Origin of the sequence: Pseudomonas sp. BCRC 81390, assembly GCF_030341915.1 — a bacterium.
Lineage (GTDB): Bacteria > Pseudomonadota > Gammaproteobacteria > Pseudomonadales > Pseudomonadaceae > Aquipseudomonas.
Genome location: NZ_JATAAG010000010.1, coordinates 112806 through 168333, shown reverse-complemented (window position 1 = coordinate 168333; position 55528 = coordinate 112806). Strand labels below are relative to the sequence as shown.

Annotated in this window: 55 protein-coding genes and 1 tRNA gene (2 of these 56 only partly in view); 32 read left to right on the top strand and 24 right to left on the bottom strand. The window is 63.2% G+C overall.

Features of this window, described 5'->3' with window-relative positions; all coding sequences use genetic code 11:
• On the top strand, positions 1–652 hold the 3' portion of the coding sequence (locus tag QSV36_RS05250; protein WP_289130525.1) for a class I SAM-dependent methyltransferase. 569 nt of this gene lie to the left of the window's left edge; only the last 652 of its 1221 coding nucleotides appear in the window; the start codon falls outside the window, past its left edge; its stop codon occupies positions 650–652.
• A 4-nt stretch (positions 653–656) separates the two neighbouring features.
• Here the strand turns inward: QSV36_RS05250 and QSV36_RS05245 are convergent, their stop codons facing one another.
• Positions 657–1538: a response regulator transcription factor gene (locus tag QSV36_RS05245; protein ID WP_289130522.1), complete on the bottom strand. Its 882-nt coding sequence runs from the start codon at positions 1536–1538 to the stop codon at positions 657–659.
• 444 nt (positions 1539–1982) lie between these two features.
• On the opposite strand from QSV36_RS05245, the gene QSV36_RS05240 reads away from it, so the two are divergent.
• From QSV36_RS05240 to QSV36_RS05175, 14 genes are all read left to right on the top strand, one after another.
• Positions 1983–2177 (top strand): Flp family type IVb pilin, encoded by a 195-nt coding sequence (locus tag QSV36_RS05240; RefSeq protein WP_289130519.1) that lies wholly within the window; start codon positions 1983–1985, stop codon positions 2175–2177.
• Between the two features lie 36 nt (positions 2178–2213).
• Positions 2214–2732 (top strand): A24 family peptidase, encoded by a 519-nt coding sequence (locus QSV36_RS05235; protein WP_289130517.1) that lies wholly within the window; start codon positions 2214–2216, stop codon positions 2730–2732.
• A 15-nt stretch (positions 2733–2747) separates the two neighbouring features.
• On the top strand, positions 2748–4082 hold the full coding sequence (locus QSV36_RS05230; protein WP_289130514.1) for a DUF8689 domain-containing protein: 1335 nt from the start codon (positions 2748–2750) through the stop codon (positions 4080–4082).
• A 12-nt stretch (positions 4083–4094) separates the two neighbouring features.
• The gene (cpaB, locus tag QSV36_RS05225; protein ID WP_289130511.1) at positions 4095–4907 is read left to right on the top strand and encodes a Flp pilus assembly protein CpaB; all 813 of its coding nucleotides are present in this window, start codon (positions 4095–4097) and stop codon (positions 4905–4907) included.
• A gap of 62 nt (positions 4908–4969) precedes the next feature.
• Complete coding sequence (locus QSV36_RS05220) at positions 4970–6481, top strand: type II and III secretion system protein family protein (RefSeq protein WP_289130509.1); 1512 nt, start codon at positions 4970–4972, stop codon at positions 6479–6481.
• 15 nt (positions 6482–6496) lie between these two features.
• The gene (locus QSV36_RS05215) at positions 6497–6772 is read left to right on the top strand and encodes a hypothetical protein (protein ID WP_289130506.1); all 276 of its coding nucleotides are present in this window, start codon (positions 6497–6499) and stop codon (positions 6770–6772) included.
• A gap of 31 nt (positions 6773–6803) precedes the next feature.
• Positions 6804–8126, top strand: coding sequence for a Tad domain-containing protein (locus tag QSV36_RS05210; protein WP_289130504.1), 1323 nt, complete (start codon positions 6804–6806; stop codon positions 8124–8126).
• 9 nt (positions 8127–8135) lie between these two features.
• On the top strand, positions 8136–8606 hold the full coding sequence (locus tag QSV36_RS05205; RefSeq protein WP_289130501.1) for a TadE/TadG family type IV pilus assembly protein: 471 nt from the start codon (positions 8136–8138) through the stop codon (positions 8604–8606).
• Positions 8606–9109, top strand: a complete 504-nt coding sequence (locus QSV36_RS05200; protein ID WP_289130499.1) for a TadE/TadG family type IV pilus assembly protein — start codon at positions 8606–8608, stop codon at positions 9107–9109. Before QSV36_RS05205 ends, QSV36_RS05200 begins: the two co-directional genes overlap by 1 nt.
• Positions 9103–10320, top strand: a complete 1218-nt coding sequence (locus QSV36_RS05195) for an AAA family ATPase (RefSeq protein ID WP_289130497.1) — start codon at positions 9103–9105, stop codon at positions 10318–10320. The genes QSV36_RS05200 and QSV36_RS05195 overlap by 7 nt, the downstream gene beginning before the upstream one ends.
• A gap of 3 nt (positions 10321–10323) precedes the next feature.
• Positions 10324–11766 (top strand): TadA family conjugal transfer-associated ATPase, encoded by a 1443-nt coding sequence (locus QSV36_RS05190; RefSeq protein WP_289130496.1) that lies wholly within the window; start codon positions 10324–10326, stop codon positions 11764–11766.
• Positions 11763–12749, top strand: a complete 987-nt coding sequence (locus QSV36_RS05185) for a type II secretion system F family protein (RefSeq protein WP_289130494.1) — start codon at positions 11763–11765, stop codon at positions 12747–12749. Before QSV36_RS05190 ends, QSV36_RS05185 begins: the two co-directional genes overlap by 4 nt.
• 27 nt (positions 12750–12776) lie before the next feature.
• Complete coding sequence (locus tag QSV36_RS05180; protein ID WP_289130493.1) at positions 12777–13745, top strand: type II secretion system F family protein; 969 nt, start codon at positions 12777–12779, stop codon at positions 13743–13745.
• A gap of 1 nt (position 13746) precedes the next feature.
• The gene (locus QSV36_RS05175) at positions 13747–14790 is read left to right on the top strand and encodes a tetratricopeptide repeat protein (protein ID WP_289130492.1); all 1044 of its coding nucleotides are present in this window, start codon (positions 13747–13749) and stop codon (positions 14788–14790) included.
• Between the two features lie 11 nt (positions 14791–14801).
• Here the strand turns inward: QSV36_RS05175 and QSV36_RS05170 are convergent, their stop codons facing one another.
• From QSV36_RS05170 to QSV36_RS05145, 6 genes are all read right to left on the bottom strand, one after another.
• Entirely contained in the window at positions 14802–15809 is a 1008-nt protein-coding gene (locus tag QSV36_RS05170; protein ID WP_289130491.1) for a DUF4917 family protein, read from the bottom strand.
• A gap of 134 nt (positions 15810–15943) precedes the next feature.
• A complete protein-coding gene (locus QSV36_RS05165; protein WP_289130489.1) occupies positions 15944–17650 on the bottom strand; it encodes a SulP family inorganic anion transporter in 1707 nt (568 codons plus the stop codon).
• Positions 17651–17812: 162 nt separating this feature from the next.
• Positions 17813–17886: transfer RNA gene (locus tag QSV36_RS05160), tRNA-Gly, on the bottom strand.
• A 110-nt stretch (positions 17887–17996) separates the two neighbouring features.
• The gene (locus QSV36_RS05155) at positions 17997–18884 is read right to left on the bottom strand and encodes an alpha/beta fold hydrolase (protein ID WP_289130486.1); all 888 of its coding nucleotides are present in this window, start codon (positions 18882–18884) and stop codon (positions 17997–17999) included.
• A gap of 245 nt (positions 18885–19129) precedes the next feature.
• Positions 19130–19921: a pseudouridine synthase gene (locus QSV36_RS05150; protein WP_289130483.1), complete on the bottom strand. Its 792-nt coding sequence runs from the start codon at positions 19919–19921 to the stop codon at positions 19130–19132.
• Positions 19922–19930: 9 nt separating this feature from the next.
• On the bottom strand, positions 19931–20140 hold the full coding sequence (locus tag QSV36_RS05145) for a cysteine-rich CWC family protein (RefSeq protein WP_289130482.1): 210 nt from the start codon (positions 20138–20140) through the stop codon (positions 19931–19933).
• A gap of 143 nt (positions 20141–20283) precedes the next feature.
• Here QSV36_RS05145 and QSV36_RS05140 point away from each other — a divergent pair, with 143 nt between their 5' ends.
• Positions 20284–20724, top strand: a complete 441-nt coding sequence (locus tag QSV36_RS05140; protein ID WP_289130481.1) for a hypothetical protein — start codon at positions 20284–20286, stop codon at positions 20722–20724.
• Positions 20725–20788: 64 nt separating this feature from the next.
• On the opposite strand, the gene dspII is transcribed toward QSV36_RS05140, so the two are convergent.
• On the bottom strand, positions 20789–21895 hold the full coding sequence (gene dspII / locus QSV36_RS05135; protein WP_289130479.1) for an enoyl-CoA hydratase/isomerase DspII: 1107 nt from the start codon (positions 21893–21895) through the stop codon (positions 20789–20791).
• Positions 21896–22021: 126 nt separating this feature from the next.
• On the opposite strand from dspII, the gene ung reads away from it, so the two are divergent.
• Positions 22022–22714: a uracil-DNA glycosylase gene (ung, locus tag QSV36_RS05130; protein ID WP_289130476.1), complete on the top strand. Its 693-nt coding sequence runs from the start codon at positions 22022–22024 to the stop codon at positions 22712–22714.
• A gap of 32 nt (positions 22715–22746) precedes the next feature.
• Here ung and QSV36_RS05125 read toward each other — a convergent pair whose 3' ends face one another.
• The 5 genes from QSV36_RS05125 to QSV36_RS05105 form a co-directional block, all read right to left on the bottom strand.
• Positions 22747–23778, bottom strand: a complete 1032-nt coding sequence (locus QSV36_RS05125) for an AbrB family transcriptional regulator (protein WP_289130473.1) — start codon at positions 23776–23778, stop codon at positions 22747–22749.
• Complete coding sequence (locus QSV36_RS05120) at positions 23771–25285, bottom strand: tripartite tricarboxylate transporter permease (protein ID WP_289130471.1); 1515 nt, start codon at positions 25283–25285, stop codon at positions 23771–23773. Before QSV36_RS05120 ends, QSV36_RS05125 begins: the two co-directional genes overlap by 8 nt.
• A gap of 3 nt (positions 25286–25288) precedes the next feature.
• Positions 25289–25747, bottom strand: coding sequence for a tripartite tricarboxylate transporter TctB family protein (locus QSV36_RS05115; protein ID WP_289130469.1), 459 nt, complete (start codon positions 25745–25747; stop codon positions 25289–25291).
• Between the two features lie 127 nt (positions 25748–25874).
• Positions 25875–26855 carry a Bug family tripartite tricarboxylate transporter substrate binding protein gene (locus QSV36_RS05110; RefSeq protein WP_289130467.1) on the bottom strand — a complete coding sequence of 327 codons (981 nt, stop codon included), beginning with the start codon at positions 26853–26855 and terminating at the stop codon, positions 25875–25877.
• Between the two features lie 60 nt (positions 26856–26915).
• On the bottom strand, positions 26916–28205 hold the full coding sequence (locus QSV36_RS05105; RefSeq protein WP_289130464.1) for an OprD family porin: 1290 nt from the start codon (positions 28203–28205) through the stop codon (positions 26916–26918).
• A 199-nt stretch (positions 28206–28404) separates the two neighbouring features.
• On the opposite strand from QSV36_RS05105, the gene tctD reads away from it, so the two are divergent.
• The gene (tctD, locus tag QSV36_RS05100) at positions 28405–29076 is read left to right on the top strand and encodes a two-component system response regulator TctD (RefSeq protein ID WP_289130462.1); all 672 of its coding nucleotides are present in this window, start codon (positions 28405–28407) and stop codon (positions 29074–29076) included.
• Positions 29069–30448, top strand: coding sequence for a two-component system sensor histidine kinase TctE (tctE, locus tag QSV36_RS05095; RefSeq protein WP_225779045.1), 1380 nt, complete (start codon positions 29069–29071; stop codon positions 30446–30448). The genes tctD and tctE overlap by 8 nt, the downstream gene beginning before the upstream one ends.
• A gap of 127 nt (positions 30449–30575) precedes the next feature.
• On the opposite strand, the gene QSV36_RS05090 is transcribed toward tctE, so the two are convergent.
• Together QSV36_RS05090 and ygfZ are read right to left on the bottom strand one after the other, a co-directional pair.
• A complete protein-coding gene (locus QSV36_RS05090) occupies positions 30576–31382 on the bottom strand; it encodes an HDOD domain-containing protein (protein WP_225779044.1) in 807 nt (268 codons plus the stop codon).
• A 55-nt stretch (positions 31383–31437) separates the two neighbouring features.
• On the bottom strand, positions 31438–32379 hold the full coding sequence (ygfZ, locus tag QSV36_RS05085; protein WP_289130460.1) for a CAF17-like 4Fe-4S cluster assembly/insertion protein YgfZ: 942 nt from the start codon (positions 32377–32379) through the stop codon (positions 31438–31440).
• 134 nt (positions 32380–32513) lie between these two features.
• On the opposite strand from ygfZ, the gene QSV36_RS05080 reads away from it, so the two are divergent.
• Both QSV36_RS05080 and QSV36_RS05075 read left to right on the top strand, forming a co-directional pair.
• On the top strand, positions 32514–32768 hold the full coding sequence (locus QSV36_RS05080) for an FAD assembly factor SdhE (protein WP_170032071.1): 255 nt from the start codon (positions 32514–32516) through the stop codon (positions 32766–32768).
• Entirely contained in the window at positions 32752–33210 is a 459-nt protein-coding gene (locus QSV36_RS05075; RefSeq protein WP_289130458.1) for a protein YgfX, read from the top strand. The genes QSV36_RS05080 and QSV36_RS05075 overlap by 17 nt, the downstream gene beginning before the upstream one ends.
• A 55-nt stretch (positions 33211–33265) precedes the next feature.
• On the opposite strand, the gene nadB is transcribed toward QSV36_RS05075, so the two are convergent.
• On the bottom strand, positions 33266–34870 hold the full coding sequence (gene nadB, locus QSV36_RS05070; protein ID WP_225779041.1) for an L-aspartate oxidase: 1605 nt from the start codon (positions 34868–34870) through the stop codon (positions 33266–33268).
• A 435-nt stretch (positions 34871–35305) separates the two neighbouring features.
• Between nadB and rpoE the strand changes: the two genes are divergently transcribed.
• From rpoE to QSV36_RS05050, 4 genes are all read left to right on the top strand, one after another.
• On the top strand, positions 35306–35887 hold the full coding sequence (gene rpoE / locus QSV36_RS05065; RefSeq protein WP_003252049.1) for an RNA polymerase sigma factor RpoE/AlgU: 582 nt from the start codon (positions 35306–35308) through the stop codon (positions 35885–35887).
• 31 nt (positions 35888–35918) lie between these two features.
• Positions 35919–36509, top strand: coding sequence for a sigma-E factor negative regulatory protein (locus tag QSV36_RS05060; protein WP_225779040.1), 591 nt, complete (start codon positions 35919–35921; stop codon positions 36507–36509).
• Positions 36510–36521: 12 nt separating this feature from the next.
• Positions 36522–37484 (top strand): MucB/RseB C-terminal domain-containing protein, encoded by a 963-nt coding sequence (locus QSV36_RS05055; RefSeq protein ID WP_289130455.1) that lies wholly within the window; start codon positions 36522–36524, stop codon positions 37482–37484.
• Between the two features lie 208 nt (positions 37485–37692).
• Entirely contained in the window at positions 37693–39093 is a 1401-nt protein-coding gene (locus QSV36_RS05050; protein ID WP_414707146.1) for a DegQ family serine endoprotease, read from the top strand.
• Positions 39094–39141: 48 nt separating this feature from the next.
• Here QSV36_RS05050 and QSV36_RS05045 read toward each other — a convergent pair whose 3' ends face one another.
• Complete coding sequence (locus QSV36_RS05045; RefSeq protein WP_289130450.1) at positions 39142–40275, bottom strand: hypothetical protein; 1134 nt, start codon at positions 40273–40275, stop codon at positions 39142–39144.
• 263 nt (positions 40276–40538) lie between these two features.
• On the opposite strand from QSV36_RS05045, the gene lepA reads away from it, so the two are divergent.
• The 6 genes from lepA (at position 40539) to pdxJ (ending at position 46535) form a co-directional block, all read left to right on the top strand.
• Positions 40539–42338 (top strand): translation elongation factor 4, encoded by a 1800-nt coding sequence (lepA, locus tag QSV36_RS05040; RefSeq protein ID WP_025340425.1) that lies wholly within the window; start codon positions 40539–40541, stop codon positions 42336–42338.
• A gap of 5 nt (positions 42339–42343) precedes the next feature.
• Complete coding sequence (gene lepB / locus QSV36_RS05035) at positions 42344–43198, top strand: signal peptidase I (RefSeq protein ID WP_225779036.1); 855 nt, start codon at positions 42344–42346, stop codon at positions 43196–43198.
• Between the two features lie 161 nt (positions 43199–43359).
• A complete protein-coding gene (rnc, locus tag QSV36_RS05030) occupies positions 43360–44049 on the top strand; it encodes a ribonuclease III (protein ID WP_003258487.1) in 690 nt (229 codons plus the stop codon).
• Positions 44042–44944 (top strand): GTPase Era, encoded by a 903-nt coding sequence (gene era / locus QSV36_RS05025; RefSeq protein WP_170032047.1) that lies wholly within the window; start codon positions 44042–44044, stop codon positions 44942–44944. The genes rnc and era overlap by 8 nt, the downstream gene beginning before the upstream one ends.
• A 123-nt stretch (positions 44945–45067) precedes the next feature.
• Entirely contained in the window at positions 45068–45751 is a 684-nt protein-coding gene (gene recO / locus QSV36_RS05020; RefSeq protein WP_289130443.1) for a DNA repair protein RecO, read from the top strand.
• A gap of 61 nt (positions 45752–45812) precedes the next feature.
• Positions 45813–46535: a pyridoxine 5'-phosphate synthase gene (gene pdxJ / locus QSV36_RS05015; protein WP_502945638.1), complete on the top strand. Its 723-nt coding sequence runs from the start codon at positions 45813–45815 to the stop codon at positions 46533–46535.
• A 57-nt stretch (positions 46536–46592) separates the two neighbouring features.
• Here pdxJ and QSV36_RS05010 read toward each other — a convergent pair whose 3' ends face one another.
• Both QSV36_RS05010 and QSV36_RS05005 read right to left on the bottom strand, forming a co-directional pair.
• Entirely contained in the window at positions 46593–47975 is a 1383-nt protein-coding gene (locus tag QSV36_RS05010) for a heavy metal sensor histidine kinase (RefSeq protein ID WP_289130438.1), read from the bottom strand.
• Positions 47972–48646: a heavy metal response regulator transcription factor gene (locus tag QSV36_RS05005; RefSeq protein WP_289130437.1), complete on the bottom strand. Its 675-nt coding sequence runs from the start codon at positions 48644–48646 to the stop codon at positions 47972–47974. The genes QSV36_RS05010 and QSV36_RS05005 overlap by 4 nt, the downstream gene beginning before the upstream one ends.
• 337 nt (positions 48647–48983) lie before the next feature.
• Between QSV36_RS05005 and QSV36_RS05000 the strand changes: the two genes are divergently transcribed.
• Positions 48984–49187, top strand: coding sequence for a hypothetical protein (locus tag QSV36_RS05000; protein WP_289130436.1), 204 nt, complete (start codon positions 48984–48986; stop codon positions 49185–49187).
• A 69-nt stretch (positions 49188–49256) separates the two neighbouring features.
• Here the strand turns inward: QSV36_RS05000 and cmoB are convergent, their stop codons facing one another.
• The 5 genes from cmoB to QSV36_RS04975 all read right to left on the bottom strand — a co-directional run.
• A complete protein-coding gene (gene cmoB, locus QSV36_RS04995; RefSeq protein WP_289130433.1) occupies positions 49257–50213 on the bottom strand; it encodes a tRNA 5-methoxyuridine(34)/uridine 5-oxyacetic acid(34) synthase CmoB in 957 nt (318 codons plus the stop codon).
• The gene (gene cmoA / locus QSV36_RS04990; protein ID WP_289130430.1) at positions 50210–50953 is read right to left on the bottom strand and encodes a carboxy-S-adenosyl-L-methionine synthase CmoA; all 744 of its coding nucleotides are present in this window, start codon (positions 50951–50953) and stop codon (positions 50210–50212) included. Before cmoA ends, cmoB begins: the two co-directional genes overlap by 4 nt.
• Before the next feature lie 95 nt (positions 50954–51048).
• A complete protein-coding gene (locus QSV36_RS04985; protein ID WP_289130427.1) occupies positions 51049–51441 on the bottom strand; it encodes a protease inhibitor I42 family protein in 393 nt (130 codons plus the stop codon).
• Between the two features lie 108 nt (positions 51442–51549).
• Positions 51550–53970: an endopeptidase La gene (lon, locus tag QSV36_RS04980; protein ID WP_289130423.1), complete on the bottom strand. Its 2421-nt coding sequence runs from the start codon at positions 53968–53970 to the stop codon at positions 51550–51552.
• Positions 53971–54112: 142 nt separating this feature from the next.
• Positions 54113–55528: the 3' portion of a glucose/quinate/shikimate family membrane-bound PQQ-dependent dehydrogenase gene (locus QSV36_RS04975; RefSeq protein ID WP_289130420.1), read on the bottom strand. The gene runs 996 nt beyond the window's last position; 1416 of the gene's 2412 nt are visible here — the last part of the coding sequence; its start codon lies off the right edge, out of view; its stop codon occupies positions 54113–54115.

Here is a 55528-nt window from a genome sequence, read left to right as displayed (position 1 = left end):
GCAGGCGCTGCGGGTGGCCGACTTCGGCTCGGGCAAGGGCTACCTGACCTTCGCCATGCACGATTACCTGCGCAACAACCTCGGCCGCGAAGCCCAGGTGACCGGGGTTGAACTGCGCCAGGACATGGTCGACCTGTGCAATGCTGCCGCCTCGCGCCTGGAACACCCCGGCCTGGCGTTTCAGTGTGGCGATGTCCGCAGCGTGGTGCCGGAGGCCATCGACGTGATGATCGCCCTGCATGCCTGCGACATTGCCACCGACTACGCCATCCACACCGGCATTCGCTGCAACGCCGCGATCATCATGTGCTCGCCGTGCTGCCACAAGCAGATCCGCCCGCAGCTGCACAGCCCAGGGTTGTTGCAACCGATGCTGCAGTACGGCCTGCACCTGGGCCAGCAGGCCGAAATGCTGACCGACAGCCTGCGCGCGCTGTACCTGGAAGCCTGCGGTTATGAAACCAAGGTGTTCGAGTTCATCTCGCTGGAGCACACCAACAAGAACAAGATGATTCTTGCGGTGAAGCGGCGGCAGGTGGCGGACAGCACGGCATTGCTGGAGAAGATCGGCCAGCTTAAGGCGTTCTATGGGGTGCAGGAGCACTGCCTGGAGACCTTGTTGCGGGCAGATGGGTTACTGCCGGGCACCTGATCGGTCAGCGGGTCTTGTGGAAGGCCGCATTCGGTAATGCGCTGTCCAACACCCGCGCAAGTGCGTTCTTCAACGGATCGGCTTCGCTGATCGCCTCGCCGAGCTGGCTGGCCTGGCGATACTCGCTGGGCGTGCAGTTGGTGAACTGCTTGAAGGCGCGGGCGAAATAGGATGGGTCCTTGAAGCCGGCCTCATAGCCGATGCTGGTGATCGGCATCTGACTGTTGGCCAGCAGGTCCATGGCCAGGCTCATGCGCTTGCTCAGAATGTAATCCATGAAACCCAGACCATTGACCTCCTTGAACAGGCGACTGAAGCGCGCCGTGGTCATGCCGCAGCGCTGGGCGAGCTCCTTCTGGTCGATACATTCGCGAAAATGCTGGTCGATGTAGGGCATGACCTTGCCGAGCGCCCTGTGCTTGTGGTGTTCACTGGTCAGGCGAATGCTGTCTGGCAGGGACGGCAGGTGATCGATGTGCTTTTCATTGGCCTGATGGTTGGCAACGCGACGGACCTCGCACAGCTGCTTCAGGACATCGAGGTAGCGACTCATCTCGCTGCTGGTCAGCGGCAGGACCAGGTATTCCCACACCCGCGAACGCATGGCCCACACCGCCAGTTCTTCGGAATGCTGCACCGTGAACATGGTGATCGGCACGGAAGGTGAGTTGCGCTTCACTTCCAGCAGCAGGTTGAGGTTGAGGGTGTCAGGGCGATCGAAATGCATGCAGATCATGTCTGCCTGCTGGCGCTCGGCATGCGCGACGGTTTTTGCCAGCTTGCAATCGCAGACATGGGTGAACTGTGCCATCAACGCTTCCGTGGACCGATCTCGGGTCAGATCGAACCACAGCAACAGCGGCTTTCTGCCCAAGTTAGACATCATGGCTTAACCTGCTCCTGGCGGGTGTCCCTACGTGTTGCAGTATCGACAATAGCCTATTGGCTTGCCGAATGATTGGTTATCAGGCGAGTTCAATTTTTTTCATCGGGTTCTATACCTCGGCTAAAGCACTGATACCAGACGCTCTCCGCCCGGTTTTGGATAGATCACCAGGGCAACCGTTTGTCGGCATCTCTCGAGATTGTCGGATGCTTATCCGGAAACGCCAGCAAGCGCATACGAAAACGCGTCTCGCATAGACTTGCGCCGCTTGTTGGTATCGGCCTTGTATTGTTTTCAGGTGATGGCAAAAAGCCGCAAAAAAGTCCTAGCGATTCGCAAAAAACTCCTAACGACTAGCGCCACCCGCTGACTAGGATTCCCAACAGGTAGTGCAAACCACCACTGCCCGGGAAGAAGAACATTGTCCTTAGCGAGGTGAGCGAAATGACCCTTCAAACAATCAAGGCTTCGGTCTCGAAGTTTGTCAAAGATGAAGACGGCCTGACCGTCGTCGAATATGCGGTAGCCGGTGGATTGATTGCACTCGTCCTGGTAACCGCTTTCACCAACCTGGGCGCCGCCGCCAAGGTAAAGATCAACGGGCTGATTACCGCCCTTGGCGGTACTGCTGCACCTTGAACTGAGTCATGACCAGGCCCCAGGGGGGATGCAGCAATGTCAGCAGAGTCTCTGTTCGCCATTGTCGTGCTGCTAGGGCTGTTGGGCATTGCGGTGGTGGGTGATCTTCGCCGCCATCGCATTCCCAACTTGTTGATCTTGCTGGGGGTGGGGTTGGGCTTGGCAGGCCAGGTTCACGCGGCGGAAGTGGCCGGGCTGGGTGCTGGCGTGCTGGCTATGTTCATTGGTTTTGCAGTGTTTATCCCGATGTACGCGCTGGGGGGCATGGCCGCCGGGGACGTTAAGTTGATGGCCATGGTCGGTACCTTTCTTACACCGCACCAGGCACTTTCGGCTGCACTTCTTAGCCTGATTGCCGGCGGTATATGTGGGATGTCGCTAGTGTTCATACGCGGACAGTTGAAACAGACCTTGCAACGCTACTGGTTGATGTTGACGGCCCAGGCCTATTTCGCGCCGGTGGCGGATGAAGTGGCGGGCAAGCCTTTTCCTTATTCGGTTGCAATCCTGTCCGGCACTCTTGTCAGCCTTTTTTGGCAACCGCTCGGCCAATAGCCTGGGAGGCTAACGATGTACGCACTCAGAGACAGTGGTGCCTGCGCCTGTGCCAAGGAAGCAGTGCAAAGCCTGGCACCTCAGCCACGTACGGTTCGCGAGACCGGCCTGGCCGACAGCTTTCTCGGTGATTTGCTGTGCAAGCATCTGCACGACGCCGGCACGCTGGACCTGTCGCGTCTGGTGGAGCGCCTGGCCCTGACCGGGGCGGTGGTGGAAGAAGTGCTGGCGTTCCTGCGCAAGGACGGCCGCGTCGAGGTGCTGGGCCAGGTCGGTGTGCAAGCGGGCGGGCAGGCGCTGCGCTACGGCCTGACCGAACGTGGCCGCAGCAGTGCCCGTGACGCACTGTCGCGCAGCGGCTATATCGGCGCCGCGCCCTTCCCGGTAGGTGCCTATCGGGAACTGCTCAAGCTGCAGACCATCCACCATGGCTGCATCAACACCCAGAACATGCAAACCGCCTTCGCGGGCGTCGTGCTTCCCGAAGGTATGCTCGATCAACTGGGCGTTGCCCTGAATTCCGGGCGCGCCATCATGATCTACGGCCCGGCGGGCACCGGCAAGACCTACGTCAGCAGCCGCCTGATCCGACTGTTCGAGGAGTCCATCTGGGTCCCCCGCGCGATCGAGATCAACGAGTCGGTTATCGAGGTCTTTGACCCCCAGGTACATCAGCCCCTGGAGGAAGAGGGCCAACAGAACAGCCTGCTGCTCAACGAAGGCATCGACCGCCGGCTGGTGCGTTGCAAACGCCCGGTGGTCATCACCGGTGGCGAACTCGGCATGGAGCAACTGGATGTCCGTTTCGACCCGAGTAGCCGCCAGTACCACGCTTCCCTGCAGCTCAAGGCCAGCAATGGCCTGTTCATCATCGACGACATGGGCCGCCAGCGCATGGCTCCGGCCGAACTGTTCAACCGCTGGATCGTGCCGATGGAAGAGAAGCGCGACTTCCTCAACCTGGGGGGCGGGCGCCATTGCGAGCTGCCGTTCGACCTGGTGCTGGTGTTCTCAACCAACCTCAACCCGCTGGAACTGGCCGACGAGGCCTTCCTGCGGCGTATTGGCTACAAGCTGCAGTTCAGCTACCTGAAAGTCGATGAGTACGAGCGCATCTGGCGCCAGGAGTGCGAACGCCTGGGGCTGGCTTACGACCCGGCGCTGTTGCGCTACGCGCTACAGGCACTGTACGAGGCCGAAGGTGTGCCGCTGGTGCCCTGCCACCCGCGCGACCTGCTGAGCATGGCGCTCGACCGCCAGCGTTATCTGGGTGGCGAGGGGCCAGTGTCGGTGCAGGAACTGAAATGGGCCTGGCAAAGCTACTTCGTCCAGATCAACTTCCTTGGCTAAGGAGATGCACACATGAGTGCCCGTACGCTGACCCTGGTTGCCGTTTCCCTGACCTTGGGGCTTGGCGCCGCCTGGATGGCCAACAACTGGCTGAACGGGCGGCTCAAAGGTAGCCCCGATGACAACATGAAGAACGTGGTGGTCGCCACGGTAGAGATCCCGTTCGGGCAGATGATCGAGGCCCAGCAGGTGACCCTGGTGCGCATGCCCAAGGATACCGTGCCCGACGATGCCTTCGACAGCAGTGAAAAGGTGCAAGGCAAGATCGCCACCTTCGCCCTGCTGCGTGGTGATGTGCTGCGCAGCGCACGCGTTGCCGAGCACCTGGGTGGCAGTACCCTGGCGTCGTTGATCGCCCCCGACAAACGGGCCATTTCGGTACGCGTGGACGATGTGGTCGGGGTGGGCGGGTTCCTTCTGCCGGGTAACCGGGTCGATGTGCTGGCGACCCGGCAGAGCAATGGCAGCAGTAACCAGGCCGAGTCCGAGACCATCCTGCAGAACCTGCGGGTGTTGGCCGTGGACCAGACGGCGGGGACTGACAAGACCCAACCGGTGGTGGTGCGTGCCGTCACCCTGGAAATGTCGGCCAAGGAAGCCGAGGTGCTGGTCAAGGCGCAGTCCGAAGGGAAACTGCAACTGGCCCTGCGTAACCCGCTGGATGCGCAGAAACCCGCTCCAGCCATTGCCGCTGCCGAGCCGGCCAAGCCCGCGCCGCCGATGGCCAGCCCACAGCCGAAACCGGTGCTCAACCGCAGCGCGGTCGGGGGGGCGGTCACGATCATCCGTGGCACTGAAATCGAGATAGCGAAAACACGCTTTTAACGCAGCTGGCGTCCGATGGCTGACCTTCGGTGGGAACAAGATCACCTCGCAAGGAGTCGTGAATGAACACTTGGCAGAGAGTAGGGCTGTACCTGTTGTGCGGGCTGGGTATGCAGCTTCTGTTCGCGGGCATTACCCAGGCGGAAGGCCTGGGGTCCGAGTACAGTTCCCTGCCAGCGGCCAATGGCAATGCGATTCAGGTACCGATCTTCAAGTCGCGGACGATCAGCAGTCGTACAGCGGTCAGGAAGATCTCGGTCGGCAACCCTGAAATCGCCGATATCCTCATTACCAGCCCGACCCAGCTCTACCTGCTCGGGCGTTCCCTGGGCACGACCAACGTGCTGCTGTGGGACGCCAGCAATCGCCTGATCGAGACCTTCGATGTGGAAGTCGTGCACGACCTCACCGGGCTCAAGACCAAGCTGCACCAGTTGCTGCCCGAGGAGAACATCGAAGTGTTCAGCGCCCAGGGCGCGCTGGTGCTGCGCGGCCAGGTGCGTAGCGCTGCGGCCATGGACACGGCGATGAAGGTGGCCAAGACCTATGCCGCGCAGACTTCCAGCGTGGTGCAAGGCAAGGGTGAGGCTGCCGCAGCGGCACCGGCCCAGTCGCTGGAGGTGATCAACCTGCTCAGCGTCGGCGGCAGCCAGCAGGTGATGCTGGAGGTCAAGGTGGCCGAGATGCAGCGCAGCCTGATCAAGAACCTCAACGTGCGCTTCAATGCCCTTGGCTCTGGCGGCAACTGGAGCGGTGGCGGCTTCAACAATGGGCAGGGGCTGGGCCTGACGCCAGGTGGCGGCTCGATCCTTTCGCCCGGTTCGCTGATTGGCGGCGGCAAGGGCCTGTTCGCCCAGTTCCTGTCCGACGACTTCCTGTTCAACGTGGTTCTGGAGGCGTCCAAGGACAACGGTTCTGCCAAGGTGCTGGCCGAACCCACCCTCACCACCTTGAGCGGGCAACAGGCAGAGTTCATTTCCGGTGGTGAATTCCCGGTGCCGATCACCGAGGACGATGGCATTACCGTCGAGTACAAGGAATTCGGGGTGGGAGTGAAGTTCATGCCGGTGGTGCTCGATTCCGGGCGCATCAACCTCAACCTGAATGTCTCGGTGAGCGAGCTTTCCAACGTCAATTCGCTGGTGCTCGACACGGGCCTGAGCAGCATCCTGGGCGACGGTGTGGCGCAGGTGATTCCGTCGCTGACCAAGCGCAGCGCCGAGTCCACGGTCGAACTGGGCAATGGCCAGACGATCGCCATCGCCGGTCTGATCAGCGAAAACACCCGCGACTTGGTCAGCCGCTTCCCGGGGCTGGGGGATATACCCGTGCTCGGGCACCTGTTCCGCAGCCAGTCGTTCATCAACGGTGAAACCGAACTGGTGATCCTGGTGACACCACACCTGGCCAAGCCCGTGGATGCCAGGGCGGTGCGCCTGCCCACCGAGAAATTCGTCGAACCCAGTGACCTCGACTTCTACCTGCTCGGCAAGACCAAAGGCAGCGAGCCTGGCCGTTCGGTGCCCGTCAGCCTAGGCGTCAGCGGCGGCAACTTTGGCCATGATCTGAACTGATCGGAGAGAACCAGCATGAGAACCGTGATCGTGTGTTGCGCGCTTGTAGCGGGGTTGTCCGGGTGCATGGCTTACGACGAAGGCCGGGTGGGGCCGCTGGGCTACAGCGTCTATCAGACCCACTACCAGCAGATTGCCAACAAGGAGGTTGCCGCCCACCCCGGTACCGAATTGCCGGCCGCAGGCGTCGATGGCCCATTGCTGGAAAAAGTGGTCAATGGCTACCGGGGCGCGACCGGCGAAGCCCAGCAGATTGGCCAGCCGATCCAGATCAAGTTCAGCAACGATTGAGGGCGTGACGATGACTCCTCGAGCCCAACGTATGTTCACCGCGTGGCCAGGCCGGCAGCGGGGGGCAGTCACCATCATCATCGTGATCGCCCTGGTCGCGATCATGATGATGGCGGCGTTGGTACTCGATGGTGGCCATATGCTGTTGAACAAGACACGCCTGCAGAACGCCGTGGATGCCGCTGCCCTGAGTGGCGCAAAGACGCTGAGCCAGGTGATGGGCGCTGGCAACGCCGCCACTGCTACACGGGATGCCGCGCTGTTTACCCTGAACGAAAATGCCAAGGCTGCGGGCAACCAGGAACTGTTGACGGCCATCGCTGGCAACCTAGGCGCGTTTGCCGTGGTGGAGCTGGCAGACAATGTCTACGGGCCGTTCTCCTTCCCCGGGCCGGCCAATGCCAGCTATGTGCGGGTATCGGTGCCCAACTACTCGCTGGCAGGCTTTTTCTGGAACATCGCCCAGTCAGCCGGCCCCGGCACTGTCGGGGCCAAGAGCCTGGCAGCGATCGCCACCGCCGGGCCGAGCCCGACCAGCCCCTGCAACCTGGCGCCGCTGCTGGTGTGTGGCGACCCGGCAAAATACAACCCGGATGCCGGCATGTTCTGGGGCTATCGCTTCGGTGACCTGGAAGTGTTGAAGTCTGCCGCGAAGAACAGCGACCCGATTGGCCCCGGCAATTTTCAGCTGCTCGACTTTGGTGCGGGTGGCAAGGACGTTGGCGAACTCATGGCAGGCGGCGGCTCGGTCTGCCGTAACGTCGGTGACAGCGTCGATACCAAGCCTGGCAACACCGTCGGCCCTTCCGTCCAGGGCCTGAACACGCGCTTCGGCGACTACACCGGGTCATTCAAGGGCACCGACTATCCGCCAGACCTGGTGACCAGCTACAACAACCCGCTGATCCAGTACAACGGCGCCGCCACACCGGCGCGGGTGGAATACCAGGGCCAACCGGTCGCGTCGAGCAATGGCAACCTGTCTGCCGGTGGCACCCAGCTGTTCGACTACAACGACTATGCATCGCGTGCCGCCGCTTGCGTCGCAGGCGCGGGAAGCGGGTGCCAGGCGAGCGGGGTTTTCGAGCGCAGGATACTGAGGCTCGTGGTGGGCGACTGCTCGGGCAAGAACGCCGGGGCGTCATCGATTCCGGTGATCGGTTTCGGTTGCTTCTACGTGCTCCAGCCAGCCGAAAACAAGGGCGGGGGTTCGCAGATCTTCGGCCAGTTCGTCAAGCAGTGCGGTGGCGACAACGTACCTGGGCCCACGCCGCAAGACGATTCAGGCCCACAGATCATTCAGCTCTACAAAACCTTCATCAATGGCAGTGGCACACCGAGCATCGACTCCTAGGAGCGTGTCATGGAATTTCACTGGTGCAAGCGCGCGCAGCGCCAGCAAGGGGTGGCAATTGTCGAGTTCACGCTGGCCCTGCCCTTGTTGTTGCTGACATTGCTGGCCTTTGGCGAACTCGGCCGGATGCTTTACCAGTACAACAGCCTGTTGCAGGGCAGCCGTGATGCTGCGCGGTTTGTTGCCAGCAGAGCGTGGAACGCGACCCTGGGCAAGGTCGAGGTAAGCCCCGACCTCGAATGCATGACCAAATACGTGGCGGTGTATGGCGCCCCGTCGACACCCCCCTGCAGCCTCACCGGGATGCCGGCCAACACTACCGTGCAGGTGACCAAGCTGGCCGGCACCAACGACCACGTACAGGTGACCGTCTCCTACGTGTTTTCGCCGCTGATCGCCAGCGGCCTGCCGGCCTTTGTCGGCAACAGCGTGGCGCTGAACTTCCCGTTGGTCGCCACCACCGTGATGAGGGCGCTGTGATGAAACGCAGGGGCATGCGCGGTGTATACGTGGTGGAGTTCGCCTTCGTCAGCGTATTGCTGTTCACCCTGTTGTTCGGGGTGCTGGAAATGGGCCGGCTGTATTTCACCGTCAACGTGCTGAACGAGTCCGTGCGGCGCGGCGCACGCCTGGCGGCGGTGTGCAATATCAGCGACCCGGTCGTGCTGCGCCGGGCGATCTTCAACAGCGCCGGCGACAGTGGCGCCAGCAGCCTGTTGGCCGACCTTGACACCGGCGACCTGACCCTGCGCTACCTGGACCAGAACGGCGCGCTGGTGGCCAGCCCCGGTGACCTGGCGAGTGCCAGCGGGTTTGCCGCTATCCGCTATGTCCAGCTGGTCCTGCAGAACTTTCAGTTCAGCCTGTTCATTCCAGGTATCGGGGCATCCATAACCTTGCCCGCATTCAAGGCGACCCTGCCTCGCGAAAGCCTGGGCCGTCATCCCAAGGCGGACGTCGCACCGGAGATCACGCCATGCTGAATCTAAGTGAACCCTCTGTATCGGCAACTTCCAGCAAGTCCAGGAAGCGCCTGCTGATCAGCAGCTCGGATGCCTTGGCCTTGCGTCATCTGCAGGAAATCTGCCAGCGCATTCCGGCGCTTGAGGTCAATGTCCGTCAGGTGGGCAACGGCCATTGCGACCCGCTTTTCGGCTTGGACCGGATGCCCGACCTGTTGCTGTTGCGCGTCGGCCAGTTGTGGCGCGAAGAGCTGGCGGCCCTGTTGCAACGTCCGGCCCATGAGCGCCCGCCGCTGTTGCTGTGCGGCCAGCTGGACGACCGGGAAGGCATGCGTCTGGCAATGCAGGCCGGCGCCCGCGATTTTCTGCCGGAGCCGATCGTGGCCACGGAGCTGATCGCCGCATTGGGCCGGATGGTCACGGAGACCCAGAACAGCAGCGAGTCGGCGGGGAAACTGGTCGCGGTGATGAATGCCAAGGGGGGCTCCGGCGGCACGGTACTGGCCTGCAACCTGGCGCATCAGTTGAGCCTCAAGGGTAACGCCCTGTTGCTTGACCTGGACCTGCAGTTTGGCAGTGTGTCGCACCATCTGGATGTCGCACAGTCGCACAGCCAACTGGACGTGCTGCAGCAGATCAAAGACATGGATGGTGTTGCGCTGCGCGGCTTCTGCAACCATTTCAGCCCCTCCCTGCATGTGCTCGGCAGCCGCAGCAATGAGCTGTGCCTGCCACAGGATGTCCAGGCCGAACAACTCGATGCGCTGCTGCAGCTGGCGCGTTGCAACTATGACTGGGTCGTGGCCGACCTGCCGCGGCAGATCGACCACATCACTGCTTCGGTGCTGGAGCAGGCGGATCGGGTTTTCGTGGTCATGCAGCAGAGCGTCAACCACCTGCGGGACGCCAGTGCCCTGGCGCGCATTCTGCGCGATGACCTGGGCGTGCGTGGCAACCAGCTCGAGGTGGTGGTCAACCGTTACGACAAGGCGGCGCCGGTCAGCCTCAAGGACATCGGCGAGGCGCTGCGCTGTACCCATATCGTCAAACTGCCCAATGACTTCAACGTCATCAACCAGAGCCAGAACACCGGTGTGCCATTAGGTCTGCAAGCACCGCGTTCCGCGATCGCCCAGGCACTTCGTGGGCTGGCCGAGGAACTTGCCGGCACGCAGGTCGCCACTGACAACGGGTTGTTCGCGCGCGCCTTCAAGCGTGTCTTTCGGGGGTGAACCATGCTTAGCGATTTCCGTAACCGTTTGCGCAAACAGGCTGGCACCCCGGAGGCCGCCTCGCCGCCCCAGCAGAGTGGCGGCGCCAAGGATCCGGCAGAGGCATTGATGGCATGGGAGCATTCAGCACCGGATGTGCTGTTCGAAACCAAAAGCCAGGTCACCCAGGTGGAAGCCGAGTGGCGCGAGAAGACCTATCAGCAATTACTGAAGGTCATGGACCTGTCCCTGCTCGACTCGCTCGGGCAGGCCGAGGCCGTGCGCCAGATCCGCGATATCTGCCAACGCCTGCTCGACGAGCATTCGGCGCCGGTCAGTTCGGCCAGCCGCCAGTTGATCATCAAGCAGATCACCGACGAAGTGCTTGGCCTTGGCCCGCTGGAGCCACTGCTGGCCGACCACACGGTGTCGGACATCCTGGTGAACGGGCATGACTCGGTGTACGTCGAACGCTTCGGCAAGTTGCAGCGCACCGACGTGCGCTTTCGCGATGACCAGCACCTGCTGAACATCATCGATCGCATCGTCTCCAGCCTGGGCCGGCGCATTGACGAGTCCTCGCCGCTGGTCGACGCCCGGCTCAAGGACGGCTCGCGGGTCAACGCAATCATCCCGCCACTGGCCATCGATGGGCCCAGTATCTCGATCCGCCGCTTTGCGGTGGACCTGCTCAATACCGACAGCCTGATCCAGACCGGCGCCCTGACACCGGCCATCGCCCTGCTGCTCAAGGCGATCGTGCGGGGGCGGCTGAACGTGTTGATTTCCGGCGGCACCGGCTGCGGCAAGACCACCATGCTCAACGTGCTGTCCAGCTTCATCCCGCACAACGAACGGATTGTCACCATCGAAGACTCGGCCGAGCTGCAACTGCAACAGCCACACGTGGTCCGCCTGGAGACCCGGCCGGCGAACATCGAGGGGCGCGGCGAGGTCGGCCAGCGCGAGCTGGTGCGCAACAGCCTGCGGATGCGCCCGGACCGGATCGTGATCGGCGAGGTGCGTGGCGCCGAGGCGCTGGACATGCTGACGGCGATGAACACCGGCCACGATGGCTCGCTGACCACCATCCACGCCAACACGGCACGCGATGCCCTGAGCCGGATCGAGAACATGGTGCTGATGTCGGGCGCCACGTTCCCGATCAAGGCCATGCGCCAGCAGATCGCATCGGCCATCGATGTGGTGATCCAGCTGGAACGGCAGGAAGACGGCAAGCGGCGCCTGGTCAGCGTGCAGGAAGTCAACGGCATGGAAGGCGAGATCATCACCATGACCGAGATCTTCTCTTTCGTCCGCCATGGTGTGGGTGAGCAGGGCCAGGTGCTGGGCGACTTCCGCCCGAGCGGCATGGTCCCGGGCTTTCGCGATGCGCTGGCCAAGCGCGGTATCGAATTGCCCTTGGCGATGTTCAGGCCTGAATGGATGGAGGCTCGTCAGCCATGAGCCAGATACCCGGCGAATACATCCTGGTGTTCCTCGGCATGGTGTTCATTGCCGTGTTCCTGCTCAGCCAGGGGTTGGTGGTGCCGGTGTTCGGCGAGGCGGGCAAGGTGCGCAAGCGTATCCGCGGCCGCTTGCTGATCCTGGAGCGGGCGAGCCATCTGCCAAACATGCAGACCGTGTTGCGGCAGAAGTACCTGACCCGTCTGTCGCCGCTGGAGGCGTGGCTCGAGCAGTTGCCGTTCATGGCGACGCTGACGCAGATGATCGAGCAGGCCGGGCATGAATACCGGGCCTATCGGGTGTTGTTGACCGGGCTCGTGCTGGCAGCTGCAGCCGGCATGCTGGCCTGGCTGTTCATCCCTTACTGGTGGTTGGCGTTGGTGGCTGCGTTGGTGGCGTTCTGGTTGCCGCTGCTGAAAATCATGCGCGACCGTGGCAAGCGTTTTGCCAAGTTCGAGGAAGGCTTGCCAGATGCACTGGAAGCCATGTGCCGGGCGTTGCGGGCCGGGCACCCGTTCAACGAAACCCTGCGCCTGGTGGCGGATGAGCACAAGGGGCCGGTGGCACAGGAATTCGGCCTGACCTTCGCCGACATCAACTACGGCAACGATGTACGCAGGGCCATGCTCGGCCTGCTGGAGCGCATGCCCAGCATGACGGTGATGATGCTGGTCACTTCGATCCTCATCCACCGCGAGACCGGCGGCAACCTGACCGAAGTGCTGGAGCGCCTGAGCAGCCTGATCCGTGGGCGTTTCCGTTTTCAGCGCAAGGTCAGGACCATGTCGGCCGAAGGGCGGATGTCGGCCTGGGTGCTGGTGGCCATACCCTTCGTGCTGGCGGCGGCGATCATCGTCACCAGCCCGGATTACCTGACGTTGCTGATCAAGGACCCTACCGGGCAAATGTTCGTCATGGCGGCTTTCGGCTCCATGGTGGTGGGGATTTTCTGGATTCGCCGAATTATCCGTATCGAGATCTAGGCGATTCTCGCAGGGGGAGCGTTGGTCATGGACTATTTGCTCGGTTTGTTGAGTGGGGTGACGGACAGCGAGGCATTGGCGCGCCTGCTGATCGTTGGTGCGATCGGGGTGAGCACGGTCATTGCAGTGGTCACCGTGACGTTGCTGGTGCTGGGGTTGCAGAGCCCGCTGCAACGCCGTCTTGCCTTGATCAAGCGTGACCATTCCAGCGTCGCGCCCGGGCGCGAGGCACCCGGCAACCTGCAGTTGTTACTGGAGCGGGTCGGTCGGCGCGTTGCGCCGTCTGCCACCGACAAGGTGTCGGCCACCCGCACCTTGTTGACCCATGCCGGTTACGGCTCGGCGTCGTCGGTTCAGGTGTATTGGGCGGTACGTCTGCTGTTGCCACTGACACTGCTGGGCGTGTCGTTGCTGGTGTTGCCCATGGTGCCGAATCTTTCCCAGCTGACCGGTCTGGGCGTGGTGCTGATCGGGGTTGCCGCCGGGTGGCTGCTGCCGGCGGTGTATGTCGACAAGCGCAAGAAGGCGCGACAGGGGCGGTTGCGCGCAGCTTTCCCCGACGCCTTGGACTTGATGGTGGTGTGCGTGGAATCGGGCCTGGCGTTACCCCAGGCTATCGAGCGGGTGGCTGAGGAAATGGCGGTCAGCCAGGCTGAACTGGCCGAGGAACTGGCCTTGGTCAACGCGCAGATCCGCGCGGGTATCTCCAGTACCGAAGCGCTCAGGCAACTGGCAGACCGCACTGGCCTGGAAGACATCCAGGGCCTGGTCAGCCTGCTGGCGCAGAGTATCCGCTTCGGCACCAGCGTCGCGGCGACCTTGCGAATCTATGCCGAGGAGTTTCGCGACAGACGCATGCAGGCTGCCGAGGAAATGGGCGCGAAAATCGGAACGAAGCTGGTTTTTCCGCTAATTTTCTGTCTGTGGCCAAGCTTTTTTCTGGTAGCCATCGGCCCGGTGATCATCGGGATAATAAAAACGTTCGGGAAGCCATGACATGAACAGGATCGGTTTGTTATTGCCCGTGATAGCCGTGCTGTCGGGGTGCCAGAGCATGGGGCCGGAGGTGAACGGTGTACGTTCGGTCTATTCGGCGGGCAATTCGGTGCTCTACCAGGTGCAGACACAGAGCAACTCGCCCGACCAGGCGATGCAGGTTGCGGCCATGGCCTACCAGGCCGGGGACCTCGACCAGGCACTGTACCAATACTTGCGCGTCCTCGAGCTGGCCCCGGAACGCTACGAGGCGCTGGTCTGGGTGGGCCGTATTCACCGCGAGCGTGGCAATAACCAGCTTGCCGAGATGGCCTTCAACGAAGTGCTGGCCAAGGCGCCCGAAAATCCCGATGCCCTGACGGAACTGGGCCTGCTGAACCTGTCGTTGCGTAAATATGAACAAGCCAAGGCGCTGCTGTTGAAAGCCGTCGCCGTGGATCAGAAACGTTTCGCCAAGGACCCGAACAACACCCAGGCTGGGGCGGCCGCGCTCAGGGTCGACAGCAAGTCGCCGCTGAAGGCGTACAACGGGCTGGGGGTGCTCGCCGACCTGGGTGACAACTTCGCCGAGGCCCAGACCTACTACCGCCTGGCCGAGCTCATCGAGCCACGTTCCGCGTTCGTGCAGAACAGCCTGGGCTACTCCTACTACATGGCCGGGCAATGGGGCGAAGCCGAGCAGCGTTACAAACGTGGGGTGAGCTACGACGGTACCTACAAACCGCTTTGGCGCAACTATGGCTTGCTGCTGGCCCGCATGGCGCGCTATGAGGAGGCCGTGTCTGCCTTCGAGCAAGTCGAAAAACGTGCCGAAGCCAGCAATGACGTCGGCTACGTCTGCCTGGTGGAAGGCAAGCTGGATATCGCCGAGCAGTTTTTCCGCAGCGCGATCGAACAGTCGCCCGGGCACTATGCCGTCGCCTGGGAGAACCTGAACAGGGTCCAGCAGGTGCGGCAGATTCGCCAGTTGGGCGGCAATGCAGCAGTGGCAGAGCCCGTTGCGGTGGGCCCGGTGGTGCAGGTGACGACCGCATCGGCGCCCTGAGGGGCGTGTGGTCAGCGGGTTGGCGGCAACCCTGTCGCCAATTCCGCGTCACCCAACGGATGCGTACCGGCATCGAAGAAATGCAGATTCGTGCCAGGCAAATCCCCCAACCGATCGACGAAATGCTGCTTCTGGTTGATCACCGAAGCCTCGCTCAACGGCCGTATTGCCACCGCCAGCTGCTTCGGCCGGGCTTGCCGAATGGCTTCGAGCAGGTGCTGGTCAGTGTTGTCCAGATGCTGCCCGAACAGGCATAGCCCCTGACTTTCCCGGGCCAGTTGCCCCAGGCACCAGCTCAGGTAGTCCGAGTTGCGGATGGCGCGCAGTTTCTCGTCGCTGCGGTCTTCGTTGACGAACAGCGGTACTTCGCCGGGGATGTTCACAGCAAAGCCATCGAGCAGTTCGACGCTGTCGGCGCTGCGCTGGCGGGTGCTGCCGTCGGGCAGCTTGAGCAGGTGCAGGCCGCCGTGCAGGTAAAGCAGCCGGGGGCCCTCACTGTGGGTGCAACGCACGTCGAAGAAACCTTGCTCGTCGAACAGTTCGGCGAAGCCGTCAGGTGCGTGTTGCACGGCCCATGGCAGCAGCAGGTCGTAGTTGCTGGTATAGATGCTGCGGTAGCCACGCAGGGCCTGGTTGAGCGCTGCCAGGGTGGCGACCGGCATGCGTGGCCACGGCAGGTGGACGGTGCGAACGGCGTGGATCAGCGCTTCCTTGATCGAGTAGTAGCGGTTCAGCGGCGCGGTGGAATTGATGGCCAGCGCGGCGTTGGCGCGCACGGTGGTATTGAGCGTGCTGAGCACAGGCTCGAACAGTTCCGTGCCCAGCGACTTGAACAAGGCCTGGTCGCTGACGGCCAGACCTTTCTTGCGGCCGGCGCGCTGCGCTTCCTCGAACAGCGAGAAGTAGCCGAACGGCTTCCACAGTGCCCGGCTGAGGCCATTGCCCAGTAGCAGGGCGTCAAAGGGATGGCGGGCGGCGAGGGCTGGCCAGGGGGTGAGGGCGGCGTCGAGTGCGGGCATGCTGGGGTCCGTTGGGTGGAGCGGGAACGGCGCCGACTTTAGCACGCCAGGCAGGCTGTGTAGCTTGTACTGGCCCTATCGCCGGCAAGCGCCGGCCTGCCGGCGACAGGGCCAGCAGCACCAGCGTGGCGCTTTCAACCTTGCGCAGCCACCTGCACACTGCGTGTGCGGTTACGCCACACCCGATACGCGCGGATGCCTGCCCGCACCGAACCGAACAGCAGCTTGTCTTCCATCTCCCGTGCCATCCCCGAGCGCACCAGCATGCGCAGGAAGGTGCCGCGGGCGCGGGCAATGCCGAAGAGGATGCCCTGGGCGGCCAAGGTGTCACGCACTTCGCGCAGGGCGGCGATGCCGCTGACGTCAATGCTGGTGACCGCTTCAGCATCGAACAGCACGGCCTTGGGTTGCGTCTGACTCTGTACAGCTTCAAGCAGGCGCATCTTGAAGTAGTCGGCGTTGAAGAACAGGATCGCGTCGTCGAAGCGGTACACCACCAGCCCGGGCACGGTGCGGGCGTCCTCGTGCTTGCGGATGTCCACCTGGCCCTCGGTGCCCGGCAGCCAGCCCAGCACTGCGTCGGTAGGCTGGTAGATGCTGTACAGCAGGCGCAGGATCGCCAGGGTCACCGCAAACACGATGCCGGGCAGCACGCCCAGGCCCAGCACGCCCACCGTGGTCAGCAGGCACAGCCAGAATTCGAAGCGGCTGAGGCGGCGGATGTGCCCCAGCGACCTGATGTCGATCAACCCCCAGCCGGCCATCAGCAGCACGGCACCCAGCGCGGCCTGCGGGATCCACGCCATCGGCGCGGTGAACAGCAGCAGGATCAGGGCGATGACCAGCGCGGCGATGATGCCCACCAGCTGGCTTTTGCCACCGACCATGTCGTTGACGGCGGTACGCGAGTCGGCCCCGCTGATGGCGAAACCCTGGGACACCCCGGCGGCCAGGTTGCTGACACCCAGGGCGACGAATTCGTGGTTGGCATTGATGGCGTAGCCATGCCGGGCGGCAAAGCTGCGTGCAGTGAGCATGGCGCTGCAGAAACTGACGGTGGCGATACCCAGGGCGTCGCGCAGCAGGCTTTTCATTTCTGCCAGGTTACTGTGTGGCCAGGCCAGTTGCGGCATGCCGGCGGGCACCGGGCCTAGGATGGCGACACCGAAGCGGTCGAGGCCGAACACGCCGACCAGCAGCATGAACAGCGCCACGACGGTAAGTGCCGCCGGCAGGCGCGGGTAGCGTCGTGGCAGCCATATCAGCAGGCCCAGTGCGCTCAGGCCGATGAATAGCGTCACCCAGTGGATTTCCCCCAGGCGCTGGAAAAAGTCGATCACGCTGAGAATGAACCCGTCGCCTTCGATCCTGAACCCCACCACCTTGGACAGTTGCCCGGCGATCAGGCTCAGGCCGATGCCGTTGAGGTAGCCGATCAGGATCGGTCGCGAGAAGAAGCTGGCGATGAACCCGGCCCGGGCCAGGCCTGCGGCAATCAGCATCACCCCGACCAGCAGGGTGACGATCACCGACAGCTCGGCAATCCGCTGCGGCTCGCCCATGGCCAGTGGTGCCACGGCGCCGGCGATCATGGCGCAGGTGGCGGCATCGGGGCCGACCATCAACTGGCGCGAGCTGCCGACCAGGGCGTAGACCATCATCGGCAGTACACAGGCGTACAGGCCGTACTGCGGCGGCAGGCCGACGATCTGCGCATAGGCAATGGCAATCGGGATCTGGATCGCCGCCACTGACAGGCCGGCCTGCAGGTCGGCGTGGAACCACTCGCGGCGGTAGTGCAGCAGGTTGGCAAGGCCCGGCAGCCAGCGGGAGAGAAACATGCGTCGTCCTTTCGAAATGTTTCACGGAACCCTCTGCGCATTGAAGCGGATCAGCGGGCAAATGGCCATGGTGCAAGTCAAGGAAGAGCAGAAACGAAAAAAGGAGCCGAGGCCCCTTTTGACAGCGATGACGTTGCGGGAACGCCATGCGGAAATGCGATGTGGAGCGGGTAGAGGGAATCGAACCCTCAACTAAAGCTTGGGAAGCTTTCGTTTTGCCACTAAACTATACCCGCATCTGCGCTGAGCTTTTTACCAGAACCCTCCACGAATTAGAAGCCCAAGTTATAAAAAAGCTTGTCGGCACCCCATAGCTGCGGGTATTGGCTACAGGGCGCCGAGGCGCTCAAATGGCAAATGCATGCTGCCCCTGTTGTACCGGCTGGTAGTGTTGGCGCGGCTCGCGCACGGTCGGCTTGAGGAAGTTGAGCAGGGCACTGCGGGTGTCCTCGCACGCGGCCTTGTGTTCCATGTCGAGGAAATGGCCAGCGTCACGTATCACGCTGAACTGGCTCCTGCCTACATGCTTGCTGAACTGCCGGGCATCTTCGACGGTGGTGTACTCGTCGCGTTCGCCGTTGATGAACAGCACCGGAATGTCGATATGCCGCGCGCCGTTCAGGGCCCGTTCCAGGTCATGCTGCAGCACTTCGTTGATGTGGAAGTGCATCTGTGCGTACTCGTGGCTGTCCAGGCTGCTGACGTGCCGGTAGTTGAAACGCTTGAACAGCGACGGCAAGTACTTGCCAATGGTGTCGTTGACCAGGTTGCCGACCTGGTAACGGTCGCAGGCGGCCAGGTATTGGCAGCCGCGCTCCAGGTAGTCGCGCATCGGTTCGTTGATCACCGGCGAGAACGAGCTCACCACCGCTTTCCTGACCTGCCGCGGCTGGTGCGCCAGCGCCAGCAACGTGCTTGCGCCACCCCACGAGAACGACATCACGTGGTCTGCCTGGAAGTGCTCGATCAGCTCCAGCAGGATATGCGCTTCGGTCTCTTTGCTGATCAGCCGTTCGTGACGGTTGTGCGGCTTGGATTTGCCAGCGTAGGGCTGGTCGAACAGTACCACGTTGAACTGCGGGTGCAGGTTACGTACCGTCTGGGCGAACGAGGCGGTGGTGGCCAGCGAGCCGTTGATCAGGATGATCGTTTTCTCGGCCGCCTCCGCGCGATAGAACTCCGTGTAAACCCGATACTGACCTTGGATATCAAGTACAGCAATTTCTGGCCTCATCTCATCGACTCCTGGCGCAAAAAGGGTATTCGCGTCACCTAGGGTGCACGTTCTTTATGACAGGTAGGCATTTGCCTGAAGAGAAAGCGCGGCCCTGTGTCGATCCTTGGCACGTGTGTCGACGGGTGTTGTTTTTGGCGGGCAATTTGCCGTGCCCCAAGGCATCGAGGCCCTGGGTGGCCGGCAAAAGGTGTCTTCGACTGCAAGTGTGACTTGGTAGTCACATGCAGACTGACGATTTGGATTCAAGCAGCGGGTAGCGGATTCTGCAAGTGCCGTTCGGGGGGAAATGTGACTTTTCTCGCTGAGCGGTCGTGTGACGATGCCGGGCTGCCTGTTGCCGCCTGGACCGTGGCTATTTCATCCGCCGTCAGCTCGCGAAACGCCCCTGGTGCCAACCCCGGGTCAAGGTGGATGGCGCCCATGCGCTCACGGTGCAACCCCACCACCTTGTTGCCGAAATGGCCGAACATGCGCTTGACCTGGTGATACCGCCCTTCGACGATCGCCAGCCGCGCCTGACGCGGGCCCAGGATATCCAGCTGGGCAGGTTGCGTAGTCAGATCCTCGAAGGCGAAGTAGAAGCCCTCGCGGAATTTGGCCACATAGTGCTCGCCGATCTCGTCCTCGGTTTCCACCAGGTAGTGCTTGGGCAACTTGGTCGCGGGCTGGGTAAGCCGCCGAGACCATTGGCCATCGTTGGTCAGGATCAGCAGCCCGGTAGTGTTGAAGTCCAGGCGCCCGGCTATGTGCAGGTCTTCACGCAGCGCAGTGGGTAGCAGGTCGAGCACGGTGCGATGCTGCAGGTCCTCGGTGGCGCTGACGCAGCCCGCAGGCTTGTGCAGCATCAGGTAGCGCGCCGGGCGGCCGGCTTGCAGCAGCTGCTCGTCCAGCTCGACGCGGCTGAATTCGCGAACCTCGGTCAGTGGGTCGCTGGCCACCTGGCCGTCCACCCGCACGCGGCGTTGCGCCAGCATCAGGCGCACTTGCTGGCGGTTGTGGCTGGGCAGGTTGGCAAGGAAGCGGTCGAGACGCATTGGAGCCCGTCAGTCGGCGGATGATCGGAGTTGTTCTTCAACGGCTGCGCAGCGCGGGCACAGGCAGGCTTTGTCGCGCAGTTCGGCGGGCAGTGCCTGAAGCACGGCCGGGTCGATGGTCACGGTGTAGCACCAGCAGGCCTGGGTAGCGCGGCGCGGGTCGGCAAGGGCGCACTGGTTGGGCGCGCCACAGGCGGGGCAGTGTTGGGTGTCAGGCATGGCTGCCGCTCAGCTGTATCAAATTGTTGCAGAAATGGCACTGCACCTCGGCGCCACGGTCTTATCACATGTCGATGATCGCATTTCGTGTCGACGCTCGCCAGCGCCGCTGTTCGGGCACTCCAGCGGTCCAGGAGGCCGCCATGTCCTATCGAATCCTGTTGATCGCCCTGCTGGGGCTGATGACTGCCGCCTGCGTCCCGTACTACGAGAGCGGGGGCTACTATCGCTCGGATCACTACTACACCGACCGTTATGTGTCGCCCGGTTATTACCGTTATGACCGCTATTACGTGACGCCGCAACCGCGCTACTACTACCAGCCCGCGCCACGTTACTACTACCGCCCGGCGCCAGCGCCGTATTACCGCTCGCCGCCGCCGGCGATGCAGCAGTGGCATGGCAACCCACGCCATGACTATGGCAACCGCCAGCGCTACGACTATGGGCGAGACCGTGATCGCCACGACTATCGCGGTGGCAGCCAGCGCTACCAGCAAGAGCGCTGGCATTCCGACAGACGGGGGGACGGTGACCGTCGTTGGGATGGGCGGCGTGGGCAAGGGGGGAACTGGCAGCGGTAGTGGTTGAAGCGGGGCGCGTTGCGCCCCCTTTTCCGACAGGCCTGCGAGACGCTCGCTCTCGCAACTAACCCAGATCAGCCAGCGGATGGCGCCCTTCCCAGACCTTGGCAAAATGCGCCTCGACCACCGCCGCCGGCACCTGCGCCACATCGGGCCAATGCCAGCGCGGCTGGTTGTCCTTGTCCAGTAGCCGGGCGCGTACCCCTTCGCTGAATTCCGGATGGCGACAGCAGTTCAGGCTCATGCTGTATTCCATCTGGAACACCTGCGCCAGAGACAAATGGCGGGCCCGTTGGATCTGCTCCCACACCAGGTGTGCCGTCAGCGGGCAGCCTTCATGCAAGCGTTGGCCGGCGTCTGCCAGCAGCGGGTCGTCGTGCTGCTTGAGCCCTTCCAGGGCACGCCACGCAGCGGCAGCATCAGCCACATCGAGCAACTGATCGATCATTGGCCGCCGTGGCAACCATTGGGCCTCGGGCAGCTCGGCGCATGCACGGCGCTGTTCGGCCTTGAGCAGGCTGTTCAGTTGCAGCGCGGTCTGCTCCTGCCAGTTCAGTTGCAGCAATTCCTCAATCAGCGCTTCCTGCTGGTACTCACCCAGGAAACGGTCGGCCAGGCCCAGGTCAAGGGCGTCGTGGGCATTGATCGGCGCGCCTGTCAGGCCGAGGAACAAGCCCAGCTTGCCCGGCAGGCGGGCCAGGAACCAGCTGGCGCCCACGTCCGGGTACAGGCCGATGCTGATTTCCGGCATGGCCAGCCGACTGCTGGGGGTGACGATGCGCACGTTGGCGCCTTGCAGCAGGCCCATGCCCCCACCCAGCACGTGCCCGTGCCCCCAGCACAGCAGTGGCTTGGGGTAGGTGTGCAGGGCGTAGTCCAGACGGTATTCGGCGGCAAAGAAGGTGGCGGCCAGCGGAGGTACGCTGCCGGGGTGGTCGCGGCAGGCCTCGACCAGCGCGCGCACATCGCCCCCTGCACAGAACGCCTTGCTACCGTTGCCGCGCAGTAGCACGCAGACGACCCCGGGGTCGCGGGCCCAGCTGTGCAGTTGCTCGCCCAGTACCTCGATCATCGGCAGGTTCAGGGCGTTCAGCGCCTTGGGCGCATCCAGGGTGGCAATGCCGATGCGGGCGCCATCGGCGCCGGTGAGTACCTCGCAATGAATGGCCATGGACTACCTCGCGCAAGTCATCGCACAAGTATGGCTTGCCTGGCCGAACATGCCGGTCGTCGGTCGGATCGTTTGACAAGCGCACGGGGCTTACCTAGTGTCGCGCCATTGTTTACGGAAGGCCCCATGACTGACGACGATCGCATCAAACTCGAACCCAGCTGGAAGGCCGCCTTGCGCGCCGAATTCGACCAGCCCTACATGCATCAGTTGCGTGAGTTCCTGCGCAGCGAATATGCCGCTGGCAAGGAGATCTACCCGCCAGGACCGCTGATCTTCAATGCGCTGAACTCGACGCCGCTGGACCAGGTGAAGGTGGTCATACTCGGCCAGGACCCGTATCACGGGCCGGGCCAGGCCCATGGCCTGTGCTTCTCGGTGCAGCCGGGCGTGGCCACGCCACCGTCGCTGGTCAACATCTACAAGGAATTGCAGCGTGACCTGAATATCCCGATCCCCAACCATGGCTACCTGCAGAGCTGGGCCGAGCAGGGCGTGCTGTTGCTCAACACGACCATGACCGTGGAGCGTGCCAATGCGGCGTCGCATGCCAAGAAGGGCTGGGAGTTGTTTACCGACCGGATCATCCAGGTAGTCAGCGAGCAATGCCCGAACGTGGTGTTCCTACTGTGGGGCTCGCATGCGCAAAGCAAGCAGAAGCTGATCGACGGGACCCGGCACCTGGTGCTGAAATCGGTGCACCCGTCGCCTTTGTCAGCTTACCGGGGCTTCCTGGGTTGCGGCCATTTCAGCCGGGCCAACAGCTTCCTCGAGCAGCGCGGGCTGGCGCCGATCAACTGGGCATTGCCACCGCTGTGATGGCCTGACAGACCGAGAACAACGCGACGCGATCATTCCGGCTTGGCATTCCATAGCCGGAACAACGGTTCTGCCAGAAACAGCACCAGCAGCAGCCGCATTACCTGCAGCGCCGTCACTAGCGGCACCGACAGCTGCAGGGTCTCGGCGGTCAGGCTCATCTCGGCGATCCCCCCCGGCATCATCCCCAGCGTCAGCGAGCGCAGGTCCAGCGCGGTGATCACGCTCAGCACCCAGGCTGCGCTGGCGGCGATCGCCATGCACAGCGCAGTGGCGACCAGGGTGCGCAGGAGGAAGGAAGGGGCGCGGCGGAAGAATGCCCGGTTGAAGTGACAGGCCAGGCCGCTGCCGATCAGCCACTGGCCGATCTGGCTGGCGCCGTGGGGCAGGGCGATCTGCAGGTTGCCTGCCAGGCTCAGCGTGGCCGCCACCAGCAATGGCCCGAACAACCATGGATTGGGTTGGCGCAAGCGCTGCCAGAGCAACGCAACGGCCACCCCCAGCGGAGCGATAAGCGCCAGCCAGCCCCAGCTCAAGCTGCCGGTGTGATTCAGCGGCACGCCGTCTCCCAACAGGAACTTGAACAGTGCCGGTACGCACAGCACCACCGCGAGCACACGCAAGCTCTGCGCCGCCGCCACCTGGCTGAGCACCGCGCCGTTGCGAGCGCCAAGGTTGACCATTTCCCCCGAACCGCCGGGCATGCTGGCGAAGAACGCCGTAGCGCGGTCTTCGCCGCTGCGCCGCAGCAGCCATACGCTGAGCACGCTGGACACGGTGGTGAACAGCGCGCCGAAGAAGATCAGCGCGAAATGGCTGGCCACTTGCTCGATCACTGCCGGGGTGAAGTGCAGGCCAATACCGATGCCGATGATCCACTGCCCGCATTTGCGCCCGTTGGGGATTTCCGGCAGTTGCCAGGGCGTCAGGCAGCGCACCAGGATGATCGCCAGCAGCGAGCCGACCATCCACGGCAAAGGCCAGCCGACCTGGCTGGCGGCAAAACCACCAGCAAGGCCGACCAGCCCGGTCGCGACAAACAGCGGCAACCCGCGGTCAGGCATCGGCCATTGCCCGGCGCTGCAGGCTGCGTTTGCGCCAGCTGCGCAGCAGCGGCAGGGCCAGCATGCAAAGGGTCAGCACCCAAACTGACATGCTGATCGTGCTCGACCAGAGGATGCCCAGCTCACCGTTGGAGATCGACAGCGCCCGGCGCAGGTTCTGCTCCATCAGCCCGCCAAGGATGAAACCGAGCAGGATCGGCGACAGCGGGAAGTCCAGCTTGCGCAGGATGTAGCCCATGATGCCGATGCCGACCATCAGGAACAGGTCGAAGGTGGTGGCATGCACGGCGTACACGCCGATTGCGGTGATGATGGCGATCACCGGTACCAGTGCCCAGTTCGGCACGGCCAGGATGCGGGTGAAGATGCGGATCATCGGAATGTTGAGGATCACCAGCATGATGTTGGCGATGAACAACGAAGCGATCAGGCCCCAGACGATGTCTGGCTGCTGTTCGAACAACAGCGGGCCCGGGGTAATGTTGTACAGGGTCAGTGCACCGATCATTACCGCCGTGGTACCCGAGCCGGGTACGCCCAGGGTCAGCATGGGGACCAGGGCACCGCAGCAGGAGGCGCCGATGGCGGTTTCCGGGGCAGCCAGGCCGCGGGGATCACCCTTGCCGAAATTGCCTTTTTCGCCCGCCATGCGTTTCTCGGTCATGTACGCCACGGCACTGGCCAGTGTTGCACCGGCGCCTGGCAGCACGCCCATGACGAAGCCCAGCAGGCCGCAGCGGATGTTGACCACGAACACCGAGGCGGCTTCCTTGAGATTGAACAGCATGCGCCCGGTAGCCTTGACCGCCTGGTGGCCATGGTGGGTCTTTTCCAGCAGCAGGAGGATCTCGCTGATGGAGAACAGGCCCAGCACCAGCACCACGAACTGGATGCCGTCGGCCAGGTGCACGCTGTCGCCGGTGAAGCGGTACACGCCACTGTTGGCATCGATGCCGACGGCCGACAGGAACAGGCCGATCAGTGCGGCGATGAAGGTCTTCAGTGGCTTGTTACCGGCCATGCCGCCAAGGGCGACGATGGCAAACACCATCAGCACGAAGTATTCCGCCGGGCCGAAGGCAATCGCCCATTTCGCCAGCAGCGGGGCGAACAGCACCATGCCGCAGGTGGCGATCAAGGCACCGATGAACGAGCTCCATGCCGACAATGACAGTGCCACGCCAGCCAGGCCGTTGCGGGCCATCGGGTAACCATCGAGGGTGGTCATCACGGTCGAGGCCTCGCCCGGGATGTTCAGCAGGATCGAGCTGATCCGGCCACCGTATTCGCAGCCCAGGTATACCGCTGCCAACAGGATCAGCGCCGACTCCGGCGGCAGGCCGAGGGCGAAGGCGATGGGGATCAGCAAGGCCACGCCGTTGATCGGGCCCAGGCCCGGCAGCAGGCCGACCACAGTGCCGATCAGCGTACCGGTGAGGGCGGTGACCAGGTTATAGGGGGACAGGGCGACGCCGAAGCCCTGGCCCAGGTAGCTCAAGGTATCCATGTGTCAGTTCTCCAGTACGCTCAGCAGGCCAAGGGGCAGGGGCACGTCCATCACGCGGTCGAACAGCCAGTAGAGGAACAGGCTCATGCCTGCCACCACGATGACACTGTGCAGCCAGCGGCCGCCGTACAGGCGCGCCATGGGCACGCCGATCAGGATGCTGCTGAGGATGAAGCCCAGGGCTTCGAAGGTGCTCGCGAACACGATCAGCAGGCCGACGCAGGCGCTGATCTTGATCAGGGTCTCGCGGTCCAGTTCCGGCTCGTCGTCCTTGCGCACGATGGGCGTGGGGCGGAACACCAGATACAGCAGGCCCAGGCCCATCAGGCCGAGCATCAGCAGCGGATAGGCGCGCGGGCCCACCGGTTCATAGGAAAACGCCGCCTGGTAGGGCCAGGCCATGACGGCCAGGGCTGCGCACACTGCCAGCAGGACCAGGGCAAAGATGCGTTGCAGGATCATGAAGGAATCCTCGTTCGTGGGAGCGGGGTTACCCGCGCAAGCGTCAGGCGCCAAAACGGTGCTGTCCGAGCTGACGCATTCGCGGGTAAACCCGCTTCCACAGGGGGCTGTAGAAGGTCGTGGTGGCTTACTGGATCAGGCCGAATTCCTTGGCCAGGGTCTTGTAGTCAGCCACCTGCTTCTTCACATAACCGTCCAGCTCTTCGCCGGTCATGGCGAACGGGAACAGCTCGCGCTGGTCACGCAGCTTGGCGAAGTCTTCCGAGGCCAGCATCTTGTCGAACGACTGCTTCCACCAGGCGTAGTCTTCGTCGCTTACCTTTGGCCCCAGGTAGAAGCCGCGCACCACTGGCCAGACGATGTCGTAACCCTGTTCCCTGGCGGTGGGGATGTCTTTCATCTCGGGCTCGTCCAGGCGGTTTTCCGAGAACACCGCGAGGATGCGCATGTTGCCGCTCTGGATGTGTGGCATGGAGTCGGAGATGTCGGTCGAGCCCACCTGGATGTGCCCGCCCAGTAGCGCCGTGGCGATTTCGCCACCGCCTTCGAGGGCCACGTAGCGTAGGTCACGCGGGTTGATACCTGCCGCCTTGGCGATCAACGCGGTCTGCATCCAGTCCTGGCTGCCAACGGTACCGCCCGAGCCGATCACCACCTTGCTCGGGTCTTTCTTCAGCGCCGCTACCAGGTCGTCGAGGGTTTTGTAGGGTGAATCGCTCTTCACCGCGATGGCGCCGTAGCTGGTACCGACGGCGGCCAGCCATTTCACCGCGTTTTCGTCAAAACGGCCGAACTTGCCCTGGGCCAGGTTCAGCAACGAGCCGCTGGACCAGGCCACCAGGGTCCCGGCATCGGCCGGGCGTTGGGCGACCACCGCGTTGTAGGCCACCGCGCCGACACCACCTGGCATGTAGGTGACGCGCATCGGCTTGCTGAGGATCTTTTCCTCCACCAGGGCGCTTTGCACCAGTTTGCAGGTCAGGTCGAAGCCGCCACCGGGTGAGGCGGGGGCGATGCATTCAGGGCGTTTCGGTTCGCCAGCTAGCGTGTTGCCGGCCAGCAGCAGGCAGCCAGTGGCGAGGACGAGGCGGCGCAGGGAAAAAGTCATCGTTCATCTCCGTAAGCGTTGTTGTTATCGGTTTACCGCTGTTGGGTTAGTGCGATCGGATTACCACAGCGCCACGCTGTAGCTCACCAGCAGCCTGACTTCATCGGCATCACGGGCGAAATTGGAGCGGAAGGTGGCGTTGCGCAGGCGTACGGCAACGTTTTTCAACGGGCCGCTTTGCACCACATACTTCATTTCGGTATCGCGTTCCCATTCCTTGCCCTCGCCACCGACGGCGCGGCTGACATTGTCGCCGCTGATGTAGCGGGTCATGAAGGTCAGGCCGGGCACGCCGAGCGCGGCGAAGTTGTAGTCGTAGCGCGCCTGCCAGGAGCGCTCGTCGGCGTTGGCAAAGTCGTTGATCTGGACGAAGTTGACCAGGTACGGGTCGGCACCATCGATGTAAGGGAAGGCACTGTCGCCGGACAGCTGCTGCCAGGCGGCGCTGACCTTGTGCCCACCGAGGGCGTAGCTGAGCATGCCGTTGATGGTGGTGTTGTCGATGTTGCCAGCCTTGGCAGCGCCGGCGTCGTCGCTCACGGCCAGGCGCAGGTCGGCGCCAAAGGTGCCCGGGCCCCACGGCTGGGTGGCGAGCAGGCCGATGAAGTGCTGGCGGTAGATGTCGTCCAGCTGGGCGAAGTGGTAGCTGCCGGTGAGGCGGTCGGTGAACTGGTAGTCGAGGCCGGCCAGGTCCAGGTTGTCGGCGCTGAACGAGCCGCCGAAGCGCCCGTTTTTGTTGTTCAGCGCCAGGTCTTCCCAGTTGGTGTCGTTGCGGTCCTTGGCCTTGTCCAGGCGGCCGCCGGTGAAGGTCAGGCCCTTGATCTCCTTCGAGGTGAGCAGGCCGCCTTCAAAGGTTTGCGGCAGGATGCGCCCGTCGTTGGGCTGCAGGGTCGGCAATTCCGGGATCAGGGTACCGATCTTGAGTTCGGTTTGTGACACCTTCACCTTGCCGGTCAGGCCCAGCTTGGAGTACTCGTCGGCGGCCTTGCCGTCATCGTGGGTCGGCAGCAGGCCGGTATCGGTGCGGTCGGGGCTGGAGTCGAGCTTGATGCCGAGCATGCCCAGCGCATCCAGGCCGAAGCCTACGGTGCCATCGGTATAGCCAGACTCGAAATTGAGGATGAAGCCCTGGGCCCATTCGTCGCGCTTGGATTGCTGCGCGCTGGTGCCGTCGCGGAAGTCGCGGTTGAAATACATGTTGCGGGTTTCGAAGGTGGCCGTGCTGTCTTCGAAGAAGGCGGCCTGGCTCATCGGGGCGACACCGGCAAGCGCAAGGGCGCTGGCGATGGCCGAAGGGCGTGCGGCAAAGGAACGGGTAGGCGCGAACGCCTGCGGCTGCAATGACAGCATCACTGTTGGCTCCGATTATTGTTCTTATTGGTTGCACCTTGCTGGTGCTTTGTTCGGCGCGAAGGGCGACCGTGGTGCGATGCTAGGTAATCAACCTTTCGCTAACCTTTCAGCGTGAAAGGTTTGTCGACAGGGCTTCACAGGCCTGCCGACAGCGGTACACTCCGCGCCACCGCCCCACCCGAGCAGGGAGAATCCGATGCGTGTGCTGCTGGTCGAAGACCACCTGCAACTGGCCGAAAGCGTGGCCCAGGCCTTGAAGAGCCATGGCCTGACCGTCGACGTGCTGCACGACGGCGTGGCCGCCGACCTGGCCCTGGCCAGCGAGGAATATGCCGTGGCCGTGCTGGACGTCGGCCTGCCACGCATGGACGGTTTCGAGGTGCTGGCGCGCCTGCGCGGTCGCGGCAAGACCTTGCCAGTGCTGATGCTGACCGCGCGCAGCGACGTCAAGGACCGTGTCCACGGCCTGAACCTGGGCGCCGACGACTACCTGGCCAAGCCGTTCGAGCTGACCGAGCTGGAAGCCCGGGTCAAGGCACTGCTGCGCCGCAGCGTGCTCGGCGGCGAGCGCCAGCAACGCTGCGGGCCGCTGGTGTACGACCTGGACACCCGGCGCTTCGCCCTGGGCAGCGACAACCTGACCCTGACTTCGCGCGAACAGAGTGTGCTGGAAGCGTTGATCGCGCGCCCCGGGCGGGTGATGAGTAAGGAACAGCTGGCCGCCCAGGTGTTCGGCCTCGACGAAGAGGCCAGCCCCGACGCCATCGAGATCTACATCCACCGCCTGCGCAAGAAGCTCGACGGGCACCCGGTGGCCATCGTCACCTTCCGCGGCCTGGGCTACTTGCTCGAGCACCGCGATGCGTGACAACGGCAGCCTGCGCGGGCGCTTGCTCGGCAACCTGGCCTTGCTGCTGGTGGTGCTGATGCTGGCCAGCGGCCTGAGCGCCTACTGGAACGGCCGCGAGGCCGCCGACACGGCCTATGACCGCACCTTGCTGGCCTCGGCGCGGACCATTGCCGCTGGCCTTTCCCAGCGCGACGGCTCGCTCAGCGCGGACGTGCCGTACGTGGCCCTGGACACCTTCGCCTACGACAGTGCCGGACGCATCTATTACCAGGTGCTGGACATCCAGCAGCGGCTGATCTCCGGCTATGAGAACCTGCCTGCGCCGCCGCCGGGCACGCCGCGAACCGATGATTACCCGGCACTGGCGCGGTTCTACAACGCCACTTACCTGGGCCAGGACGTGCGCGTGGTCAGCCTGTTGAAGCCGGTGAGCGAACCCAACATGAACGGCATGGCGGAAATCCGCGTGGCCGAGACCGAGGAAGCCCGGGTGCGCATGGCCCGTGGCCTGATGGCCGATACCCTGTTGCGTCTGGGCATGCTGGCACTGGGTGCGCTGGTGCTGGTGTGGTTTGCCGTGAGCGCCGCGTTGCGGCCACTGGAGCGCTTGCGTACGGCGGTGGAAGAGCGCCAGCCGGACGACCTGCGGGCGTTGCCGGTGGTGCAGGTGCAACATGAACTCGGCCCGCTGGTACGGGCCTTGAACCACTTCACCGAGCGCTTGCGCGGCCAGTTCGAGCGGCAGGCGCAATTCATTGCCGACGCTGCCCACGAATTGCGCACGCCATTGGCCGCGCTCAAGGCCCGGGTCGAGCTGGGCTTGCGTTCATCGGAGCCACAGGAATGGCGGCAGACCCTGGAATCCGCGGCCCAGGGTACCGATCGGCTGACCCACCTGGCCAACCAGCTGTTGTCGCTGGCGCGGGTCGAGAATGGCGCGCGGGCGATTGCCGAAGGCGGCGCGCAACGCCTGGACCTGAGCCAGTTGGCGCGCGAACTGGGCATGGCCATGGCCCCGCTGGCGCACAAGCGCGGGGTGGCGCTGGCCCTGGAAGCCGAAGCGCCGGTGTGGCTGAAAGGGGAGCCGACGCTGCTCAACGAGCTGTTGAGCAACCTGGTGGACAATGCGCTGGCGCATACGCCTGCGGGCGGCAACGTGATCTTGCGGGTGCTGGCGCCTGCCGTGCTGGAAGTGGAGGACGACGGGCCGGGGATTCCCGAGGCCGAGCGTGAGCGGGTGTTCGAACGCTTCTATCGGCGCAGTGCGCAGGGCAGCGGGCTGGGCTTGGCCATTGTGGGCGAAATCTGCCGGGCACACCTGGCCCAGGTGAGCCTGCATGATGGCGCCAAGGGCGGCTTGCGGGTGCGGGTGAGTTTCATCGCGGATTGATGTGTTGCCTGTACCGGCCCTTTCGCGGGTGAACCCGCTCCCACAGGGACCGCGCCGCTGCAGAAGGCTACGCTATACCTGTGGGAGCGGGTTTACCCGCGAAGAGGCCGGCAGTGGCTGACGCCGGTCAGCGCAACATGCTCCGCGCATCGATCAGTTCGTCCACTTCCAGCTCGGTGCCGAACGGCAGGCCCAGGTGGCGATACGCCGGCAGCGCCGCCAACGGCCGGTGGCGACCGCGCTGGCTGATGCAACGGGCGATCTGCACGATGTCGATATAGTCGATCCGGTCGGTCTGCCGGTCCAGGTCCTGTACCTGGCTAGGCAGGTTGACCAGTTGCTCCGGGAAATCCCAGGCCTTGAGGATCTTGTCGCCCAGCACTGGCTGGATGTGTTCGATCACGTAATGCAGGCACACCGGGTCGGACAGCAGTTCGTTGTGCTCTTCGGCATAGATCAGTACTGGCAACGCGCCGATCTGGTTGACCAGCCCGCCGAGGGTGGCCTGGTCGGGCTTGAGTTGCGTGAACCGCCGGCAGATCTCGTAACTGATACCCGCCACATCCAGGCTGTTGGCCCAGATATCACGAAGCTTCTGTTCAACCGCCGGAGCGCGGGCGTGAAAGATCTGCTCGATCACCAGGCCAATGGCCAGGTTGCAGCTGTAGTTGATACCCAGCCGCGTGATGGCAGTGTGCAAATCGGTGACTTCGACCGCCGCGCGTAGCAGCGGGCTGTTGACAACCTTGATCAGGCGCGCTGAAAGCGCCGCATCGCGACTGATCACCTTGCTCAGGGCCGCTACGCTGATTTCGCTGTCTTCCGCTGCCTCGCGGATGCTCAAGGCAACCTCGGGCAGGGTCGGCAGGACCAGGTCATCCTTTTCGATGGCATCGAGCAATTGTGCTTGAACCATCTCGGCCAGCTTGTTCATGGGCGTGTCTACCGCAGTGGTGGTGCGGCCCCGCCACGGGGGCGGGGCAGGCTGGTCAGCGCTGGATTTCCCGGTCGCGGTCCAGTTCGTAGGGCAAGGTCAGTACCTGCAGGCGCGGGCCGCCGAGGCTGCCCAGGTGCAGGTTGTCATCGTCCACTGCTTCGGCGCTGAGCACCGCGAGCAGCTCGCAGCCTGAACCCGTGCTGGCGGCAAGCACCACTTCACCGACCGAGGAACCATGGGTGGGCGAGAAAATCTCCTCACCCGGAGCCGGAATGGCTTGCTGGTCCAGGGCCAGCCGGTACTGGCGACGCTTCAGCTTGCCCAGGTACTGCATGCGGGCGACGATTTCCTGCCCGGTGTAGCAGCCTTTCTTGAAGCTGACGCCGTCGACCGCCTGCAGGTTGATCATCTGCGGGATGAACAGCTCACGGGTCGGCCCCATGACCTGGCCGATACCGGCACGAATCTGTCCCAGCAGCCAGTCGTTGAGGCTGCCTTCGGGCAGGGCGGCGGCCAGCGCCTGGCGTACCTTGCCGGCGTTGTCGGCTGGCACCCACAGCTCCACGCGCCCTGCGGAAACGGCGACAGCCACCAGGCCTTCATGACGAACGGTACTGCCAGCGGCTGCGGGCACATCGAGCCCCAGCGCCTGCAATGCCGTTTCGCCACCCTGCAGGCCGAAGCGTGCCCAGGCGGCACTTTCATCGGTCAGTGTGGCCTTGGAAAACACGGCGTATTTCTTCAGGTCAGCCAACTGGGGTTCGAGCAACTCGCTGGCCATGGCCAGCAGGTAGCCATTGCCTTCGGGCAGGATGCGGAAGCTTGACTGCATGCGCCCCTTGACCATGCAGCGGGCGCCGAGGCTGGCGTATTCCGGGCTGAGGTAGTTGATGTTGCAGGTCAGCTGGCCTTGCAGGAACTTGCCTGCATCGGAGCCGCGGACGGCGAGGATGCCCTCGTGGGACAGGGGGCAGAAGAAAGCGGAATCGGCCATGGGTCATCGCGGTGGCTTAAAGACTGGCGGCCATCATAGAACGCCGGTAACAAAATAGGTAGGTGACTAGACCAACGCCCGGTGTCGCTTCGCTCGCCTGGCTGTATACTGGCGGGCCATTCGAGGAGGGCCCCATGGTCGAACAAACTGAACTCAACCGGCTTTTCTGGCACAGCCGCCGCGGCATGCTGGAACTGGACGTCCTGCTGGTACCTTTCACCCAGGAAGTCTACCCCACGCTCAACCAGGCTGACCGCGAACTCTACGTGCGCCTGTTGAGCTGCGAAGATCAGGACATGTTCGGCTGGTTCATGGAGCGCACCGAGTCTGAAGACCCGGAGCTGCAGCGCATGGTCCGCATCATCCTGGACCGTGTCCAGCCCAAGTGAGTGTTTCGAGTGCCGCTGGCACGGCTCGCGCCGGCTGCTGACGGCCTACCTGGTTTGCCAGGTGCTGGCATGGCTCGCCGTTTGGGCGAGCCCGCTGCCCGGGTGGCAGGCCCTTGCCGTCGTCGCCACCTGTATCGCCCATGCTGGCTGGGCTATCCCGCGACGTATCCTGCTGACCCATGAGCATGCCGTGACTGGCCTGCGCCGTGATGCGCGCGGCTGGCGCGTGTTCAGCCGTGCCCGTGGCTGGCAGCCGGTGCGTTTGTGCCGGGACAGCGTGGCGTTGCCGGCGCTGGTGGTGCTGCGCTTCGAGCGGGCGGGGCAATGGTTGGGGGAGAGCCAGTGCGTGCCGCGGGATGCGTTGGGGGCTGATGAACACCGGCGCTTGCGGGTGCGGTTGAAGTTCAGCCGGCGGCGCTGGGCCGATATCAGCCGGGCATAGATCGGGGCCGAGTAGGCTTCTTCGCGGGCGAGCCCGCGAAGAGGCGAAGCCGATCTCAGGCCGGGTTGAGGATGGTGTCCTTGGCCTCGGCCAGCATCCCCGGGTAATCCAGTGTGTAATGCAGCCCGCGGCTTTCCTTGCGCTGCATGGCCGAGAGGATCATCAGCTCGGCCACCTGCGCCAGGTTGCGCAGCTCGATCAGGTCGCGGCTGACCTTGTAGTTGCTGTAGAACTCGTCGATTTCGTCCAGTAGCAGACGAATGCGGTGCTGGGCCCGCTGCAGGCGCTTGCTGGTGCGCACGATGCCGACGTAGTCCCACATGAAACGGCGCAATTCATCCCAGTTGTGCGCGATGATGACGTCTTCGTCCGAGTCGGTGACCTGGCTGGCGTCCCAGCCGGGCAGGGCCTTGGGCATGTCCACCTCATCCAGGTGCGCCTGGATGTCGGCTGCGGCAGCACGACCATAGACGAAGCACTCCAGCAGCGAATTGCTGGCCATGCGGTTGGCGCCGTGCAGGCCGGTGAAGCTGGTTTCGCCGATGGCATACAGCCCCGGCACATCGGTATGGCCGCGGTCGTCCACCATGACCCCGCCACAGGTGTAGTGTGCCGCCGGTACCACCGGGATCGGCTGGCGAGTGATGTCGATGCCAAAGGTCAGGCAGCGCTCATACACGGTAGGGAAGTGGCTTTTGATAAAGTCGGCCGGCTTGTGGGTAATGTCCAGGTAGACGCAGTCCACACCCAGGCGCTTCATTTCATGGTCGATGGCGCGGGCCACGATGTCACGCGGGGCCAGCTCTTCGCGAGGGTCGAAGCGTGGCATGAAGCGCTCGCCATTGGGCAGGCGCAGCAGGGCGCCTTCGCCGCGCAGGGCTTCGGTGATCAGGAAACTCTTGGCTTGCGGGTGGTACAGGCAGGTCGGGTGGAACTGGTTGAATTCCAGGTTCGCCACCCGGCAACCGGCCCGCCAGGCCATGGCGATACCGTCGCCGCAGGCGCCATCGGGGTTACTGGTGTACAGGTAGACCTTGGCTGCGCCGCCCGTAGCCAGCACGGTGAAGCGCGCGCCGAAGGTGTCGACTTCGCCGGTGTTGCGGTCAAGCACATAGGCACCCAGGCAGCGCTCGCCGGGCAGGCCGAGGCGCCGTTCGGTGATCAGGTCGATCGCCACGCGCTGCTCCAGCAACTGGATGTTGGGGCGCAGGCGGGCCTGGGCCAGCAGGGTGGTGAAGATTGCGGCACCGGTGGCGTCGGCAGCATGGATGATGCGCCGGTGGCTATGGCCGCCTTCGCGGGTCAGGTGGAACTCGAAGCCACCATCGTCGACGCTGTAGTGCTCATCGCGGGTAAACGGCACGCCTTGCTCGATCAGCCATTCGATGGCTTCCCGGCTGTGCTCGACGGTAAAGCGCACCGCCTGTTCATGGCACAGGCCACCGCCGGCGTTGAGGGTGTCCTCGACATGCGACTGCACGGTATCGCTATTGTCCAGCACCGCTGCGACACCGCCCTGGGCCCAGAAGGTCGAGCCGTTAGCCAGGTCGCCCTTGCTGAGCACGGCGACGCGCAGGTGACTGGGCAGGTTCAGCGCCAGGCTGAGACCGGCGGCACCGCTGCCGATCACCAGGACATCATGTTGGAATTGTTGGCTCATGTCGGGACACTAGTAATCTTCGGAAGGGGCGCGGCACAATAGTCACGCGCCGATGGCATTGTGAAACTATCGTTAAAGCTGGCCGGGTTGCCTTTATAGCAGCCCAGGGTGGCCAATTTCCATGCCACTTGCCTGGTCGCGACAACCTTTGTGGGAACTTTCCGATACAGCCGGAAATCCTATGAAGGCTGCCCGTACGCCACAATTTGCCGCGGCGACGCAGGGCGGCAGGCCTGTCCAGGCTGTCCCTGCGTACTCGAAACCTTGATTATCGACGTAGCCGGCCGTGACCGTGCAGCGTCTTCCGTGCAAGCCGACCAAGGGCTGCAGGAAACTTGCTTGGAGGGGAGAACTTTTGCGTAAAGCCCGAGTCTATGGTTGCAAGCCTGAACGATGGCTGCTGCAACGCTCCTTCGAGTCTACTGAGGAGTGTTCATGCTAACCCAGGAAGAGGATCAGCAGCTTGTCGAGCGTGTTCAGCGCGGCGACAGGCGAGCGTTCGATCTGTTGGTGCTGAAGTATCAGCACAAGATTCTCGGGTTGATCGTGCGGTTCGTTCACGATACCCACGAGGCCCAGGATGTAGCACAGGAAGCCTTCATCAAGGCCTACCGTGCGCTTGGCAATTTCCGCGGAGACAGTGCGTTTTATACGTGGCTTTACCGCATCGCCATCAACACGGCGAAGAACTACCTGGTGTCCCGTGGAAGACGGCCACCAGACAGCGATGTGAGCTCTGAGGATGCGGAGTTTTACGACGGCGATCATGGTCTCAAGGATCTCGAGTCCCCAGAGCGCTCGTTGTTGCGGGATGAAATCGAAGGCACTGTCCATCGCACCATCCAGCAACTGCCGGAAGACCTGCGCACGGCCCTGACCCTGCGCGAGTTCGACGGACTGAGTTACGAAGACATTGCCAGTGTCATGCAATGTCCGGTGGGTACCGTGCGCTCTCGAATCTTCCGCGCTCGGGAGGCCATAGACAAAGCCCTGCAACCGTTGTTGCAGGAAACCTGAGACAGCGGCGACAGCCAAGAGAGGAACCGCCATGAGTCGTGAAGCTTTGCAGGAATCGCTGTCCGCGGTAATGGATAACGAAGCGGACGAGCTTGAACTGCGTCGGGTATTGAATGCCGTCGACGATGCTGAAACCCGTGCCACCTGGTCGCGTTACCAGGTTGCCCGCGCAGCCATGCACAAGGAGCTGCTGCTGCCGAACCTGGATATCGCCTCGGCGGTTTCTGCCGCCCTGGCTGACGAGGCCGTGCCGGCCAAGGTCAAGAAGGGGCCGTGGCGCAGCATTGGCCGCCTGGCGGTAGCTGCCTCGGTTACCGTTGCGGTGCTGGCCGGTGTACGCATGTACAACCAGGACGAGATCACTGGCGCCCAGCTGGCTGCCCAGCAACCTGCCCAGCAAGGGCTGACTGTGCCACAAGCACAGGGCCCTGCCGTTTTGGCAGGCTATAGTGAGAGCAGTGAGCAACCGACCGGGCCGATGGCCAACGGCGTGCTGCAGAACCAGGCCGGCTGGGATCAGCGTCTGCCAGGCTATCTGCGCCAGCATGCCCAGGAATCTGCGCTGAAGGGCACTGAAACCGCATTGCCGTATGCCCGCGCCGCCAGCCTGGAAAACCGTTAAGTAAGGAGGATCATGCGCGCGCTACCTCTCCTGTCGCTGCTGATTGGCAGCTGCATGATGGTGCCAGCATTGGCGGCCAATTCCTCGCCCGAGGCGGGCGAGTGGTTGAACAAGCTGGCACAGGCCGAGCAGAAGCAGAGCTATCAGGGCTCTTTTGTCTACGAACGTAACGGCAGCTTCTCCTCCCACGAGATCTGGCACAAGGTCGAAAACGGCAAGGTCAGCGAGCGGCTACTGCAGCTCGATGGCGCCGCCCAGGAAATCGTGCGCGTGGATGGCAAGGTAGAATGCGTCAGCGGTGCTTTGGCCGGTGGCGTGACGCCACCTGCGGACGCCGCCCAGCGCCTGCTTGATCCCCTGAAACTGATGGGTTGGTACGATTTGAGCGTGGCGGGCAAGTCGCGCGTCGCCGGGCGCGATGCCGTGATCGTGACGCTCACGCCACGTGACCAGCACCGCTATGCCTTTGAATTGCATCTGGACCGCGCAACCGGTTTGCCGCTGCGCTCGTTGATGATCAATGACAAGGGGCAGTTGCTGGAGCGCTTCCAGATGACCCGTCTCGATGCTGAAGTGCCCAGCGACGAAGACCTGCGTGCCAGCGCTGCGTGCAAACCCGTGCAGCATGTGGCCGCGGCCAGCAACGACAAGGTCGCCGGTTGGCGTTCGGACTGGCTGCCGCCAGGGTTCGAACTGGTCAACAGTTCGGTGCGTCGTGATCCGAAGCAGGGTGGTGCGGTCAGCAGCCTGATGTATGACGATGGCCTGGCACGCTTCTCGGTGTTCCTCGAACAGGTGGGCGATGATGGCGGGAACGACATGCGTACCCAGCTTGGCCCCACGTCGGCGGTATCGCGGCGCCTGAACACGCCCAAGGGCAAGGTGATGGTCACCGTGGTCGGCGAAATTCCGCTGGGTACTGCAGAGCGTGTGGCCCTGTCCATGCGTCCCCAGGATGCCCAGGCGCGCCAGTGATTGCGCGCCTTTGCCGCCGGTGTCCAGGCAAGCGGACATGCGCCTGAAATGAAATTAAAGCATTGTCATTTGCAATCCTTCGGCAAATTTTCTATAGGTCAGGCTTCTTGGAGCCTGGCCTTTCCTGCTTTGGGCAGGGCCTTTCTAAACTACCGCTCGTTGTGACGGGAGCCGTATGTCAATACCACGCTTGAAATCCTACCTATCGATGTTCGCCGCCGTGCTGATGCTCGGCCAGGTGCTCACCGCCCAGGCCGAGGAAGCCCTGCCGGACTTCACCACCCTGGTCGAGCAGGCCTCGCCAGCCGTGGTCAACATCAGTACCAAGCAGAAGCTGCCGGACCGCCGCATGGCCGCCGGGGAGATGCCAGACCTGGAAGGCCTGCCGCCGATGTTCCGCGAGTTCTTCGAGCGCAACATGCCGCAGCAGCCACGCTCGCCGCGCGGTGACCGCCAGCGCGAGGCTCAATCGCTGGGTTCGGGCTTCATCATTTCCAGCGATGGCTACGTGCTGACCAACAACCACGTGGTGGCCGATGCCGACGAGATCATCGTCCGCCTGTCGGACCGCAGCGAGCTGCAGGCCAAGCTGGTCGGCACCGACCCACGCACCGACGTGGCCCTGCTCAAGGTCGAGGGCAAGAACCTGCCGACCGTGAAGCTGGGGGATTCGGAGAAACTGAAGGTGGGCGAGTGGGTGCTGGCCATCGGTTCGCCGTTCGGCTTCGACCACTCGGTGACCAAAGGCATCGTCAGTGCCAAGGGCCGTACCCTGCCCAACGACACCTATGTGCCGTTCATCCAGACCGACGTGGCCATCAACCCGGGCAACTCCGGTGGCCCGCTGTTCAACATGAACGGCGAGGTGGTGGGTATCAACTCGCAGATCTTCACCCGTTCCGGTGGGTTCATGGGCCTGTCGTTCGCCATCCCGATCGATGTGGCGATCGATGTCTCCAACCAGCTGAAGAAAGACGGCAAGGTCAGCCGTGGCTGGCTTGGTGTGGTGATCCAGGAGGTCAACAAGGACTTGGCCGAGTCCTTCGGCCTCGACAAACCGGCCGGCGCGCTGGTCGCCCAGGTGCTGGAAAACGGCCCTGCCGCCAAAGGCGGCCTGCAGGTCGGTGACGTGATCCTGAGCATGAACGGCCAGCCGATCATCATGTCGGCAGACCTGCCGCACCTGGTGGGTAGCCTCAAGGATGGCGAAAAGGCCAAGCTGGAAATCATCCGCAATGGCAAGCGCCAGACCCTGGACATCAGTGTCGGTGCATTGCCGGACGATGACGCCGACATCACCACTGGCGCCGAAGGCAGTGCCGAGCGTAGCAGCAACCGCCTGGGGGTATCGGTGGCCGACCTGACCGCCGAGCAGAAAAAATCACTGGAGCTGAAAGGCGGTGTGGTGATCAAGGAAGTCCAGGATGGCCCGGCCGCCATGATCGGCCTGCGTCCAGGTGATATCATCAGCCACCTGAACAACCAGGCCATCGGCTCGGCCAAGGAATTCACCGAAATTGCCAAAGAGCTGCCGAAGAACCGTTCGGTGTCGATGCGTGTGCTGCGTCAGGGGCGCGCGAGCTTCATTACCTTCAAGCTGGCTGAATAAAAGGCTTGTCGTTTCAGTAAGAACCCGGCGCATGATGCGCCGGGTTTTTCATGAGTTCAGGAAACTGAATACCATGCCTGTCGGCCCGACCGCGCCAGTCGCGTTTACGGCAAGCAGCGTATCGTTCAAGCGCCAGAGCGATTCAATGCGGCCTGTAGCGGTCAAGATCACTGCCAATTTGAAAGAGTCATCCACGTTGCCGTCGGCGTTGAAGCGTATGGCATAAACCGTATCAGTTGCTGAGCGGCCAAATACCGGCAACTTTCCCTCTGGCTGAGCGACGGCCGAGTACCAGCCATCGTCATTCCCTTCGTCGAAGCCGATCAGCAGTGGTTCGCCTTGGTTGAAGCTGCGGTCGGTTGCCCCTTGCGCAGTGAATTGCCAGATGAGAGCGCGTTTCGCCTTGGTTGTGGCATCGTGTGATTGGCCAAACACAGCCAACTGCCCCGATGGTTGGACCACCAGTCCGTAGCTCCAGGTATCGTTCTCGTTTGCTTTGAGCACAAGAAACCCTGCCTGGTTGCCGAACTGCGTGTCGAGTGTGCCGTCCGGATGGAAGCGCGCCACGAAGCCGGCGTGGCTGCCGTCTGGTTTTTTCAGCGAGCCGCTGGCCAGGAAGGCCTCGCCGCTGACGGCCAGGGCGGCAATTCTGACTTCATCCGTTGCGAATTTGACCTGGATGTACTGTTTGCCTCCGAAGCCGGGGTTGCCGTGGGCATCCAGCTTGTAGATGCGGGGCAGCCCGACGTCGAAATTGGCAGAAACCAGAACGTTTTCGTGGTGCAGGGTCAGGCGGGATTGTTGCCTCACAGGCGAAGCACCTTCTTCGACTTCCAGCGCGTGCTCGACGGGCGAGGCTTGGCCGTCGCGATCGAATTTTGCCAGCAAAAGCCGTCCGGGAGTGAAAGGGGCCGGTTGCGCGCGCCCGAGAAGCCAGATTGCATCGCTATCGCTGGGCGAGCTGGTGATGTCTTCGCAACTGGAAAGCGCACCATCGGAAAACTGACCTGCAACCGCTCCATCTTTTCCGAACGTCAGATCAGGCTTTCCGTCTGCACCGAAGCGTGCCATGGCGTAGTTTTCCCACGGGGCATGGAATGCCCGCGCTCCTACCAGGATTCTGGATCCTTGGAAGGTCATGCCGGTGCTGTGCCTGTCGGTCCAGCCATTGAAGTTCTGCAATGCCTCCGGTGCCAAACTCAGGATTCAATGCGCCAGCTTGTCGTACCTGTTTCATTGGCTAGCCCGCGGGTTGTCTGGGCCTCCATTCTAGGAAGGCGCGGCAAGGGGCTCTACTGACAGAACTGATAGGTTGAAGCGGTAGCCGTACACGGTGCGTATGGTTTGGTCGGTCAGTGGTCGTGGCAGCCTGCTGCGGCTTAAGGTACAATTCCCGGCTATTTTTCGGCGGGCGTCCGGCTCGCAGCCTTTTCGAGTGTTGACCCGTGAGTGATTTGAGTCATATCCGCAATTTCTCCATCATCGCCCACATCGACCATGGCAAGTCGACGCTGGCCGACCGTTTCATCCAGATGTGCGGTGGCCTGTCGGCACGCGAAATGGAAGCCCAGGTGCTCGATTCCATGGACCTGGAGCGCGAGCGCGGTATTACCATCAAGGCCCACAGCGTCACGCTCAACTACAAGGCGCAGGACGGCAAGGTCTACCAGCTGAACTTCATCGATACCCCCGGCCATGTCGACTTCACCTACGAAGTTTCGCGCTCGCTGGCGGCCTGTGAGGGTGCGCTGCTGGTGGTTGACGCCGGCCAGGGCGTCGAGGCCCAGTCCGTGGCCAACTGCTACACCGCCATCGAGCAGGGCCTGGAAGTCATGCCGGTGTTGAACAAGATGGACCTGCCCCAGGCTGACCCGGACCGCGTCAAGGACGAGATCGAGAAGATCATCGGTATCGACGCCACCGACGCCGTGGCCTGCAGTGCCAAGAGCGGCATGGGCGTGGACGAGGTGCTCGAGCGCCTGGTGCAGACCATCCCCGCGCCGGAAGGCGATATTGAGGCGCCGCTGCAGGCGCTGATCATCGACTCCTGGTTCGACAACTACCTGGGCGTGGTCTCGCTGGTGCGCGTGCGCCATGGCCGCGTCAAGAAAGGCGACAAGATCCTGGTCAAGTCCACCGGCAAGGTGCACCTGGTCGACAGCGTCGGTGTCTTCACCCCGAAACACACCCAGACCGCCGACCTGAAGGCCGGTGAGGTGGGCTTCATCATCGCCAGCATCAAGGACATCCACGGTGCCCCGGTTGGTGACACCCTGACCTTGTCCTCGACCCCTGAAGTCGAAGTGTTGCCAGGCTTCAAGAAAATCCAGCCGCAGGTCTACGCCGGCCTGTTCCCGGTCAGCTCCGACGACTTCGAAGACTTCCGCGATGCCCTGCAGAAGCTGACCCTGAACGACTCGTCGCTGCAATACATGCCGGAAAGCTCCGATGCACTGGGTTTCGGCTTCCGTTGCGGCTTCCTCGGCATGCTGCACATGGAGATCATCCAGGAGCGCCTGGAGCGCGAATACGACCTGGACCTGATCACCACTGCGCCAAGCGTGATCTACGAGCTCGAGCTGAAAACCGGCGAAACCATTACCGTCGACAACCCGTCAAAGCTGCCAGACGTCTCGGCGGTCGCTGATTTCCGCGAGCCGATCGTCACCGCGACCATCCTGGTGCCGCAGGAGCACCTGGGTAACGTCATTACCCTGTGCATCGAGAAGCGTGGCGTGCAGCGCGACATGCAGTTCCTCGGCAGCCAGGTGCAGGTGCGCTACGACCTGCCGATGAACGAAGTGGTGCTCGATTTCTTCGATCGCCTCAAGTCCACCAGCCGCGGCTATGCTTCGCTGGATTATCATTTCGATCGCTACCAGTCGGCCAACCTGGTCAAGCTGGACGTACTGATCAACGGCGACAAGGTCGATGCCCTGGCCCTGATCGTGCACCGCGACAACGCGGCCTACAAAGGCCGTGCGTTGACCGAGAAGATGAAGGAACTGATCCCCCGGCAGATGTTCGACGTGGCGATCCAGGCAGCTATCGGCGGCCAGATCATCGCGCGTACGACTGTCAAGGCGCTCAGAAAGAACGTACTGGCCAAGTGCTACGGTGGTGACGTCAGCCGTAAGAAGAAACTGCTGGAGAAGCAGAAGGCCGGTAAGAAACGCATGAAACAGGTGGGCAACGTGGAAATTCCACAGGAAGCCTTCCTCGCCGTGCTCAGGTTGGATAGCTAGGTCCTATGTCGCTAAATTTCCCGCTGTTGCTAGTCATCGCCGTCTTCGTCTGCGGCTTGCTGGGCTTGATCGACCTGCTGTTCCTGGCCCCGCGCCGGCGTGCGGCAATCGCCAACTACCAGGGCAGCGTCAGCCAGCCCGAAATGGCGGTGGTCGAGCGGCTGGGCAAGGAGCCGTTGCTGGTTGAGTACGGCAAGTCGTTCTTCCCGGTGCTGTTCATCGTGCTGGTGCTGCGCTCGTTCCTGGTCGAACCGTTCCAGATTCCTTCGGGGTCGATGAAACCGACCCTGGAAGTGGGCGACTTCATCCTGGTGAACAAGTTCTCGTACGGCATCCGCCTGCCGGTGATCGACAAGAAGGTCATCGAGGTGGGGGACCCGCAACGCGGTGATGTAATGGTGTTCCGCTACCCGAGCGACCCGAACGTCAACTACATCAAGCGGGTGGTTGGCCTGCCGGGCGACCAGATCCGCTATACCAACGACAAGCGGTTGTTCGTCAACGGCCAGCCGATTGCCGAACAACTGGTGGGCACCGAGCCGGGCACCCTCGGCAGCGCTCAGCTGTACAAGGAAAAGCTCGGCGAGGCCGAACACCTGATCCGCAAGGAAATGAGCCGTTACCGCATGCCGCCGGACCAGCAATGGACCGTGCCGGCGGGCCATTACTTCATGATGGGTGACAACCGCGACAACTCCAACGACAGCCGCTACTGGGACGACCCGAACATTCCCAAGGAACTGCACGGCATGGTTCCGGACCGGAACATTGTCGGCAAGGCGTTTGCAGTGTGGATGAGCTGGCCAGAGCCCAAGCTCAGCCACCTGCCCAACCTGTCGCGGGTCGGTCTGATCCATTGATACCCATCGGCGCTGGCCAGCAGGCAGCGCCGAATGCATTTCTGACATAGGCTGTGTTCTCAAGGATCGGGAGATTCGTCGCACGTCGCGACGGGCCACAGCCAAACAGTCTTTCAGGATGTTGATTTGAACAACGTGTTGAACAACGAACGGGTGGTTGCATGAGTGCTCCCCTTGCCCGTCTGGAGCGAAAGCTCGGTTATACCTTCAAGAACCAGGACCAGATGCTCCTGGCGCTGACGCATCGCAGCTACGCCGGGCGCAACAACGAGCGCCTGGAGTTCCTCGGTGACGCCATTCTCAACTTCGTCGCCGGCGAGGCGCTGTTCGAGCGCTTCCCGCAGGCCCGCGAAGGCCAGCTGTCGCGTTTGCGTGCGCGCCTGGTCAAGGGTGAGACCCTGGCCCGCCTGGCCCGGGGTTTCGACCTGGGTGACCACCTGCGCCTGGGCTCCGGCGAGCTCAAGAGCGGTGGCTTCCGCCGAGAGTCGATCCTCGCCGACGCCCTGGAGGCGCTGATCGGTGCCATTTACCTGGACGCGGACATGGAAACGGCTCGGGAACGCGTGTTGGCCTGGCTGGCCGATGAGTTCGAAGGCCTGACCCTGGTCGATACCAACAAGGATCCGAAAACCCGCTTGCAGGAGTTCCTGCAATCGCGCAGCTGCGAGCTGCCGCGCTATGAAGTGGTGGATATCCAGGGCGAACCGCACTGCCGGACCTTCTTCGTCGAATGCGAAGTGGTGCTGCTGAACAACAAGAGCCGTGGCCAGGGCGTCAGCCGGCGTATCGCCGAGCAAGTCGCCGCCGCGTCTGCACTGATCGCCCTGGGCGTGGAGAATGGCAATGACTGATAGCAACCCGACCCGCTGCGGCTACGTAGCCATTGTCGGCCGCCCCAACGTCGGCAAGTCGACCCTGCTCAACCACATTCTCGGCCAGAAGCTGGCGATCACGTCGCGCAAACCGCAGACCACCCGCCACAACATGCTCGGTATCAAGACCGAGGGTGATGTGCAGGCGATCTATGTCGATACGCCCGGCATGCACAAGGCCAACGACAAGGCCCTGAACCGCTACATGAACCGCAACGCCTCGGCGGCCCTGAAGGACGTCGACGTGGTGATCTTCGTGGTCGACCGCACCCGCTGGACCGACGAGGACCAGCTGGTGCTGGAGCGTGTGCAGTACGTGACCGGCCCAGTCATCCTGGCGGTCAACAAGACCGACCGCATGGACGAGAAGGCCGAACTGATTCCGCACCTGCAGTGGCTGCAGACGCAACTGCCGAATGCCGAGATCGTGCCGATTTCCGCACAGCAAGGGCACAACCTGGAATCGCTGGAAGCGCTGATCGCCAAGCACCTGCCGGAAAACGAGCACTTCTTCCCGGAAGACCAGATCACCGACCGCAGCAGCCGTTTCCTGGCCGCCGAGCTGGTACGCGAGAAGATCATGCGCCAGCTGGGCGCGGAGCTGCCGTACCAGATCACCGTGGAGATCGAGGAATTCAAGCAGCAGGGCCATGTGCTGCACATCCATGCGCTGATCCTGGTCGAGCGTGACGGCCAGAAGAAGATCATCATCGGCGACAAGGGCGAGCGCATCAAGCGCATTGGCTCTGACGCGCGCAAGGACATGGAAGTGCTGTTCGACGCCAAGGTGATGCTCAACCTGTGGGTCAAGGTCAAGGGCGGCTGGTCCGACGACGAGCGCGCCCTGCGCTCGCTGGGCTACGGCGACCTGTAAATCTGCCTGCCGGCTCAGGCTACTCTGTGGGAGCGGGTTTACCCGCGAATGCGTCAGTGGGCCACCACCGTATTCGCGGGTAAACCCGCTCCCACAGTTGTTTGGGGCTTCTAGAGATCGTTTATGGAACAACCTGTCGGCCAGCCAGCCTACGTACTGCACAGCCGTGCCTACAAGGAAACCAGTGCGCTGGTGGACTTCTTCACCCCACAGGGCCGCGTGCGTGCCGTGTTGCGCCGGGCGCGCGGCAAGGGCGGCAGCCTGGTGCGCCCGTTCGTGCCGCTGGAGCTGGAACTGCGCGGGCGCGGTGAGCTGAAGAATGTCGGGCGAATGGACAGCGCCGGCATCGCCGCCTGGTTGCACGGCGACGCCTTGTTCAGCGGGTTGTACCTCAACGAATTGCTCATGCGCCTGCTGCCCGCCGAAGCGCCTTACCCGGCGTTGTTCGAGCACTACAGCCTGACCCTGCAAGCCTTGGCCGCCGGCCGTGCGCTGGAGCCACTGTTACGCGCATTCGAATGGCGGCTGCTGGACGAGCTCGGTTATGCGTTCTCGTTGCAGCATGATGTCAATGACCAGCCGATCGCAGGCGATGGCCTGTACCGCTTGCGCGTGGATGCAGGCCTGGAGCGGGTCGAACTGGCGCAACCGGGGTTGTTTCACGGTACCGAGTTACTGGCCCTGGCCGAAGCCGACTGGGACGCCCCCGGTGCATTACTCGCCGCCAAGCGTCTGATGCGCCAGGCGCTGGCGGTGCACCTGGGAACAAAACCGCTGGTCAGCCGGGAACTGTTTCGCAAGCGCTGATCACGACGTATGCTGTGGGGCTCAATCTTCAGGAGAGCCTTTCGTGACTCACAGCAACCGCATGCTTCTCGGCGTTAACATCGACCACGTGGCGACCCTGCGCCAGGCCCGGGGCACGCGTTACCCTGACCCGGTCAAGGCTGCCCTGGATGCCGAGGAAGCGGGGGCCGATGGCATCACCGTGCACCTGCGGGAAGACCGCCGGCATATCCAGGAGCGTGACGTGCTGCTGCTCAAGGATGTGCTGCAGACCCGCATGAACTTCGAGATGGGCGTCACCGAAGAAATGATGGCCTTTGCCGAGAAGATTCGTCCGGCACATATCTGCCTGGTACCTGAAACCCGCCAGGAACTGACCACCGAAGGTGGCCTGGACGTGGCGGGCCAGGAGGCGCGGATCAAGGCGGCGGTGGAGCGCCTGGCACGTACTGGTGCGGAAGTGTCGCTGTTCATCGATGCCGACGAGCGGCAGATCGAGGCCTCGCACCGGGTGGGCGCGCCTGCCATCGAGCTGCACACCGGGCGTTACGCCGACGCCCAGACGCCGACCGACGTGGCCGAAGAGCTCAAGCGTATTGTCGATGGCGTAGCGTTTGGCGTGAGCCAGGGGCTGATCGTCAATGCCGGCCACGGGCTGCATTACCACAATGTCGAGGCAGTGGCGGCGATCAAGGGTATCAATGAACTCAACATCGGCCATGCGCTGGTGGCGCACGCCCTGTTCGTTGGGTTCAAGGCCGCAGTCGCAGAGATGAAGGCGCTGATCGTGGCCGCTTCGCGCTGAGCCCCGGGTAACCTGTAACGGCCTCTTTGCCGGCAAGCCCGCGAAGAGGCCAGCCGATCATACGGCAAGAAACACCAGGGTAAAGCGGGTAGGTCCCATGGGGTAGCTGCTGACCTCGACCCGCCCGCCATGCAGCTGCATGATCGACTTCACGATCGCCAGTCCCAACCCTGTGCCGCCCTCCAGCCGCGAGCGCCCCGAGCCCACCCGGTAGAACCGCTCGAACAGGCGCGGCAAGTGTTCTGCCGCTATGCCAGGCCCCTGGTTCTCCACCGACAGCCGAATTTCGCTATCCAGCCGGTCGATGTGCAGTTCCACGGGGGTGCCGTCGGGGCAGTGGCGAATGGCATTGCTCAGCAGGTTCGACAATGCCCGTTGAAACATCAGCCGATCCGCCAGTGCCGTCCCCCAGCCCTGGATACGCAGTTCAACGTCTTTCAACTCGGCGCTGAAGGTGAACAATTCGACCACCCGCGCCGTTTCGTCGGCCAATGCCATGGGTTTGAGGGCGACCTGGGCCTGGGGTTGGCTGACCTGGGCGAGAAACAGCATGTCGTTGATGATGCGATTGAGCCGGGTCAGTTCTTCGATGCTGTCTTCCAGCACCTCGCGGTAATTGGCGTTGTCTCGTTCACGGGCCAGGGTCACCTGCGCCTTGCCCATCAGGTTGCCCAGCGGGGTGCGCAACTCATGGGCCAGGTCATCGGAAAACTGCGACAGCTGGCTTACGCCCTGATCGAGCCGGTCGAGCATCACGTTGATGCTGCGGGCCAGCTCTGCCAGTTCCAGCGGCAGACCGCTGGCAGGCAAGCGGTGTTGCAGGTCCTGGGCCGACACTTGCCCGGCAATCCGTCGAAAGTGCCGCAACGGCTTCAGGCCACGCTGCATGAGCCACCAGGCACCGGCGCCGATCAGCAACAGCAGCACCGGTAGCACGAACAAGGTGGAGCGCAGGTAGGCCTGCAGCAGGGCGTTATCGTCGGCACGGTTGAGCGTCATCATCACCTTGACCGGGGTGTCGTCGCGCAGGCGCATCAGGCGGGTCGCGGTGAGCAGCTGGTTGCCGTTGCTGTCGCGCCAGGTGTGGAAGGCCAGGCGGGTGCCGGTACGCAGCTCGCCCATGCGCGACTCCAGGGCCGGGCCGAGGCTCAGCAGGTGCGGGTGGCGCCCCTCGATGGCCAGCACGCTGAGGCTGAGGTTGTCATGCCCCATCACCAGGTCGAGCAGCGGATGGGCGCGCGTGCCCAGGTCTTGGTTGCGCAGGTCGACGCGCAAATTGTGCTCGACCTGCAGCATCTTGCGCGTCAGGTCCTTGCGCGCGCGGCTGTCCAGCTCGTGATCCAGGGCGAACACGGCCAGGCAGGCCAGCAGCAATACCAGCGCGGCGCCCATCAGCGTCACGCCCAGGCCCAGGCGCAATGACAGGCTGGCGTTGTTCAAAAGCGCGCCTCGAGCACGTAGCCGACACCCCGCAGGGTATGGATCAGCTTGTTGTCGAACGGGTCGTCGATCTTCGCTCGCAGGCGGCGGATGGAAACCTCGACCACGTTGGTGTCGCAATCGAAGTTCATGTCCCACACCAACGAGATGATCTGGGTGCGCGAAAGCACCTCGCCGGTCTGGCGCATCAGCAGGTGCAGCAGGGCGAATTCCTTGGCGGTCAGGTCGATACGCTGCCCGGCGCGGTAAGCGCGGTGGCGACCGGGGTCCAGCTCCAGGTCGGCGACGCGCAGGGTGCTGGGCTGCAGTTGCTGGTCGTTGCGCCGTAGCAGGCTGCGAATACGCGCCAGCAGTTCTGGGAACTCGAAGGGTTTGAGCAGGTAATCGTCGGCACCGAGGTCGAGGCCCTTGACCCGGTCTGCCAGGCGACCGTGGGCCGTGAGCATCATGATCCGTGTGGCCGATTCGGCACGCAGCCGCTGCAACACGGTCCAGCCATCGAGTCCGGGCAGGTTGACGTCGAGGATGACCAGCTCGTAAGACTGCTGCCGGGCCAGGTGCAGGCCGTCAGTGCCGGTGTGGGCGCAGTCGACCACGTAGCCGTTTTCGCGCAGGCCCTGTTGCAGATAGTCGGCGGTACGCAGTTCGTCCTCGATGATCAGTAGGCGCATGAGAGGCTCGATTGGATTAAAGGGGGCGATTCTCGACCCTGTAGTGACATCAGGGTCAAGGGTGCAGGATGTTACGGCATGAGTAAGCAAACGTGATGCAGATAACGGATTTGTAATGCCGGTGTTATCTGGCTGCCTGTTGCGGCCCTTTCGCGGGTAAACCCGCTCCCACAGGATTGGGATCTGTGCAGTTCCTGCGGGAGCGGGTTTACCCGCGAAGAGGCCGGCACAGACAACACCGGGCCACATTGCAAGACTGTAATCCCCGCCTCACCTTGCCGTTAGCTAGCCCTCGCTAGGATGGCCCTGTCTGATCGGTTATCACGAGGCAAACACGATGAACCTGACCAAATACCTGCTGCTGGCCATCCTTGCCTTGGGCAGCGCAAGCGTTTACGCCGAAGGCGGTGCAGAGCGCTCCAGGCAGTTCTGGCAAGCGTTTCGCGATGAGCAGCAGCGCCTGCAGGATGACAAGCAGCAGGCTGTTGCCGAGCGCGAACGCAAAGCGCAGGAAAAGGCCCGCGAGCTGGCCAAGGACTGAAGCAACAGCACCGGCGGCGTGAAAGCTCCTCGCCGCAAGTGCCTTCGGGCGCCCAACCGGGCGCCTTTTTTATTTGCGTGCCAGCAGAGTGGCGCGGCGTGGAGCCGGCAGCCCTTCGAGGGTCTTGCTGTGGTCGCTCGGGTCGAGGAAGTCGCTGAGGGATTGATAGCGCATCCACTCGGTGCTGCGCTGTTCCTCGACGCTGGTCACGCTGACATCGACGCAACGCACATCACTGAAACCGGCACGGCGCAGCCAGCGCTCCAGGGCGGGTACCGACGGCAGGAACCAGACGTTGCGCATCTGCGCGTAGCGGTCTTCCGGTACTAGCACCTGGTTTTCGTCGCCCTCGATCACCAAGGTTTCCAGCACCAGTTCACCGCCCTTGACCAGGCAGTCCTTCAGCGCAAGCAAGTGTTCGATGGGTGAACGACGATGGTAGAACACACCCATCGAGAACACTGTGTCAAAGCCTTCGAGGTTGGCCGGCAGGTCTTCCAGGGCGAACGGCAAATGCCAGGCGGGCAACTCGGGCAGGTACTGCTGCACAGCCTGGAACTGGCAGAAGAACAGCCAGTTGGGGTCGACACCGATCACCATGTCCGCCCCGGCACCGAGCATGCGCCACTGGTAGTAACCATTGCCGCAACCCACATCCAGTACGCGCTTGCCTTTGAGGTCCAGGTGTGGCCCGACCCGGGACCATTTCCAGTCGGAACGCCATTCGGTGTCCACATGCACGCCGAACAGATCGAACGGCCCCTTGCGCCAGGGCGACAGCCCCATCAGTGCCTGGCGCATCTGGGCACGGGTCGCGTCGTCGCACTCGCAGTCCAGGCGCAGCCCATTGACCAGGTCGATTTCACTTGGCTGCAAGACGGGCAAGGCTTCGAGCGCACCGCGCCAGCGGTCGAGATCACCGTGGCCCTTCTCCAGCTTGGCTTCCAGTTGTGCTTGCAGGCCTTGCGACCAAGAAGCCAGGGGCGTGCCCGCCAGGCGGCGGACGAGGGGGGACAGATCGATCATGGCAGGGCTATCAGCGAGGCGAAGTTAAGGCACTGGAACCACGGCACGACTTTCGAGAAGCCGGCGGCGCGCAGACGTTGTTGATGGGTTTCGAGGGTATCGGGGCGCATCACGTTTTCAATGGCGCTGCGTTTCTGGGCGATTTCCAGTTCGCTGTAGCCATTGGCCCGCTTGAAGTCCAGGTGCAATTCGTTGAGCAGGTCCTGCTCTTGCTCATCGGCGAAGCGCAGCTTCTCCGAAAGGATCAGCGCGCCGCCAGGCAACAGCGCCTGGCGGATGCGGCCAAGCAACTCCAGGCGCTGCTCGGGGGCGATGAACTGCAGGGTGAAGTTCATTGCCACCACCGAGGCGGGTTCGAACGGCAGGGCCAGGATATCGGCCTCCAGCACCTGCACCGGCAGCAGCTCCTGGAACATCGAGTCCTGGGCGGTGAGGTACTGGCGGCAGCGTTCGACCATGGCGGCGGAATTGTCCACGGCAATCACCCGGCAGCCGTCGCTGCGCACATGGCGCCGCAACGACTGGGTGACAGCACCCAGCGATGCGCCCAGGTCGTACAGCGCGGTGTGTGGTTGGGCGAAGCGCGCGGCCAGCACGCCGAGGTTCTCGACAATGGTCGGGTAGCCCGGTACCGAGCGCTTGATCATGTCCGGGAACACACGCACCACATCCTCATTGAAGACGAAGTCAGGTACTTGCTCCAAAGGCTGGGCGAAAAGGCGGTCGGGTTGCTTGCTCACGGCGGGCTCGATACTGGGTGAAACGGGGGCGCATTTTAGCCAAAGGCCGCGATTCTTGCTATGGCAGCGCCTCCAAGCCGATCGCAGACGCTTCTTCAGCGGACAATGATCTTGCAATCGAAGCTCTGTACCGGGGCGACGTCAGCGGCCCATGGTTGCTGGTAAACCAATACCAGTTGGGCCTCTCCGGCATGGTTGGCCTGGTAGCGCCAGGTGGAAAGGCCGGCGCTGCCGACCACATCCTCTTCTTCAGGGGCGCTGTATACCTCCGGGCCGAGGCTGCGCAGCACGTTGGCGGCAGGGTTTTCGATGCGCCAGCGATAGCCGGTGGACGGGTTGCTGGGCAGGGTCAAGGTCAGGGTCTGGCCCACTTGCAGACGTGTCGGGCATTCGCTTTCGGCGCCCAATTCGATGGGCTGCGTGGGTTGTCGGGCACAGGCGGAAAGCAGGGCGAAGCTCAGGGGAACGAGCAGACGAGGGGTGGTCATGTTGGCTCCGGAGGCTGGCGATGGCCTGAGGATAACCGATGGTCGAGGAGATTTGTGTTGCCGGCAGCAGCCTCTTCGCGGTTTTACCCGCAAAGAGGCCGTTACCGTTCAGAACAGCACTTTTGCCACGTCGGCGAAGCGCTTGGCGAAATGCACCGTCAGGCCCTCCCGCAAGTAGTCCGGCAGCTCTTCGAAGTCACCCCGGTTAGGCTCCGGCAGGATCAGCTCGAAGATCTTCTGCCGCCGCGCCGCAATCACCTTCTCGCGCACCCCGCCAATCGGTAGCACCTGCCCGGTCAGCGTCAGCTCGCCGGTCATGGCCACGCCTTTCTTTGGTGCCTGGTCACGGGCCAGCGACAGCAAGGCACTGGCCATGGTGATGCCGGCACTCGGACCATCCTTGGGCGTAGCCCCCTCGGGCACGTGCAGGTGGATGAACGCTTCGTTGAAGAAGCCCGGGTCACCGCCAGACTGCTTGAGGTTGGAGCTGACGTAGCTATAAGCGATTTCGGCGGACTCCTTCATGACGTCACCCAGTTTGCCGGTCAGCTTGAAACCGCGGTTGAGCGTGTGAATGCGGGTGGCTTCGATCGGCAGCGTGGCCCCCCCCATGCTGGTCCAGGCCAGCCCGGTGATCACGCCCTTGCCAGCCAGTACCTGCTCGCTACGGAACACCGGCATGCCGAGCGCGCCTTCCAGATCCTTGGTACCGATCTTCAGCTTGGCCTCGGGATTTTCCAGCAGCTTGACCACCGCCTTGCGCACCAGCTTGCCCAGTTGCTTCTCCAGCTGGCGTACACCGGCCTCGCGGGCATAGCCTTCGATGACCGCGCGCAGGGCGCTGTCGCTGATGGCGAGGCTGGTCTTGGCCACGCCGGCCTTGTCCAGTTGCTTGGGCCACAGGTGGCGCTTGGCAATGGCCAGCTTCTCCTCGGTGATATAGCCGGACAGGCGAATCACCTCCATGCGGTCGAGCAATGGCCCCGGAATCGAGTCGAGGGTGTTGGCGGTGCACACGAACAGCACCTTGGACAGGTCCAGGCGCAGGTCGAGGTAGTGGTCGAGGAAGTCGACGTTCTGCTCCGGGTCGAGGGTTTCCAGCAGTGCCGATGCCGGGTCACCTTGGTAGCTCTGGCCCATCTTGTCGATCTCATCGAGCATGATGACCGGGTTCATCACTTCGACGTCCTTCAGCGCCTGCACCAGCTTGCCGGGCTGGGCGCCGATGTAGGTGCGGCGGTGGCCCTTGATCTCCGCTTCGTCGCGCATGCCGCCGACGCTGAAGCGGTAGAACGGCCGGCCCAGCGACTCGGCAATGGACTTTCCGATACTGGTCTTGCCCACCCCGGGCGGGCCCACCAGCAGCACGATCGAGCCGCTGATCTCGCCTTTCCAGGCCCCAACGGCGAGGAATTCGAGGATGCGTTCCTTGATGTCGTCAAGGCCGGCGTGGTGCTGGTCGAGGACTTTGCGCGCATGCTTGAGGTCGAGCTTGTCCTTGCCGTATACGCCCCAGGGCAAGGCGGTAGCCCAGTCCAGATAGTTGCGGGTAACGGCGTATTCGGGCGAGCCGGTTTCGAGGATGGCCAGCTTGCCCATTTCTTCATCAATGCGCCTGCGTGCCTGGTCCGGCAGGGTCTTGCCTTCCAGGCGCTGTTCGAACTGCTCGAGGTCGGCGCTGCGGTCGTCCTTGGTCAGGCCCAGCTCCTGCTGAATGACCTTGAGTTGCTCCTTGAGGAAGAACTCGCGCTGGTGCTCGCCGATCTGCCGGTTGACCTCGGCCGAGATCTCGTTCTGCAGGCGCGCGACCTCGACTTCCTTGCGCAGCATTGGCAAGACCTTTTCCATGCGCTTGAGCATGGGCACGCAGTCGAGCACCTCCTGCAGTTGGCTGCCGGTGGCCGAGGTGAGGGCGGCGGCGAAGTCGGTGAGCGGCGATGGGTCGTTGGGGCTGAAGCGGTTGAGGTAGTTCTTCAGCTCTTCGCTGTACAGCGGGTTGAGCGGCAGCAGCTCCTTGATCGCGTTGATCAGCGCCATGCCGTAGGCCTTGACCTCATCGGTCGGCTCGGCGGGTTGGCGCGGGTATTCGACCTCCACCAGGTAGGGCGGGCGGTGGTGCTTGAGCCAGGTGCGGATGCGTACCCGGCTCAAGCCCTGGGCGACGAACTGCAGTTTGCCGTTCTCGCGGCTGGCATGGTGCACCTTCACCAGCGTGCCGTACTCCGGCAGGGCCGAGGTGTCGAAATGGCGGTGGTCTTCTGGCGGGGTGTCCATGAAGAACAGGGCCAGGCAATGGTCTGGCGACCTGGCCACCAGGTCGAGGGTTTCTGCCCAGGGCTCTTCGTTGACGATCACCGGTAGCACCTGGGCCGGGAAGAACGGGCGATTGTGGATCGGGATCACATAGACCTTGTCCGGCAGCTGCTGGCCGGGCAGGGCGAGGGCGTGGCCGGTTTCGGCCTGGTGAGGGGTGTGCTCGACTTCGCTGTGTTCGTCGGGATGTTCCGGGAAATCCTGCTGGTCGCTCATGGGGCACCTGCGTGAATGACTATGGTGCTTAGATGGGGCGGGAAAGAAGGGGTTTCAAGCTTCAAGCGTCACGCTTGCAGGGGCAAGAAAAAAGCGGGACCGTGCAGGCCCCGCTTTCGTTCGTCGCTTGCCGCCTTGAAGCTTAGTCGGCGAGTTTGTAAGCGATGATGTAATCGCCCATGCGGGTGCCCAGCGAGCCATGGCCGCCAGCGGTCACCAGCACGTACTGCTTGCCATCCTTGCCGGTGTAGGTCATTGGCGTGGCCTGGCCACCCGCTGGCAGGCGGGCTTTCCACAGCTCCTTGCCGTTGTTCACGTCATAGGCGCGCAGGTACTGGTCGAGGGTACCGCTGAGGAAGCCGACGCCACCGGCGGTGACGATCGAGCCGCCCATGCTCGGCACGCCCACCGGCAGGCCGATCGGTACCGGGGTGCTGTCGCGGGTGGTGCCATTCTTGTGCTTCCACACCACCTTGTTGGTGAACAGGTCGATGGCTGCGACATAACCCCACGCCGGGGCCTGGCACGGTACGCCCAGCGGCGACATGAACGGGTGCATGATCACCGCGTAGGGGGCACCGGTGTTCGGCTGCACGCCGCTGGTCTCGCTTTCGCGCTTGCTGCCTTCAGCCACCTGCTCACGCGGGACCATCTTCGACACGAAGGCCATGTAATTGGGCGAGGTGAACAGCAGCTGACGCACCGGGTCGACCGACACGCTGCCCCAGTTGAACACGCCGACGTTACCTGGGTAGACCAGCGACCCTTGCTCGGACGGCGGGGTGTACTGGCCTTCGTAACGCAGCTCGCGGAACTGGATACGGCACAGCATCTGGTCGAACGGCGTGGCGCCCCACATGGCCTGTTCGGTCAGCTCCGGGCCGAGCAGGTTGAGGTCGGAGCGCGCCTGGGTCGGCGAGGTATGGTCGCCCTTGACCGCGCCCTGCGGGGTAGGAATCTCGCGGATCGGCACGATCGGCGTACCGTCGCGACGGTCGAGCACGTACAGGCTGCCTTGCTTGGTCGGCACGATGATCGCCGGTTTCACGCCGTCATCGGTCTTCAGGTGGACCAGGGTCGGCTGGCTACCGACGTCCATGTCCCACAGGTCGTGATGGGTGAACTGGTAGTTCCAGCGGGCCTTGCCGGTGGCCAGGTCGAGGGCGACCACGCCGGCGCTGTACTTCTCCGCGCCCGGGGTGCGGTTGGCGCCCCACTGGTCCGGGGTCTGGTTGCCCAGCGGCAGGTAGATCATGCCGAGGTCTTCATCGACGCTGGCAATCGACCACATGTTCGCCGAGTTGCGGCTGTACATCTTGCCGGGGGCCAGTGGTTTGGTGTCGTCCGGGTTGTTGCTGTCCCAGTTCCACACCAGGTGGCCATCATGCACGTCGTAGGCGCGGATCACGCCGGACGGCTCGTTGGTCGACTCGTTGTCGGTGACGTGGCCGCCGATGATCACCAGGTCGCGGGTGACTGCGGCCGGCGAAGTGGAGTAGTAGCCGCCGGCGGTGAACGGGCCGATGCCGGTGGTCAGGTCGATCACGCCCTGGTTGGC

Excerpts from the sequence above, each read along its gene's own strand:
- QSV36_RS05245 (WP_289130522.1), bottom strand. The coding sequence starts at position 1,538 with ATGATGTCTAACTTGGGCAGAAAGCCGCTGTTGCTGTGGTTCGATCTG.
- QSV36_RS05240 (WP_289130519.1), top strand. The coding sequence starts at position 1,983 with ATGACCCTTCAAACAATCAAGGCTTCGGTCTCGAAGTTTGTCAAAGAT.
- QSV36_RS05235 (WP_289130517.1), top strand. The coding sequence starts at position 2,214 with ATGTCAGCAGAGTCTCTGTTCGCCATTGTCGTGCTGCTAGGGCTGTTG.
- QSV36_RS05230 (WP_289130514.1), top strand. The coding sequence starts at position 2,748 with ATGTACGCACTCAGAGACAGTGGTGCCTGCGCCTGTGCCAAGGAAGCA.
- cpaB (WP_289130511.1), top strand. The coding sequence starts at position 4,095 with ATGAGTGCCCGTACGCTGACCCTGGTTGCCGTTTCCCTGACCTTGGGG.
- QSV36_RS05220 (WP_289130509.1), top strand. The coding sequence starts at position 4,970 with ATGAACACTTGGCAGAGAGTAGGGCTGTACCTGTTGTGCGGGCTGGGT.
- QSV36_RS05215 (WP_289130506.1), top strand. The coding sequence starts at position 6,497 with ATGAGAACCGTGATCGTGTGTTGCGCGCTTGTAGCGGGGTTGTCCGGG.
- QSV36_RS05210 (WP_289130504.1), top strand. The coding sequence starts at position 6,804 with ATGTTCACCGCGTGGCCAGGCCGGCAGCGGGGGGCAGTCACCATCATC.
- QSV36_RS05205 (WP_289130501.1), top strand. The coding sequence starts at position 8,136 with ATGGAATTTCACTGGTGCAAGCGCGCGCAGCGCCAGCAAGGGGTGGCA.
- QSV36_RS05200 (WP_289130499.1), top strand. The coding sequence starts at position 8,606 with ATGAAACGCAGGGGCATGCGCGGTGTATACGTGGTGGAGTTCGCCTTC.
- QSV36_RS05195 (WP_289130497.1), top strand. The coding sequence starts at position 9,103 with ATGCTGAATCTAAGTGAACCCTCTGTATCGGCAACTTCCAGCAAGTCC.
- QSV36_RS05190 (WP_289130496.1), top strand. The coding sequence starts at position 10,324 with ATGCTTAGCGATTTCCGTAACCGTTTGCGCAAACAGGCTGGCACCCCG.
- QSV36_RS05185 (WP_289130494.1), top strand. The coding sequence starts at position 11,763 with ATGAGCCAGATACCCGGCGAATACATCCTGGTGTTCCTCGGCATGGTG.
- QSV36_RS05180 (WP_289130493.1), top strand. The coding sequence starts at position 12,777 with ATGGACTATTTGCTCGGTTTGTTGAGTGGGGTGACGGACAGCGAGGCA.
- QSV36_RS05175 (WP_289130492.1), top strand. The coding sequence starts at position 13,747 with ATGAACAGGATCGGTTTGTTATTGCCCGTGATAGCCGTGCTGTCGGGG.
- QSV36_RS05170 (WP_289130491.1), bottom strand. The coding sequence starts at position 15,809 with ATGCCCGCACTCGACGCCGCCCTCACCCCCTGGCCAGCCCTCGCCGCC.
- QSV36_RS05165 (WP_289130489.1), bottom strand. The coding sequence starts at position 17,650 with ATGTTTCTCTCCCGCTGGCTGCCGGGCCTTGCCAACCTGCTGCACTAC.
- QSV36_RS05155 (WP_289130486.1), bottom strand. The coding sequence starts at position 18,884 with ATGAGGCCAGAAATTGCTGTACTTGATATCCAAGGTCAGTATCGGGTT.
- QSV36_RS05150 (WP_289130483.1), bottom strand. The coding sequence starts at position 19,921 with ATGCGTCTCGACCGCTTCCTTGCCAACCTGCCCAGCCACAACCGCCAG.
- QSV36_RS05145 (WP_289130482.1), bottom strand. The coding sequence starts at position 20,140 with ATGCCTGACACCCAACACTGCCCCGCCTGTGGCGCGCCCAACCAGTGC.
- QSV36_RS05140 (WP_289130481.1), top strand. The coding sequence starts at position 20,284 with ATGTCCTATCGAATCCTGTTGATCGCCCTGCTGGGGCTGATGACTGCC.
- dspII (WP_289130479.1), bottom strand. The coding sequence starts at position 21,895 with ATGGCCATTCATTGCGAGGTACTCACCGGCGCCGATGGCGCCCGCATC.
- ung (WP_289130476.1), top strand. The coding sequence starts at position 22,022 with ATGACTGACGACGATCGCATCAAACTCGAACCCAGCTGGAAGGCCGCC.
- QSV36_RS05125 (WP_289130473.1), bottom strand. The coding sequence starts at position 23,778 with ATGCCTGACCGCGGGTTGCCGCTGTTTGTCGCGACCGGGCTGGTCGGC.
- QSV36_RS05120 (WP_289130471.1), bottom strand. The coding sequence starts at position 25,285 with ATGGATACCTTGAGCTACCTGGGCCAGGGCTTCGGCGTCGCCCTGTCC.
- QSV36_RS05115 (WP_289130469.1), bottom strand. The coding sequence starts at position 25,747 with ATGATCCTGCAACGCATCTTTGCCCTGGTCCTGCTGGCAGTGTGCGCA.
- QSV36_RS05110 (WP_289130467.1), bottom strand. The coding sequence starts at position 26,855 with ATGACTTTTTCCCTGCGCCGCCTCGTCCTCGCCACTGGCTGCCTGCTG.
- QSV36_RS05105 (WP_289130464.1), bottom strand. The coding sequence starts at position 28,205 with ATGCTGTCATTGCAGCCGCAGGCGTTCGCGCCTACCCGTTCCTTTGCC.
- tctD (WP_289130462.1), top strand. The coding sequence starts at position 28,405 with ATGCGTGTGCTGCTGGTCGAAGACCACCTGCAACTGGCCGAAAGCGTG.
- tctE (WP_225779045.1), top strand. The coding sequence starts at position 29,069 with ATGCGTGACAACGGCAGCCTGCGCGGGCGCTTGCTCGGCAACCTGGCC.
- QSV36_RS05090 (WP_225779044.1), bottom strand. The coding sequence starts at position 31,382 with ATGAACAAGCTGGCCGAGATGGTTCAAGCACAATTGCTCGATGCCATC.
- ygfZ (WP_289130460.1), bottom strand. The coding sequence starts at position 32,379 with ATGGCCGATTCCGCTTTCTTCTGCCCCCTGTCCCACGAGGGCATCCTC.
- QSV36_RS05080 (WP_170032071.1), top strand. The coding sequence starts at position 32,514 with ATGGTCGAACAAACTGAACTCAACCGGCTTTTCTGGCACAGCCGCCGC.
- nadB (WP_225779041.1), bottom strand. The coding sequence starts at position 34,870 with ATGAGCCAACAATTCCAACATGATGTCCTGGTGATCGGCAGCGGTGCC.
- rpoE (WP_003252049.1), top strand. The coding sequence starts at position 35,306 with ATGCTAACCCAGGAAGAGGATCAGCAGCTTGTCGAGCGTGTTCAGCGC.
- QSV36_RS05060 (WP_225779040.1), top strand. The coding sequence starts at position 35,919 with ATGAGTCGTGAAGCTTTGCAGGAATCGCTGTCCGCGGTAATGGATAAC.
- QSV36_RS05055 (WP_289130455.1), top strand. The coding sequence starts at position 36,522 with ATGCGCGCGCTACCTCTCCTGTCGCTGCTGATTGGCAGCTGCATGATG.
- QSV36_RS05050 (WP_414707146.1), top strand. The coding sequence starts at position 37,693 with ATGTTCGCCGCCGTGCTGATGCTCGGCCAGGTGCTCACCGCCCAGGCC.
- lepB (WP_225779036.1), top strand. The coding sequence starts at position 42,344 with ATGTCGCTAAATTTCCCGCTGTTGCTAGTCATCGCCGTCTTCGTCTGC.
- rnc (WP_003258487.1), top strand. The coding sequence starts at position 43,360 with ATGAGTGCTCCCCTTGCCCGTCTGGAGCGAAAGCTCGGTTATACCTTC.
- era (WP_170032047.1), top strand. The coding sequence starts at position 44,042 with ATGACTGATAGCAACCCGACCCGCTGCGGCTACGTAGCCATTGTCGGC.
- recO (WP_289130443.1), top strand. The coding sequence starts at position 45,068 with ATGGAACAACCTGTCGGCCAGCCAGCCTACGTACTGCACAGCCGTGCC.
- pdxJ (WP_502945638.1), top strand. The coding sequence starts at position 45,813 with ATGCTTCTCGGCGTTAACATCGACCACGTGGCGACCCTGCGCCAGGCC.
- QSV36_RS05005 (WP_289130437.1), bottom strand. The coding sequence starts at position 48,646 with ATGCGCCTACTGATCATCGAGGACGAACTGCGTACCGCCGACTATCTG.
- QSV36_RS05000 (WP_289130436.1), top strand. The coding sequence starts at position 48,984 with ATGAACCTGACCAAATACCTGCTGCTGGCCATCCTTGCCTTGGGCAGC.
- cmoB (WP_289130433.1), bottom strand. The coding sequence starts at position 50,213 with ATGATCGATCTGTCCCCCCTCGTCCGCCGCCTGGCGGGCACGCCCCTG.
- QSV36_RS04985 (WP_289130427.1), bottom strand. The coding sequence starts at position 51,441 with ATGACCACCCCTCGTCTGCTCGTTCCCCTGAGCTTCGCCCTGCTTTCC.
- lon (WP_289130423.1), bottom strand. The coding sequence starts at position 53,970 with ATGAGCGACCAGCAGGATTTCCCGGAACATCCCGACGAACACAGCGAA.